Raw genomic sequence first — 48,403 nt, forward strand, 5'->3', positions numbered from 1 at the left:
CGGCGGCGCCGATTTGGCGTCGCCGGCCAGCGCGTCGGTCGCCCATTTGAAGAAATAGGGACCGGCGACCAGCGTCAGCTTGGCGACGACCAGCAACAGCGTCGCCCATGTGACCCGGGCTCTCAGATCGGCGCGATCCGCTGGCCACATGTAAGGCCACAAATTGAGCAGCGTCTTGAAAGTCGAGGAGTCGGAGACGGTTTTTTCGGCCATTTCTTGTGCCTTCTTCTTATTTCAGCGGCCGGAGCAGCAGGAATTGACGAGAGCGGCCACCGATGCGGAGACATCGGCGAGCGCGGCATGGTCGATCGCATAGCGCGAGCGCTGGCGATCGGGCTCGAAGCGAACCAGCCCGGCTTCGACCAGTATTTTCAGATGTTGTGACACGGTGGACTGCGCCAGATCTAAGCGGTCGACGACCTCGCGGCAGCAGCAGGAACTGCTCGTCGATAGGTGTTTCAGGATTTCGATCCGCGCCGGATGGGAAAGCGCTGCAAGTCGGGCGGCGACCGCACGGCTGTCCGGACCGCCGCATGATGCGTTTGTTTCCATCAGGGATTCTGCCATCGTTCATCGGCGATAGACGATGAACGGGCACGGGGCAAGCTAACCCTATGGGCAGAGCGCCGGAACCGCCAATCTCCCCCTCGTGGGAGAGATGTCCGGCAGGACAGAGAGGGGCGCGAAGGATCGCGACTTTCCACGATCAAAGCATTACGAGCAGCCGTAAGGTAGCTCGACCGGATTTGGCCGACAGGCTGGCGAGACAGCGCCCTCCTCTGCCCTGCCGGGCATCTCCCACAAGGGGAGATTGCGCTCAACCGTCGGCGCTCAAACCCTACTCCGTCTTGGCGGGCGCTGTCGTTGCCTGCTCGCCCATGGCCTTGAGGTCGGCGGCTTCGCCTTCCTTCGACTTTTCCGGGACCTTGAACACCTGGCCCGGCCAGATGCGGTCGGGATCACTGATCTGGTCCTGGTTGGCGAGGTAGATGGTCGAGAAGCGTACGCCGTGGCCATAGACGCGCCGCGAGATCCGCCACAGCGTGTCGTTGCGGCGGATGATGACGGCGCCGTCGGCATGTTCAAGCTTGGGCGCCACCGTCTCGGGCACATCGCTTGGCGGCGTCGCCTCCGCCATGACGGCCGGAGCCTCGGTGGCGGGAGCAGGCGTCGTGGCCGCGGCCGGTGCCTCGGCGGTGGTAGGTGCGGCCGGCTTGGGCTGAACGGGCTTCGGCGCCGAGGGTGCCACGGCGGCGATCGCTTCGCCGGGCTCACGCTCGAACGGTACGGCCGCGCGGGCCACAACTGTCACACCGTCGGCATCGAGGCCGTCGACATGGATTGTGTAGCTGCCGACCGGAATGTCGCGCGTCGCCTCGACCAGGAAATGACCGTCCGTCGAAGTTTGCGCGTCACCGAGCAGGATGTCGTTGGCATACGCGCGCACCTTGCGGCCGGCATCGGCGAGGCCGGCGACAAAGATCTTGCTGCCGTCGATCTCGACCGCCTCGACGACGATCTTGGGCTCGGTCACGCCTGCAACGGGCGGCGTCGCCGGCGCTGCAGGAGCCGGTGTCGCGTCGACCACGGCTGGCGCTGGGGCGGCTGGCGCCGGAGCGGTTGCGGGGGCTTCGGCTGTGGGAGCAGCCGGCGCGGCGGCCGGAGCAGCCGGCTTTGTCTCGGGTGCGGGAACGGTCAGCAATTCGGCCGGCTTGCCCGGCTCCTCGACCATGGCCAGCACCTGGCCGGCCGCATCCTTGGGAACCGAAACGACGGCGGTCTGCACCGAGGGCGTTACGACGTCACCGGTGGTCGCGCGCAGCGCGATCGTATAATCGCCGGGCTTCAGCGGATCATCGAGAATGATAACGAAGGCGCCATCGGGACCAGCGACCGTCGAGCCAAGCACCGTCGAGCCATTGAGGATTTCGACCTTGGCGTTGGGTGCCGCATTGCCGGCGACGACAATCGAGCCATTGCTTTCGACGCGCACGACATCGAAGGACGGTGCGACCGGACCGGTCGCAGCAGGCGCCGCCGCGTCCGCGGCCGGTGCGGCGGGTGCCGTTGCCTGGGGCACTGCGGCGGGAGCCGCCGGGACTTCAGCGGCGGGCAGCCGCGCTTCGGTGCCGGGATCGGCCGATTTTGCCGCTGCGGGCGGCGTCTGCGCCGCCACTTGCGCCGGCGGCGTGGGATTGAGATACGGGTCGAGTGCGCCCGCTACATAGGCGGTTCCCGCGGCCGCAACGGTCCCACCCGCCGCGAACAGGAACGCCTTCAGTGGATTAATTGCCATATTTCCCTACCCCTTAGCCACCTAACGCCGGTCTAGCCTGTTTTAGCAATACCGACAAGAAAAAGCCCAGGCTGTTAACCCTTGGGGCTTGACCGCGCTTTCAGACCCAATCACCAATCATCGACATGAACACGATTCGATCCGTCTGCGTCTATTGCGGCTCGTCTCCGGGCCGCGATGAAATCTATATCAAGGCCGGACACCTGCTCGGGCGCTCAATTGCCAAAGCGGGATTGCGGCTGGTCTATGGCGGCGGCACCAAAGGCATCATGGGCGCTGTCGCCGAAGGCGCGCTCAAGGCCGGCGGCAAGGTGACGGGCATCATTCCGCGCTTCCTGATCAACAAGGAGGCGAGCGAAACAGCGCTTGACCGGCTCGATGAACTCTTGATCACCGACAACATGCACGAGCGCAAGCACAAGATGTTCGAGAAATCCGACGCCTTTGTGGCACTGCCGGGCGGCATCGGCACGGTCGAGGAGATCGTCGAGATCATGACCTGGGGACAACTTGGCCATCATCGCAAGCCGATCGTCTTCGCCAATGTCAAAGGATTTTGGGATCCGATGCTGGCGCTGCTCGATCACATGGCCGCCGAAGGCTTCATCCACACCGCGCAGCGGGTCAAGCCGCTGGTCGTCGACGACCCCGAAGCGATCGTCGCCGCCATCATGGTAGCCGGATCGTCCGTCGACGCCCCGACCGAGGGCGTGCAGTCGGTGATCGATAAGATGTAGGGGAATAAGGCAGTAGGGCAGTAGGGCAATATGTGACAACAAGTGAATTGCCTGGAGGTCTCTGCCCTACTGCCCTACTGCCCTACTGCCCTACTGCCCTACTCCCCTACTCCCCTCTTCCGCCGCAGCCTGCCGCAAATCGGCAATCACCGCGCGCCGGTCATGACGCCGCCAAGCGAGATGGAGTGAAACCGTGCGGTCGAACCACGGCAGGTCGCGAAACACGATCCGCGGCGGCGCGGCGGCACGCAGGCTGGCTTGCACCGTCGCCAGGCCGAGACCCGCGCTGACAAGGCCGAGCGAGGTCAGCGGGTCCGCCGTCTCATAGGCGATGTCGGGCAAGAAGCCGGCTTTGGCGCAGGCGGCAAGGAACTGGCCGCGATTGGTGTCGTCCGGCTGGCGCACGACGGTGATCCAGGTGCGACCGTCAAGATGGTGCGGCCCGATCTCTGGCACTTCAACGAGTGGGTCATCTTCGGGGATCGCCAGCACCAGCGGCTCATGCCGCAGCGCCATGGCGGCGACATCCGGATCATCATCGGGTGGCGACGAGTAGACAAAGCCCAGATCCAGCGACCGCTGCCGTAGCCCTTCCAACTGCGCCGCCGAACGCAGGCTTCTCAGCTGCAGGTGGAAATCCGGCCGGTCGCGACGGAACTGGCGCAGCATCCCGGCGACAAGCCCGGCATGAACGGCCCCTTCGACATAACCGATGGCGAGCCGGCCGACGGCACCGCTGGCCAGGTTGCGGCCGAACTCCTCCACACGTCGCGCATTGGACAGCAGCGCGCGGGCCTCGGGGAGGAAGGCGCGGCCCTCGGCGTTGAGATGGACCCGCTGCTTCGACCTCTCAAAGAGGGAAACACCCAACTGCTCCTCGAGCTGGATGATCTGCCGGCTGAGTGGCGATTGGGAAATATGCAGCATTTCGGCTGCGCGCCCGACATTTCCGGTTTCGGCGACCGTGACGAAATAGCGGAGCTGGCGCAGGTCGAACATTTCTCCTCCAAGGCTCAAGTCCTTTTGGGTCTCAACTTTAGCCTAATCAGTCTTGGACTGTCTGACCAGCCAAAAGCGATAATCGCCCATCCCAACCAAAGGAGACCGCCATGCAGTTCTTTGCCCTTCTCGCTCGCAACACCGAAAAATTTACCGATGCCGATTTCGCTCCACTTCTGCCCGGCGAAGCCGAACAGCGGCGCACGCTCTACGCCGAAGGGGCGGTACGTCAGGTGTGGAACCGAGGCGACATCCCGGGCAGCGGCATGATGCTCGAGGCTGCTGATGATGCTGAGGTTCGCGGCCACCTCGCCACCTTGCCGTTGGTCAAGGCCGGCATGATGGACATTGCCGCAATCGTGCCCCTCAAGCCCTACCCCGGCTTCGGCCCGAAGCACTGACAGGGCACATCCGGGGGTGACGAAGGCGTCACCCCCAGATTGACACGGGGGATCGACAGACTGTGATCGGCTGTCAAGAAACCGTCACACGAAACCGGCTTCGCGCGTGCTAGGAATCAGTATCAGGCAGCCGCCGTGCGGCGCCATCTTCGGAACATGCATCTGGCACCGCCCATGGACATCACTCTCGCCCCGGAAGGCACCGATCTGTCGCCCTACCTGCCCGACGAGCACGGACTGTTCTTCATCTATCACTTCACCGCTGAGGGCGTGCGAACCAGGGACGCCGCCGCCGCGCACTGGACATGGCGCAGCTACCAGCTTTCCGACATGCGGGCCCGTCACGAAATCGGCGCCGATCGGGCTTTGCCGGCACCGGTGCGTGAAGCTTTCCTGTCCGCCAGCCATGGCTGCCACATCGACCTCGAGGACGACTGGCTCTATGGCGATCTGCCGGACCTGCGCCATGACTATTCGGCGGAAGCGGGCGGGCTTGGCCATTTCCGCTTCGCGCTCAATGACACGATGCTGGTCGGCGCCCGCAAGCAACCGCTGCAGTCGGTCGACAACATCCGCAAGGCGATCGAGAATGGATCGCGCAAGTTCCGCTCGCCAGCCGAGTTGATCGAGGCTGTCGTCGGCCAGTCGTTCGATGGCATGGTGGCGGAACTCGCGGCACTCGGCGACAGTCTCGACGGCATCGAAGACCGTATCGTCTGCGACGCATGGCACAATGAACGGCAATCCCTGGTCGACGCGCGCCGGCATCTGGTGGTGATCCACAGGCAGATGGCGACGCTGACCAATCTGTTCCGTCACCTTGATCATTCGCACCGCAACGACCTGCCAGACAGCATCAACGACATGGCCGCGCGCCTTTCACACCGGGCGCAGACGCTGCACTATGACGGCGAGCAGTTGCAGGCGCGCGCCCGGCTATTGCAGGACGAGCTTATGGCAAAGCTGACGACGCAGTCGAACCGGCTGCTGTACGTCCTGTCGGTAATGACGGCGGTGCTGTTGCCGATGACCATCATCTCAGGCCTGTTCGGCATGAACGTTGGGGGCCTGCCGCTGGTCGACACGCCAATGGGCTTTTGGGTGGTGACGGCTGTGTCGATGGTGATCGCGGGCGCGACCTATCTCTTTGTCAGGCGGCTCGGACAGATGTAGCACCCGCCGGCAGCTTTCACGCAGTGACGCGAAGATCCTCGATGATGGTGCCGGCGGCGGCCACTTCCGCTTCGTGATCGGGCTCGCGCCAGGTCTCGGCAAGCCCAGCCGCATGCCATTCGCGCATCGCCGGCAGAGCAAGCAACTGCGCCGGATACGCTGCAGCCGCACCCTCGAAGGAGAGCCCATAAGACTGTGCGCGGAACGCCACCGGGGCAAAGAAAGCATCTACTGCGGTGAAATGAGCGCCCGCCAGAAATGGTCCGCCGAAACGAGCAAGACCATCATTCCAGAGGTCGCCGAGGCGAAAGAGGTCCTGCTTCAGCGCATCGGACATCGGAAACGGCTCTACCCGCACGCCGCAACTCATCGGACAGGCGCTGCGCAATGCGGTGAAGCTCGAATGCATCTCGGCGGCGGCCGAGCGCGCCCAGGCGCGCGCCTTGGCTTCGACGGGCCACACGCCATGGTGGCGTTCTGCCAGATATTCGACGATGGCCAGCGAATCCCAGACCGCCCAGCCGTCGTCGACCAGGCACGGCACGCGGCCGCTCGGCGAGAAGGAACGGTACAGATCCCAGCTCGATCCGGTCGGGAATGGCGTCAGCCGCTCCTCGAATGGGATATCCAGCGCGCGCATCAGCACCCAGGGCCGCAGCGACCATGAGGAATAATTTTTGTTGGCGATATGCAGCAGGTACATCGAACCCCCTTACCGTACGGGCTGCGGCGCGGCGCGTCGCGCTGTCGTCAACATCGACCAGGAATAGACCGCCAAAGCCGCCCAGATCAGCGCAAAGGCGATGGCCTGGATGGTGCCGAAAGGCTCGTCGAAGATCAGAACGGCGATCAGGAACACCATGGTCGGCGCGATATATTGCATGATGCCGATGGTTGACAGCCGCAGCAGCTTGGCGCCGAAGGCGAACAGCAACAACGGCACCGATGTGACTGGACCGCAGCCGATCAGCAACGCCGTATCCGTGCCACTGCTGGATACGATGTGGTCCTGTCCGGTTGCGATGAGATAGACGATGTAGCCAAGTGCCGGCACCGACAGCAGAAGGACTTCGAGCAAAAATCCCTGGCTCGGGCCGATCGGCAGCGTCTTGCGGAAGAAGCCGTAGGCGGCGAAGGAAAACGCCAACGCCAGCGACACCCAGGGCAGCTTGCCGCCTTCGATGGTCAGCACGGCGACGGCGACGGCCGCCAGCACCACCGCCGCGATCTGCAGCCGGTCGAGCCGCTCGCCGAGCAGCAGCGCGCCGACAACGACGCTGACCAGGGGATTGATGTAGTAGCCGAGCGCGGTTTCGACGGTGCGGTCGACCGCGATCGCCCAGACATAGATGCCCCAGTTGACCGAGATCAGCGCCGCCGTCAGCGCGGCCATGGCGATGGTGCGTGGCGAACGCAGCGCCGCCTTGAAATCCGCCGTGCGGCCGGCCCAGATCAGAACGGCGGCGGCGATCGGCACCGACCAGACGATGCGATGGGCAATGACTTCCGCGAGCGGCAGATGAGCGACCGCCTTCATGTAGAAGGGCAGCAATCCCCATAGCAGATAGGCGCCGAGCGCCAGCAGAAAGCCGCGCCGGGCCTTGGACTCTGCATCCAGGGTAATTGCTTCAGTGGCCATGGGCCAACGCTATGGCCCAGTCACCTTGGCAAGACCATCGCAAAGTTCTGATGGATCAATGGACTTTCGCTGATGGTTCAACCCTATTCGGCGGCCACCAGTCCGGCCATCTCGCGGTTCTTCATCAGCTTGTAGACGATGGAATCCATCAGCGCCTGGAACGAGGCGTCTATGATGTTCTCGGAAACTCCCACCGTCCACCAGCGTGCGCCGGTGCCGTCATGCGATTCGATCAGAACGCGGGTGATCGCCTCGGTACCGCCATTGAGGATACGCACCTTGAAGTCGGCCAGCTCCATGTCGGCGATCTCGCCCTGGAATTTGCCGAGGTCCTTGCGCAGCGCGATGTCGAGCGCGTTGACCGGGCCATGCCCCTCGGCCACCGACATCTTCTCCTCGCCATCGACCACCACCTTGACGATCGCTTCGGAGACCGTCTTCAACTGGCCGTTGGCGTCGAAGCGGCGCTCGACCATGCAGCGGAACGAGGTGACGTTGAAGAATTCCGGCAGGCCGTGCAGCATCTTGCGGGCGAGGAGTTCGAAGCTGGCATCGGCGCCTTCATAGGCGTAGCCCTCGGCCTCGCGCTCCTTGACCACGGATATCAGCGCGTCGAGCCGGTGATCGTCCTTCGGCACCTCGATGCCGCGTCGCCTCAGCTCGGCGAGGAAATTGGCCTTGCCGCCCTGGTCCGAGACCATGACACGGCGGCGGTTGCCGACGGTTTCGGGGGGGACGTGCTCATAGGTCGCCGGCTCCTTGGCCAGTGCGGATGCGTGGATACCCGCCTTGGTGGCGAAGGCGGAAGCGCCGACATAGGGCGCTTGCGCCTCTGGCGCTCGGTTCAGGAGTTCGTCAAATGCGCGCGACAACCTGGAAATGCCTGTCAACGCCTCAGCCGAAATGCCAGTTTCGAAACGATCGGCGAAGGCCGGCTTTAGCGCCAGCGTCGGCACGATCGAGATCAAATTGGCGTTGCCGCAGCGCTCCCCGATGCCGTTGAGCGTGCCCTGGATCTGGCGCACGCCAGCCTCGACAGCGGCGAGGGAATTCGCCACGGCCTGGCCGGTGTCGTCATGGGCATGGATACCGAGATGATCGCCTGAAATACCCGACGAAATAACCTTCTCGACGATGGCGCGGACTTCCGATGGCTGCGTGCCGCCATTGGTGTCGCACAGCACCACCCAGCGCGCCCCGGCATCATAGGCGGTCCTGGCGCAGGCCAGCGCGTAGTCGGGATTGGCCTTGATGCCATCGAAGAAATGCTCGCAGTCGACCAATGCCTCCTTGCCGGCGGCGATCGCCGCCTCGACGGAGGCCTTGATGGCGTCGAGGTTCTCCTCATTGGTGCAGCCGAGCGCGACACGGACGTGGTAGTCCCAGCTCTTGGCGACGAAGCAGATGGCATCCGACTTCGATTGCACAAGTGACGCAAGGCCGGGATCGTTGGACGCCGACACCCCTGCCCGCTTGGTCATGCCGAAGGCGACGAATTTGGCGCGCTCCGTGCGCTTCTCCTGGAAGAAGGCGGTGTCGGTCGGGTTGGCGCCGGGATAGCCGCCTTCGACATAGTCGAGGCCAAAAGCGTCAAGCAGTTTTGCGATGGCGATCTTGTCCTCGACGGAAAAGTCGATGCCCGGCGTCTGCTGGCCATCGCGCAATGTGGTGTCGAAGAGATAGAGGCGCTCGCGGGTCATGGTCATTTGCCTGCAAACTTGTCCGTCGCGCGGATCAGCCGGTCGAGGATACCCGGCTCCGAATAAGCATGGCCGGCGCCCTCGATCAGATGGAAATCCGCCTTTGGCCAGGCCTTGTGCAGCGCCCAGGCATAGCGCGCCGGGCATGGCATGTCGTAGCGGCCATGGACGATGGTGCCGGGGATGTCGCTCAGCCTGTGCGCGTCGCGCAGCAATTGTCCCTCTTCCAGCCAGCCGGCATGGACGAAATAGTGGTTCTCGATGCGGGCGAACGCGACGGCATAGTCGTCCTGCCCAAACGGACCGCTTGTCTCCGGCTCGGGTAACAGCGTGATCGTTTCGCCTTCCCACAGGCTCCAGGCGCGGGCCGCCTCGATCTGCGCCTTGCGATCCGTGCCGACCAGCCGCTTGCGATAGGCGGCCATCATGTCGCTGCGCTCGGCCTCCGGGATCGGCGCCAGGAAGCGCTCCCATTTGTCCGGGAACATTTCCGAGACGCCGAACTGATAGTACCATTCCAGTTCCGCACGCGTCAGCGTGTAGATGCCGCGCACCACCAGTTCGCTGACGCGTTCTGGATGGGTCTCGGCGTAGGCGAGCGCAAGCGTCGACCCCCAGGAGCCGCCGAACACCAGCCATTTGTCGAAGCCGGCCATTTCGCGCAGCCGTTCGATGTCGGCGACCAGGTGCCATGTCGTATTGGCTTCGAGCGAGGCGTTGGGCGTCGATTTTCCGCAGCCACGCTGGTCGAACAGGATGACATCGTAGAGCTTCGGGTCGAACAGCCGCCGGTGTTTTGGCGAAATGGTGCCGCCCGGCCCGCCATGCAGGAACACCGCCGGCTTGGCGCCTTTGGTGCCGGAACGCTCCCAGTAGACCTGGTGGCCGTCGCCGACATCGAGCATGCCGGAATCGAACGCCTCGATCTCGGGATAAAGCGTACGCAATTGACTGCTCATAGTTGTAAACCTTTGGTCGGCCAGTCCGGCGTTTCATGGTCTGGGTGCTGGAAGGAGATGATGGATTCCTGCCTGTTGTAATAATCAGGATCCTGGTGGACGGGCTGATCGAAGATCGTCTCCACCCAGGGCAACCGCGCGGCATAGTTGACCTGGATCTGCGGTGCCAGGTCCGAACGGTCGTCGAAGGCACCGATCGCGATTTCCAGCCCGCCGGGCTGCCGATATGTCAGCGGCGTGCCGCAGCGGGCGCAGAAACCACGATCGATGTTGACCGACGACTGGAAATAACTCGGCTCTTCATGGGTCCATTCGACGCCATCTCTGGGCACCGTGACCAGCGCGCCGAAGAACGAGCCGAACTGCTTCTGGCACATGCGGCAATGGCAGATGGACGGACGGCCGAGCGCTCCATGAACGCGGAAGCGCACGGCGCCACACTGGCAGCCGCCGGTTCTTACCTGATCGGTCATGATCTTTCCTTTGGCGGCCATTGTTCGGTGTCGTGATCGGGGTGCTGGTAGGAAACGAGATCGGCCAGATAGGAGGCCGACGACATGTCGGCCATGGTGTCCTCGCCCGGCAATTGCGGGATCGAGTCGACATAGGGCAGCTTTGCCTCGATCCCCCATTGAATCAGCGGCACGATCTCCGCTGGATTGTCGAACGCACCGATGGCGAGGCCAACCCCGTCCGGCGCGGTGAAGGTCAGCGGCGTGCCGCAATCGGCGCAAAAACCGCGATCGACATGGTTGGACGAACGGAAGTATTTCGGCTCGCCGCGCGTCCAGTCGAGTCTGGCGCCACGCACCGAAACCAGCGGCGCGTAGAACGCGCCGAACGCCTTCTGGCACATGCGGCAATGGCAGACCGAAGCGTCGCCCAAAGCGCCTTCAACGCGAAAGCGCACCGCGCCGCACTGGCAGCCGCCGGTGTAGATCGGTCGGTTGTCGAGGCTCATCGCTGATCACTCCGGCGCATGGCAGACGGCCTCGACGTTGTTGCCGTCGGGATCGAGGACGAAGGCGCCATAGTAGTCCGGGTGATAGTGCGGGCGCAGGCCCGGCCCGCCATTGTCCTTGCCGCCGGCGGCAAGCGCCGCAGCATAGAAGGCTTCGACCTCGGCGCGGCTGCGCGCGGTGAAGGCGACGTGCTGATGGGCCTTCTGACCATCCTTGCCTTCCTGCAGCCAGAATACCGGCCGATCGCGACCGTAGCCACCGACCTTTTTACCGCCGGTGTACTCCAGCGGCACCATATACAACAGCGCGGCACCAAGCGGCGCCATCGCCTTGTCATAGAAAGCCTTCGAAGCGTCGAAATCGGCAACGTTGATGCCGAGATGATCGATCATCTTTTTACCTCCCAGGTGGTGATGCGTTCGCCTGTGACCGGATCCTTGCCGTCCTTCAACTGTATCCCCTGGGCCAGCAGGTCGTCGCGGATGCGGTCGGCTTCGGCCCAGTTCTTGGCGGCGATGAACGCGAGACGCTTGGCGATGGCCTTGGCGACGTGGCCTTCATCAACCTTCGCCGACGCGACGTCGAAGCCGAGGAACAGCAGCGACGCCTTCAGCGATGCAGCGGCATCGTTGCCGTCCACTGCCTCGCCGGCCAACTGGGTCAGGATCTGGAAGGTGGCATAGGTGGCGAGATCGTCCGACAAGGCGTCGATGATCTCCACGGGCACCTGTCCCGCCGCCGTCGGCGCGAGGTCGGCCCCCCGCTTCCATTTTCGCAGGGTGTTCTCGGCCTCTTCCAGCTTGCGCACGGAAAAGTCGATCGGCTCGCGATAATGCGTCATCAGCATCGCCAGCCGCAGCACCTCGCCCGGCCATTTGCGGCCGCCGAAGGTCTCGGTCTCCAGGAGTTCGTTGATCGAGTAGAAGTTGCCGAGGCTCTTCGACATTTTCTGCCCTTCGACCTGCAGGAAGCCGTTGTGCATCCAGATGTTGGCCATCATTTCGGTGCCATGGGCGCAACGCGACTGGGCGATCTCGTTTTCATGGTGCGGGAAGATCAGGTCGAGGCCGCCGCCATGGATGTCGAAGACCTCGCCGAGATAGGCGGCCGACATCGCCGAGCACTCGATGTGCCAGCCCGGCCGACCCCTGCCCCATGGCGAATTCCAGCCCGGCTCCTCCGGTGACGACAACTTCCAGAGGACAAAATCGCCGGGATTTTTCTTATGCGCGTCGACGGCGACGCGAGCACCGGCCTGCTGCTCGTCGAGATTGCGCTTCGACAGCTGGCCGTAGTCGGGCATCGACGCCGTGTCGAACAGGACTTCGCCCGCAGCAACATAGGCATGGCCGCGTTCGATCAGGCTTTGAATCAAGGTGATCATGTCGACCTTGCCGTCGGCACGGGGCTCGACGAATTCGGTGGCGCGCGGCTCGACCGTCGGCTCCAGGCAGCCGAGAACCGCCACGTCGCTGTGGAACTGGCCGGCGGTCTTTTCGGTGACCCGCCTGATCGCCTCATTCAACGACAGCGTGCCGGAAGCGATCTCGCCGCCGAAATCGCGCAAAGCGCGCGCATTGATCTTGTCGTCTACGTCGGTGATGTTGCGCACATAGGTGACGTGCGTCTGCCTATAGAGATGGCGCAGCAAGCGGAACAGCACGTCGAAGACGATCACCGGCCTGGCATTGCCGATATGAGCAAAGTCGTAGACGGTCGGGCCGCAGACATACATGCGCACGTTCAGCGGATCGATCGGGACGAAATCCTCTTTCGTCCGCGTCAGCGTGTTGTAGAGGCGCAGGCCCTGCGATGCGTCGGACATTCGTGCCTTCCCGGTTCAGAACTCAATTCGACGAAGCCAGCCCTGCGCGAACGCAAATCAGGCTCCAGCCTGCTGGCCGGGGCGTTTGTCCAATCTGGGGAGAGATGAGGCGAAAACGTCCGGACCAGCGCGAGGCTAGCCAATAATGCAAATGCCACAAATGGCGAAAGACGTTTTCATGGGCGGCTTTATCGCCTTGGCTTGTGTTGCCGTCAAGTCGCAAGTTTCGGCAAAACCGCCGCTGGGTCACAGGTAATGATGCACTGAAACATTTTATTAAACATGTCGGCACAGTCATGAAACATTCGCCGGCTAGATCAGCAGGCGTCACGATTTGGTCAGAATCGGCCATCAAACGCAGACACGAAAATGTTACCAGGGAAGAGAGACATGCCCCGAACCAAGCAGGAAGCCAACCGCGCCAAGCAGCCGGCGCTGGCCAACCACTATCGCGCAATCGGCCCGGCCGCGATCGTCGCCGCCCTTCTCCATACCGCCAAGAAGAAAAAGCCGGCGCAGAAGATCGTTTCGCCCCGCGCTGCCTGAAGGGATGTGCGACCGGCGCCAATGGCGCCAGAAATGAAGGCGCCGACGCGCGCGCCCTCTGCTAGAACAACGTCATCTGACTGTCGTCCGCGCCGGACTTCTGGCGCTTGACCTTCTCGGGCTCCGGCCCGATCTCGCCCCGCTCCTGAATCTCCGGTCCGGTGTTGGCGACCTTGTTGACGAGGTCGGAGACCGGAATTGCCTCGAAGAAATCGAGCTGTGCCGGTCGCAACAGATCGGCGACATCGCGCGGTTCGAGCGTGCGGCAATCCAGCCAACGTGCGAAATCCCTGGGATCGATCACCACCGGCATGCGGTCGTGGATATGCGCGATGTCGGCATTGGCGTTGATGGTCAGGATGGCGCCGGTGTCCATTTCCGAACCGCCCGGCTCGGCATAGGTCTCGATCAGCCCGGCGAAGGCAACCAACCCGCCATGCCTGGGGCGTATCCAGTAAGGCTGCCCCTTCTTGCCACCGGTTTGCCGCCATTCATAAAAGCCGGACGCCGGCACCAAAGCGCGGCGATGGCGCATGGCGGCCTTGAACGACGCCTTTTCGGCAGCCCCTTCGGAGCGGGCGTTGAACAGCAGCGGAAACTCGCGTGTATCCTTCACCCAGGTCGGGATCAGCCCCCAGCGCACCAGCATTGGCTGCCGGTCCGGCAGATTGGAGCCCGGCGCCTGCGGAGGGCCGGCGACCGCCATCAGGATCGGCTGCGTCGGGGCGATGTTGTAGCGCGCCGGGAAATCCTCAAGCCCCGCCACGTCCAGAAAGGCAGCGGTCTGATCCGGCGTCGCGGTCAAGGCGAAACGTCCGCACATGGTCGATTGGTGCCCTTCGAAAGGTTCGGTTTCTGAAAGTGGCGATGGAACCGGCGTTGCGCAACCGCTAAAACTTGTCCACGCTGGCCGGTCCACAACTGACCGGCCTTCAGCCTGATTGGGAATCCATGAACGAAGCGCGCAAAATACTTCCGGCAGTCTCGGTCGCCGTCGTGCGGGCAGACACCGTGCTTCTGGTCAAGCGAGCCCGGCAACCGTCGCAAGGGCTCTATGCCTTTCCGGGCGGCAAGGTCGAGCCTGGTGAGACGCTGGAGGCAGCGGCAGAGCGCGAACTTCAGGAAGAAACCGGTTTGCGTGCCACAAATTATCGCCCGCTGCGGGAAATCCACATCGACGGCCGGGATGACAGCCACCCGGTCGATTATCTCCTCACAGTCTTCGGCGCCGCCTATGCCGGCGGCGAGGCCGTGGCCAGCGACGATGCGGAGACGGCGGCCTTCTATACGCTCAGCGAGATGGCGGCGCTGCCGCTGGCAGGCTCGGTATTCGCGGTCGCCGAAGACTTGTTGGCCCCCGGCGGAAACGCCGGACTGCTGTCCTGAAATCAACTTGCGGGCCACAAATTGTTTCGCCACAAAGACTTATGCTGTTTAGCAGAGCCACGCAGCTGGTAGAGAAGGCTTATGAATCGTCCATCCATGCTCCTCGCCGTGTGTCTTGCGGTCGGCGCGACCGTTTCGATACGGCCCGCGCTCAGCGCCGAGTCGCCGTTCGAGCCCGGGTTGATGCGGCTGGCGGAGGTTCTGGGCTCGCTGCATTTCCTGCGCAATCTGTGCGGCGAAAAGGGCGACCAGTGGCGTGTCGAGATGACAAAACTGCTCGATTCGGAAAATCCGGACGCCGAGCGGCGCGCCCGCTTCATTGCCAGCTTCAATCGCGGCTACCGCTCCTTCGGCGGCACCTATACGAGGTGCACGCCCTCGGCGACCGAAGCCATCAGCCGCTACATGAAGGAAGGCGAGACGCTGTCTCGCGACATCGCCTCGCGTTACGGCAACTAATGCATGTCGCCCAAAAGTGGCTGCGGTTTTGGGAGAACGACACGCATAAAAACGAAAACCTAAAGCGCCTCGCCTGAATCCGTTCAAACGCGGCGCGCTTTAGGCACTCGCTCATCGACAACTATCCGAACCATTGCTGGGTACAGCCGATATATCGGCTTGTGCCAGGCGATATCTTGGTGCAATCCTCATGTTGCACTTCTGCAACAGTATTAACGAAACCTTACCGCGCGAAAGCGGAATTAACTCAAACTGAAGGTTTTCGCCCCGCAGGCCGCCCCAATCGGCTAAGTTTGACTCGAACTGAACGCAGCTTCGCACAAGGCAATCGGGCTTTGTAAAAGACGATCAAAAAAATGTCGTATTTACAAATACTTAATTGTCCCTGCGTGTGAAATGAACAGATCAGGCCTGATCCACATCAATGGATCGCAGCTTGAAAGGGTGGACATTCGCTTATGGAACATGGTGTCAACGACATCGACGCGCTGGTCAGGGAAGAAAAACGCTTGACCGCCGTGGAAAGCCACAGCGAGGCCTGGGCGGAAGGTCTCTCCGCCGGGATAGAGCCCGAGATCATTGCCGAAGCAGCGCTCGAAACAGCCTTCGGCGAGATGTTGCGTGCCAATGGCGAGACCTCGGCCCTTGCCCTGCTCGACCGTATGCGTGAAAAGGTGATTGCTGGCGCCTTCGAACCTGAACGGCTGCGGCACTGAACCGACGTCCGGTTCTTTGACGGCAATATGCCGCTCGGGCGTCATGCCCGTAAGCAGGGAGAAACGGGCAGTGAGTTTTTCGATGTCAGGCAAGCCGCGTGGCTTGGTCCTTCGCATCTCTTTCGCCGCTTGCTGTGCCGCGATTCCCCTGGTTGTGTGTCTCGCGAGCAGCCCCGCCTATGCGCTGAGCGAAATCAAGCGCGAAGAGCTCCCCCCGACGGTCACGCCGCCGGCCGACGACATGTCGCCCCCCGGAAGCACCGTGCCAATGCCCAACCCGGTCGGGACGCCGCCGCCGTCTAGGCAGCCGACTGCTCCTGCCGAAGCCGAGCCGGACAGTCCGGCGGATGGCGGCGTGACCAGGCCACGCGTCGATCCGGACACGCCGGTGCCCGAGGTCATCTACGATCTCGGCAAGCTGCCGGAACCAGTGCGGCGCATGCATGATTTGATCGTCGAAGCCTGCAAGGGCGGCGATATCGAAAAGTTGCGGCCGTTGATCGGCACGGGCGACAACACAACGCAATTGTCCCTAACCGACATTGATGGCGATGCCGTCGCTTTCCTCAAGGGCCTCTCGGGCGACCCGGACGGCCAGGAAATCCTGGCCATCCTGGAGGAGGTGCTTGATGCCGGCTACGTCCACCTCGATGCCGGCACGCCACAAGAGCTCTATGTGTGGCCGTATTTCTTCGCCCTACCGCTGGACAAGCTGGACGCCAAGCAGCGGGTCGAACTGTTCAAGATCGTCACCGCTGGTGATTTCGACGACATGAAGCAGTTCGGCGCCTATATTTTCTATCGCGTCGGTATCACCCCTAGCGGACAATGGTCATTTTTCGTCGCCGGGGATTGAGAGCGGCTCTTCCCACCCACGGGGGTGGGGAGCCTAGCGGGGCAAATGCCTCAGAAAACTCCACCGCCCTACCCTGGCTTGGCGTGGCGATCTCGCCTTCCCACATCACGCGGCGGCCGCGAATGACGGTGCCGACCGGCCAGCCGACCACTTCTCTCCCGTCATAAGGCGTCCAGCCGGCTTTCGAGCCGGCCTGCGCATTGGTGATGGTCTGGCGCCGCTTCATATCGACGATGGTGAAGTCGGCGTCGTAGCCGGCAGCGATGCGGCCCTTTCTCGCCATGCCGAAGATCCGCTGCGGGCCGTGGCTAGACAGGTCGACAAAGCGCTGCAAGGTCAGCCGGCCGGCATTGACGTGGTCGAGCATGATCGGCACCAGCGTCTGCACGCCGGTCATCCCCGACGGTGAGGCCGGATAGGACTTTGCCTTCTCGGCCAGCGTGTGCGGCGCGTGGTCGGAGCCGAGCACATCGACGATGCCTTGCGCAATGCCATGCCAGACGCCATCGCGATGGCGCGCGGCGCGCACCGGCGGGGTCATCTGGATCAGCGTGCCAAGCCTGAGATAGTCGTCGGCGCTCAGCGTCAAATGATGTGGCGTCGCCTCGCAGGTCGCGACATCCTTGTGTTGTTCGAGGAACACAATCTCCTCGGCGGTCGAGATGTGTAGAACATGGATGCGGGCACGGGCGTTTCGCGCAATGCGTACCAGCCGTTCGGTACAGCGCAAGGCGGCGATCTCGTCGCGCCAGACAGGGTGCGATGCCGGGTCGCCTTCGATGCGTTCGCCAAGGCGCTCGCGCAGCCGGAATTCGTCTTCCGAATGAAAGGCGGCGCGCCGGCGCGTGTTTCTCAGGATCGACGCCACGCCCTCGTCATCCTCGACCAGCAGGTCGCCAGTGGACGAGCCCATGAAAACCTTGATCCCGGCCGCACCCGGCAGCCGCTCAAGCTCGCCGACATCCCCGGCATTCTCGCGGGTGCCGCCGACCCAGAAGGCGAAATCGCAATGCATGCGCCCCGTGCCGCGCCGGACCTTGTCGGCAAGCGTTGCCTCGCTGGTGGTCAGCGGATTGGTGTTGGGCATCTCGAACACGGCGGTGACGCCGCCAAGCACGGCAGCGCGCGAACCCGTTTCCAAATCTTCCTTGTGCTCCAGTCCCGGCTCGCGAAAATGCACCTGGCTGTCGACGACACCCGGCAGGATATGTAGGCCGCGGCAGTCGATCGTCTCGCCGGCCGAGGCCTGGCGGAGATCGCCGATGGCAGCGATGCGCCCGTCCTTCACGCCGATGTCGCGAGCCCCTTCGCCGTCATGGTTGACCACTGTGCCGCCTGTCAGGATGAGGTCGTAGATCATGGCCATGCTCTCTTGCGGGGGGAGTGCCAGCGGCTTACGTAAAGGCCGACCATTTTGCAAGATCAGGTTGCTTTTCCGCCCATGCCCTGTGCCCAGCTCAAAGACCGCGCCCTCATTTCCGTATCAGGTCCGGATGCCGAGCATTTTTTGCAGAACATCCTGACCACCGATCTCGACATCCTGGCTCCCGGCGAAGCCAAACCCGGTGCGCTGCTGACGCCGCAAGGCAAGATCCTGTTCGATTTCCTGATCTCCCGCACCGGCGAGAATGCATTCCGGCTCGAATGCCGTGCCGACATATCGGACGATTTCGTACGCCGGCTGACGCTCTACAAACTGCGCGCCAAGGTCGAGATTGCCAAATCCGATCAGGCGTTTGTCACCGTCGCGTGGGGACATGAATCAACACCCTCACAATCTGATTCAACGGCGGCCGCCGACACACGCTTTCCGAAGGGTGCCGTCACGCGTTCCTATGGCGAAACGGATGAGCGCGGCGATCTTGCCGCGTGGCAAGCCTTCCGCATTGTCGGCGGTATTGCCGAAAGCGGCAGCGACTACCAACTCGGAGACGCCTTCCCCCACGATGTGCTGCTGGACGAAACCGGCGGCATCGGCTTCAAGAAGGGCTGCTATGTCGGCCAGGAGGTCGTCTCGCGCATGCAGCATCGCGGCACGGCCAGGCGGCGCGTGCTGATTGCATCGGCCGACAGGCCCCTGCCCGCGCCCGGCACCGAACTGACCGTCGCAGGCAGGCCGGTTGGCACGCTCGGCTCGACCGTAGACACGACCGGTCTGGCCATTGCGCGCATCGACCGGGTCAAGGCGGCGCTCGATGCCGGCCAGCCGATCATGGCCGGGGACGTTCCGGTAACGCTAGCCATTCCCGGTTGGGCAAAATTTGCCTTCCCGCAGGAAGCCGTCAGCGCGGAGGAGGCCTGATGGCGGCCGACCGCGTCGGCGCGCCGGCACGCGCCTGGCAGCGCATGCTGTCGGGCCGCCGGCTCGATTTGCTCGACCCCTCGCCGCTCGACATCGAGATTTCGGACATTGCGCACGGGCTCGCCCGCGTTGCCCGCTGGAACGGCCAGACCAGCGGCGAGCATGCGTTTTCGGTCGCCCAGCACTCGCTGCTGGTCGAAGCGCTGTTCTGCGACCTGGTGCCCGAGGCTTCGGCCGACGCCCGGCTGGCGGCCCTGCTGCACGACGCCCCCGAATATGTCATCGGCGACATGATCTCGCCGTTCAAATCGGTGATGGGCGGCAGCTACAAGGATTGTGAGTTACGGCTGCAGCGCGCCATCCATCTGCGCTTCTCGCTGCCTCCGGAACCAAGTGCTGCGCTGCGCAAGGAGATCAAGCGCGCCGACCAGATCGCCGCCTATTTCGAGGCAACGCTGCTCGCCGGCTTTTCGACCGCCGAGGCGACCGAGTTCTTCGGCCGTCCGCGCGGCTTCAATGCCGACCGCTTCGATTTCACGCCACGTTCGGTGACCTGGGCGCAGAACGCGTTTCTGAAACGGTTTTCGGCGATCGAGACGTCGCGGCATCAGGTTTCGGCGACCGCAATCGGCTAAAGCGCGTCGCGCTGAAACGGATTCACGCGACGCGCTTTAGGTCTTTGTCTTTATGCATGTCATTCCCCCAAAACCGAGGTCACTTTTGGGCGACATGCATTAAAACGCTAAATTAACCAGCGGCGACCACAGTAGCTTGTTCGATCACGGTCCGCAGGCGCGCTCATGCCCGTCGCTGATGCCAAGGATGGTTCGGCCGTCCCGAAACGGGAGGCCGAAGGCATGGACCGCTCCCGCCACATGGAAGACGAACTGCGGGAGCAGAACCAACGCTTTTCGGCTGCGGTCGAGAACATGTCGCACGGCCTGTGCATGTTCGACGCCGACGAGCGGATGATCATCTGCAACGGCAACTACCTAAACATCTTTTGCCTCGACGCCAGGGTGATAAGGCCCGGCATCCGGTTCCTCGACATTCTGCGCCACAGCGTCGATATCGGCGTCGCCTCGCAAACCGCCGACGAACTCTACGCCATCCGCAAGCCCTATATCGATCAGGCAAAGCCCTCGACCTACGAAGAAACACTGTCGGACGGCCGCATCGTCAGCATCTCGCACCGCCCTCTGGCTCTGGGCGGCTGGGTTTCGATCTATGAAGACATCACCGAGCAGCGCCGCGCGCAAGAGGATCTCAAGGAACAGCACCGCCGCTTCGACGCAGCGCTCGCCAACATGTCGCAAGGCTTGCTGATGTATGACGCCGACGGCAAGATGATCGTGCGCAACCGGCGTTTTCTGGAGCTCTACAAGGTCACCCCGGCGGACTTTCCGCTTGGAACGACGCACCGCGACGCGCTCGAACGGTTGCTGGAACTCGGCATCTATACGAAGATCGATGTCGACAGCGAAGTCGCCAAGACCGAAGCCTGTCTGGCGGCGGCAAAAATGCATTCGGCCTATCGGCATCTTACCGACGGCAGGACGGTTTTGGTCACACGTCGGCCGATGGATGGCGGCGGCTGGGTGGTGACCTTCGACGACGTCACCGAACGTCGCCGCACCGAAGAGCGCATGACCCATCTTGCGCATCACGACACGCTGACGGGATTGCCCAACCGCTCGATGTTTCGCGAACGGCTCGACCTTGCGCTGGAGGACACGGCGGCCACGCCGCTGGCGATCTTCTCGCTCGATCTCGATCGCTTCAAGGCAGTCAACGACACCTGGGGACATCCGGCCGGCGACTGGCTGCTGAAGAGCGTGGCCGAGCGGCTGCAGCGCTGCCTGCATAATGAAAACGACGTCGTTGCCCGCTTCGGCGGCGACGAATTCGTCATCATCCAGTTCAATTTCAAGGGCATTGCCAATGCTGAAAAACTCGCGAAGCGCATCGTCGAGACAATCGGAAAACCGTTCCGCGACAAGAGCCGCGAGATGCATATCGGCATCAGCCTGGGCATCGCGGTTTTCCCCGACGACGGCGGAGACGCCGACACGCTGCTGAGGAACGCCGATACAGCGCTTTACCGGGCGAAGAGCGAAGGCCGCAATCTGTATCGGTTCTTCGAACCCGGAATGGACGCAATGGTACAGGCACGGCGTGCGTTGGAGGTCGACCTCGGGACCGCACTGTCGCGCCAGGAATTCGACCTCGATTTCCAACCCATCATGAACATCGCCTCCGGCGAGATCGTCGGCGCGGAAGCCTTGATGCGCTGGCATTCCCCAGAACGTGGCATGGTGGCGCCGGACAGCTTCATTCCGGTCGCCGAAGAAACCGGATTGATCGTGCCGCTTGGAGAATGGGCGCTGAGGAAAGCCTGCACGGCGGCGGCACGCTGGCCCGCCGGCCTGCGCGTCGCGGTCAATGTCTCGGCCGTGCAACTTAAAAGCGGCAGCTTCGCCCGCAGCGTCATCTCGGCGCTGGCTTTCTCCGGCGTGCCAGCCGGTCGGTTGGAACTGGAGATCACCGAAACCGTGCTGATGGATGAAAGCGAGGTGGTGCTAAGGACGCTGCGGCAGTTGCGTGAACTCGGCATCCGCATCGCGCTGGACGATTTCGGCACCGGCTATTCGTCGCTCGGCTACCTCAGGCGTTTTCCTGTCGACAAGATCAAGATCGACCGTTCGTTCATCCACGATTTGAGCAATCGCGACACCGCGGCGATCGTTCGCACCGTCATCGGGCTGGGTGCCGAGCTTGGCATCACTGTCACCGCCGAGGGGGTCGAGACCGAGGTGCAACTCGATATCCTGCGCAGCAATGGCTGCACCGAGGCGCAGGGCTTTCTGATCGGCGCGCCGTCAAAGGCGGCCGAGATCCAGCGCCTGTTGAGATCCCGGGCGCCGCACAGCCAGACCGGCTAGGCCGGCCATCGTCAATGCAGCGTCTCGATGTACTTTTCGTGGAAGCTGACATAGCCGGGCTCGACCACCTTGAGATGCCGCTCGATCAGCGCATGAAACCGCGGCAGTTGATGAAACGGCACGCCGGGATAGGCATGATGCTCGGCATGGAACGGCATGTTCCACGCCAGCTTGCGGACCAGCCAGTTGGTCAATGTGGTCCTGGTGTTCTCCAGCATGTTGGCGACGAACGGACAGCGACCATGCTCGGCCAAGAGATAGAGGCGCAGAAACGGCTGCCCCAACAGAGCGGGCAAAATCCAGACATAGACAAGCACCGAGAGCCGGAAATAGACGGCCAGCAGAAGGAGCACGGCATAAAAGGCAATCATGGCGCGTGCCTCGATGCGCACCTTGTCATAGCCCTTTGGCGGAACGTAGCTTTCGCGACCACGATCCGCGGCGTTGGCATAAAGCGTGTTGATGTGGCCCCACCATAACGGGATGCCGGATATGTGGACGAGGTATTGCCGCCATGTCTCCGGCTTGGGGAACGCCAGTTCCGGGTCATTGTCGGGATCTTGCGTGTATCGATGGTGGGCAAAGTGGAAGTAGCGGAACCAGTCCGCCGGCAGCACGATCGCCAGGCTGCACACCCGCGCCACGACATCGTTCAGCCGCTGCGCCTCAAAGGCCGTGCGATGAACCGTCTCGTGCAGCAGCGTGAACAGGAACACGATGAGGAGACCTTGCGGCAGCATCAGCAGCGGCCAGAACGGCACTTTGGCGGCGATCAGCGATCCGAGGATCACGATCGCACCCCAATGAGCGGCAAGCTGAACGAGGCCCGCGGCATCAGACTTGGCGGTCAGCCGGTTGCGCTCCTCCTGCGTCAACGATGAAATTACGTCGCGATGATCCACGGGCTTCGATCCAGGCTGGGATTTGATAGAATCCACTGTAGCGCATGAAAAACCTTTCCAAAAATGACGATTTCTGCGATTTAGATAAGCTGAACTTATCTATTCGGTGATCATGGCCGTACTTCCCTCTCTCAAAGGACTTCAGGCTTTCGAGGCTGCGGCCCGTACAGGCAGCTTTGCGGGGGCGGCGGAAGAGCTTTCTGTATCCGCCGCCGCCGTCAGCCAGCTCATCCGCACCGTCGAGGAGCAGATGGACCGCAAGCTGTTCCATCGCGTCAACCGGCGCGCCGTCCTCACCGAGGCCGGCGTCGAGATGCTGCCCAGGCTGACCATGGCCTTCCAGGAGATCGGCAGCGTCGCGCGCCAGCTGGGCGGCGATGCGTTCCGCCCGCGCCTCGTGGTGTCGGTGCCGCCATCCATGGCCATGGGTTGGCTTTCGCAGCGTCTCACTGGTTTTGTCTCAAGCCATGGCGCCGTCGACATATCGCTCAGAGGCGAGGATGACCCGGTGCCGTTCGACCGTGAGTTGATCGACATCAGGCTCACTTATGGGCCGCATTATCGCGAGCACCCGACCGAGGATATCGTCCAGGACGCGGTCTATCCCGTGTGTGCACCCGGGCTGGCCGACACGATCAAACCCGAAGGCCTCGCCAGCCTGCCGCTTATCCATACCGGCTGGGGACCGACCGGTGCGTCCTTTCCGTCGTGGCACAACTGGTTCGAGGCGGCCGGCATCGAACCCGGCCGGGCAGCGCAGCGCGGGCTCTCGGCCAACTCGTCGCGCGCGGCACTCGACCTTGCCATTTCGGGATTGGGCGTGGCGCTGGCGCAAGGGATCTACTGTGCCGAGGCGCTGGAGGACGGCCTACTTGTCAGGCCCCTCGCCCAGATGGTCGAGCTGCGCCAGCCCTATTGCCTGACGATCCCGGAGCGCAGCGCCAGACGCGATGTCGTGGACGCGTTTCGCCAGTGGCTGATCGACGAGTGCCGGCGCGCAGTCGGCTCGCCGGCACTGCGTTGACGTGACACGCGGCAATGGTCAGAGGTGCCCGCTCAATGCCTCAGCCATGTCCTTGTTTGTCGCCACGGGGATGATCTCGAATTCCACCAGATCCGCCCATTCGATGACCCAACGCTGCAGCAGCGTGACGTCATCGGCCTCCACCAGCAGGAAGCAGCGGCTCATGTCCGCCGCGATCCAGCTGTGGTGGACGAGCAGCTCGTCCGGTTTCAGGCGGCCGCGGTCGCGAAAGCGGCGATAGATCTCCTTGCGATCACAGCCGGTGAAGTCCTCGATCACGATAAATTGCATGTCCTACCCCCCGATCAAATTACCGCCCCGGCCGGTCCAATCGCTCCAGGAACCACTGCGTCAGCCGCACCCAGACCTCGTCCTTCTCACCGGAATCCTCCCAGCCATGGTCGAGGTTGGGATTGTCATTCACCTCGATGACGAAGACGCCGTCCTTGGTCTCCTTGAGGTCGACGCCATAGAGCCCGTCGCCGATGCAGCGCGCCGCCTTCACTGCCGTCTCGACGACATGCGCCGGCGTTTCCTTCAGCGTGAAGGTCTTGATGCCGCCCTGGTCGGGCTTGCCGTTGGCCTTGTGGTTGACGATCTGCCAGTGCTTCTTGGCCATCAGATAGTGCACGGCAAACAGCGGCTGGCCGCCGAGCACGCCGACACGCCAGTCACATTCGGTCGGAATGAATTTCTGCGCGATCAGAAGGTCGGAATCCTCCAGCCATTCGGTGGCGAGCGTCTTCAGTTCCTCGACGTTGGCGCATTTCTTGACGCCGCGCGAGAACGACGAATCCGGGATCTTCAGCACCAGCGGAAAGCCCAGCGTCTGCGCCGCCAGTTCGAGATCCGAGGTGCCGGCGATCATCACCGTCGGCGGCACCGGCACCTTGTTGTAGGCCATCAGCTCGTTGAGATAGACCTTGTTGGTGCAGCGGATCATCGACAGCGGATCGTCGATCACCGGCATGCCTTCCTGCTGGGCGCGGCGGGCGAAACGATAGGTGTGGTTGGAGATCGAGGTGGTCTCGCGGATGAACAGCGCGTCGTAATTGGCGAGCTTGGCCAGGTCGCGCTTGGTGATCGGCTCGATTTCGACGCCCATCTTCTCGGCGATCTTGGCCCAATAGCGCAGCGACGAGATCTCCGAGGGCGGCAATTCCTCATGCGGGTCGACCAGCGTGGCGAAGGTATAGCGCGCCGGCGTGCGGCCCTTGGTGTCGCGCCACTCCCGGTTGGTGTAGGTTTCCAGGCACTGGATGAAGCTTTTTTCCTCGTCCTCGGTCATCCGCGCCAATGGATGAAAGCCGATCTTGCGGATCGAGGCCCATTCGGCGCTGTCCTTGATGTGGACTTCGAGCGCCGGTGCGCGGAACCAATCGAACAACAGCTTGGCGAAACGGTCCCAGATTTTCGACGGCCCGATGCCGAAGAAGATGCAGACCTTTTGCGGAAAGGCGCCACCAAGATCCTTGCGGCATTTGTTGAGCGCCAGTTCCAGTTCCGGCAGCGCGTGCTCATAGAGCTTGCGTTCCGACAGGTCGATCATCGTCTCGACGGTCGGGATCACCTTGTGGCCGCGCGAGCTTGCCAGCAGCGATGCATAGTAGCCGCGGCTCTGGTAGGCGTAATTGTTCGACAGGTTGATGACCTTCGGCCGCTGGCCGCGAAACAATGACGGATGCGCGAGATAGTCGCGGTTGGTGATGATCTTGTGCGGTGTCGCCACCTGGTCGAGATCGCTCTGCCTGCCGGTAAGGATGACCCAGGTCATTGTCTGTCACGCTTTCCCAGAGTGATGGCGGCCCGCAGTCCATCGCGACCGAACTGCGCCATGTTCATGAAGATGCCGTAAGGCACGGGAATGTTGGCTGCATCAAGGATGGTCTCCTGCCTTTCATCCTCGACCCAAGGGTCGTGGATCAGGATATGGTCGCCGTCATCGCCGATCGCCAGCACCCAGTGCGGCACCTTCTTGCCGAACATCAGGAAGCCGCTGATCAGCACCAGCACCAGCTTTCCCCCAGCGATCGCAGCGCGGATATCGTCGATTGTGAATGCACGGTAATTCACCGGGATGCCGTAAAGTTCCGCGCGTCGGCGAAAGTCGACCTGCGCCAGTTCCATTACCCTGCGCTTGTCCTCGCTGCGCACCGATTGCAGGAACAGCGCGCCATAGAAGGAGACGTAGATCTCCACCGCGAGCCCGCTCTCGTAGCCCGAGACAGCGAGGCCGAACGGCTCGCAACCGCCGGGACCCGACATCATGAAGACGGTCGTCGCTTCACGCCACAGGCGGATTTCCATGACCGGATCCGGCACGAAGCCGCGATCGAAATTGGCCATCGCCATCATCAGGCAGCACGGACCGCAGGTGAATTCGCAGGTCTGCGGGTAGAACGGCACCTTGGTGGCGATCGGAATGTCGCCACGCAAGGTTTTTTCGTAGCGAAGTGCCGTTTCGCCATCCTCATAGTAGCCGGGCTCACGCCCGATCTTGCGATAACCGGCCCGTTCGTAGATGCGGATCGCGCGGCTGTTGTCTTCGCGAACTTCGAGACGCAGCATCATGCGGTCGTGCTCGAAGGCGGCATCTTCGGCGGATCCGAGCAGGATGCGGCCGACACCCAGCCCGCCGAAAAACGGACTGGTCGCAATCGAGTAGAGGCGCGCCACGCCGCTGCCTTTGCGAAACAGCACGATCGCATAACCGGCCACGCGGCCGTCGACTTCGGCGACCAGCGTCTCGGCGGTTTCACGCTCGATGAACAGTCGGAAGGAGCGGCGGGAAATACGGTCGCTTGAGAAAACAGCTTTCTCGATGGCGGCGAGATCATCGACGTCAGACGCGCGGGCCGTGCGGATCTCGGCAGGCATGCGGCTTCAGAAAACCTCGATTGGTGGTGGAAATGGCCCTACTCGAACACGTCCTTGACGCCAACCAGGGCGTTGGGAAAACCGGCGTCCACCTGGGCGCACGAAGTCCGCTCCACCACCTTGAATCTTCGCCTCGTTTTTCCAAAAACCGTTTCCGATTTTCGGGGCGATGCGACGGCATTCATCAAGCGCTATCGCACCTCGATTAGGGCCGAATTGTGACAAATCCGACGCCGATCCGACGGGCGCAAAGGTCCTTCGGCCGGATCGGCATTCGCGGATCGACGGCACCGGCAAAAGCGGTGCCGTTCAGCTTGCCAGCCCGTTTACAAGTTGCGTGTAGGCGTTCCTGGCGACCTCGTTCAGCCGCTCGCGCGGCAAGGAGCCGACGACGGCGCAGCCATAGCCCTTGTCCAGCCAGTAGACGGCCTCGGGTCCGTCTTGCGTGGCGGCGTAGGTGCCCTTGGCATTCTCCGTCGATTCCGTGGTGACGAACAGCGATATACGCTGCCCATTGCCGTCCTCGTAAAGCAGCATGGCGGCCTTGCTCTCGCCTGCCGGAAGCAACCGGCCGCCGACCAACTGGAAACCGTTCGCGGTCAAGTCGGGTGCCACCAGCTTCAACCCTACCCGGTTGGACAGCCAGGTCTGCAGATGGTCCTTGTCGCTGGCCGGAACCTCGACGGCATGCCGCTTTTCGGCGGCATAGATGACATGGGCCGCGATTGCCTGCTCGGCCAGCCGATCTTCCGCCGGGTCCTCCTGGCCGATGCCGTCGACGCCGGCAAGGTAGCCACCAAGCCCGCCGGCGGCGACCAGCAACACGGCAGCGGCAAGCCACCAGCGCGAGCGTGGCACAGCTGCCTTGACCGGCGCCTCGCCAAGCACGACCTTGCGCAACCGCGCAGGCACGGCTTCGTCCAGCACCCCGGCGAAGGCGGCACGCAGCGCCGTCCGGTCGGCGGTGAAACGGGCGCTCCTGGCCTTCATCTCGGGATTGGCGTCGAGCCAGGCGTCGTAAGCGGCGCGCTCGTCTGCAGGCAGCTCGCCATCGAGCGCCATGTGGATGTCCCGTTCGGAAAAGTCGCGGCGGATCATTTCTCGACGATCCTTATCGCGCGGCGACGCGCCGTATCGTCCAGCAACCCACGCAATTCCTCACGCCCGCGCGCAATGCGCGACATCAGCGTGCCAGCGGGGACGCCCAGAATGTTGGCGGCTTCGGCATAGGAAAAACCTTCGATGGCAACCATGACAAGAGCTGCGCGTCGATCGGGGCTGATCGCCTGCAACGCGTCGATGATCTCGCGCGAGGCGATACTCTCCACCTGCTCTGCCGGCTGGGCAACGGCCTCGCCCGCCTCCAGCGGCAACATCGCCGCCTCGCCGCGGCGGTTCACCTTGCGCATCTGGTCGATGAACAAATGATGCATGATCGTAAACAGCCACCTCCGGGGGCTTTCTCCTGTCTGCCAGTTGTCGAGCCGCACAAGCGCCCGCTCCAGGCAATCCTGGACAAGGTCGTCGGCAGCGTCGCGGTCGCGCAAAAGCGAGCGTGCGTAACGGCGCAGGCGCGGTATTTCGCCAAGGATTGCTGCCTTCTTCTCGTCCATGACCGCTGGTTTCGGGGTCGCCCTTGTTGATCTGGATTGAACGCGCCTTCCGGGCGCGGCGCAAGCGGCCAGCGCGAAGCGGTCCGCCGCTCCGGTCACCCAAGCAATGAGATAACGAGCCCATTGGCCGATTTATTCCCGGTCGGGGTGAAATCTTATTGTTCTTGCTTGCCTTTATCCGTTTTCCTTCGCCGCCCGTGTCAAAAGCCGCTGATAGAACAGGCCGATACCGATCAGAACCGCGCCGAGGCCGATGAAGGATAGCGCCCGGAGTACGCCTTCCAACTCCGACATGTCGAATATGAAGACCTTCAGCACGGCGATCGCGATCAGCGCGGCGGAGGCAATGCGCAGCACCTGCGATTTAAGCCAGACGCCGGCGGTGAGCAGCGCCACGCCGATAACCAGCCAGAGCGCCGAATAGGTGTAGGTTTCCAACTGGCCGAGGCCGCTCCACAGGCCGATGAATTCGCCCTTGAACAGGCGCCTCACCGACAGCGTGGCATAGGCGAAGGCAAGCGCGGCAGCCACCACGGCCAGCATCTGCGCATACCATTTTGGCCGCTTGTCCCTGGCGTAGAGCGCCAGTCCCCCGGCGGCGACCGCCGGCAGGAGATAGGCGAGGAACAACAGGTTGAACACCGGGATACGGCCGGTCGATTCGTCTGTGAAAAGCGGGTTCAGCACCACGAAGTGCCGGATGACGATGAAGCCGACGGAGATTACGCCGACGGCCATCGAACCATAGCGCAGCACCGAGCTTGGCGAGCGCATGTCGATAGCGACCAGGATTGCGCCGGCACCGATGGCGATCAGGGTGTAGATCGACTGTTCGGCGAGCGTCATGGCACCCGTGTCGATGACGCCACCGTGCATGGCGTGGCGCACCAGTATGGCGAGCGTGAGCAGCGCAAACAGTGCCGCTGCCGCCTCCATGGCAAGGCGCGGCCGGCCATTCGTTGTGCGCGCAAGCTGCCAGGCGGCAAAGCCGAAGGCCAGCGCCGGCACGCCGTAGCCGGGCAACAGCCAGTTGAACACCGGCGTCGTCGACAGGAACCCGGCGCCGACAATGGTCGGGTCGAAGGCGACACGGCCAAGCACCGCGATCACCGCGCCGACCGAAATCCAGCCGAGCACCGGATAGACGCGCCAGCGCGTGGCCAGCGCCGGCACGATGGCCGCCGCACCGAGCAGGATGGTGGTCCAGCCGGAATCGAAAGCCATATGCATCAGCAGCAGCCCGGCGATGGCCGCGCCGCCCAGGGCAAACGACACGGCGATGCCGCCCTTGAGCGGCGGCTCCTCGGCCCGCGCGATCCACTCGCCGCCGGCGGCGAAAATGACGACCAGCAGTGCCGCTGCGGCGGCGTAGACAGGGTCACGGTCGAGATTGCCGAAAGTGAACCAGAGCGCCAGCAGGACGACCAGCGGGACGATGACGCCCCACGCCGCCCATGAGGCTGCACGTATCTGTGTCCCGGCGGCGAACCGGCGCGCGGCCCAGAAGCCGGCGCCGATGAAGACCAGGCCGAGTGCGATGCCGATGCGCAAGGTCAGCGCGTTGGACGTGGCCACCGGCAGTCCGTCGACGCCCAAGGCGCCGCCCGAAAAATCGGAAGCGATCGAGGTTGGCGGGATAATGCCGAGATAGATCAGCACCGTGACCAGTCCCGCGGCATAGAGGAGCGGCAGCGCCAGCGGACGATAAAGCGTGACCGCCACCATCGCGGCGATCACCACCGCGCCCGGCAAGGCATAGCCGGCGGCAGCAAAGGCCGGGTCTACCGACAGGCCCAGTGCCGAGAATGCGACGAACAGGCCAGGCACGATGGACGGCCAGTCGAAAGCCCTGTCTGGCGTGGTTTCGTCGCCACGGCGAGCGAGCCAGACAAGGGCGAGCACGGCCAGCGTGACGGCGTCGATGAACAGGATGGCAGAGAGGTTCGCCCCCGGCGCATCGGTCATATAGAGAATGGTCCAGACACCGGTGCCGAAAAAGGCAGCCGCCATCAGCAACTTCCAGTCGCGCATGCGGGCGATGACGCCGGTGGCGGCAAGCACGATGGCGAGATAGCCGAACAGCGCCCAGGGACTGGGTGCCTGCGAGGCGACCAGCACCGGCGTCACCATGGCGCCGACAAGGCCGATGCCGGCCAGCGCCTGGCCATGGACAAGGGCTGCCGCGATCGTCGCCACGCCGATGACGCCGAGCAGCGTGAAGGCGAGTGCCGGGCCGATGAAGCCGTAGATGCCATGCGCGGCATAGACGGTGCCGAACAGGATGAAGGCACCGGCCGCTGTCAGGATCGCCGGAATATAGGCGCCCGCGGCGCCTTGTACGGGCATCTTGAAGCCGGTGCGGCGGATGAACTCGCCGCCGGCGACCAGCACAAGGCCGAGCGCGCCGGCCATGGTCAGCCGTACGCCGGGGCCGAAAATGCCGGCTTCGATGGTGTAGCGGATCAGGAACAGACCGCCCAGCGCCAGGGCGATGCCGCCGACCCAGACCGCCCAGCGGGTGCCGAGCGCGGTTTCGACATCGGATTGGCGGGCGGCTTTCGTCGCTCCGGGAAGCTCCGCGGGTTCCACCGCCTTCGGCGCCGGTTCTGGAGCGGTCCACGGCCCGGACACGATCTCGCCGGTCGAGTCTTCCGTTTCCGTGGCTGGCGCCGGTGCGGCGACCGGCTCGCTTGTCGCTGGAGAGGGAATGTCGGCCGCTGCCGCAACGGCTGGAATCACATCGGCGGGCACGTTGTCGGCCACCGCCTGTTCGGACGGCTTGGCCGCAGGCGGCACGGCTCCCGAGAGCACAAGGCTGCGCAGCGCGCCAAGCTCGCGCTCGACAAGGCCGATGCGGCTCTGCTGGCGCGAAATGATGACGAACAAGGCGATGATGGCGACTAGGCCAATCAGGCTTTCAAACATGGCGGTTCCCCCAAACCAGGCCAGTTTTCACTGACATTCGTCGTACTGACATTCAAATGCGGCGGCCAAGCGGCCAGAAAACTCAGCGCGCCGCCAGATTGGCGGCCGGAAAGATCGAGCATGTTTCGGTGCCGAAAGCCAGCAGCTTGCCGCCGCCATCCTTCAGCGTCGCTTCCGACACCGCCAACGTGCGGCCCTTGTGAACAACCCTGCCCTCGCAGACCACTTCGCCGGTCTTCGGCGTGATGGGACGCGTCAAATTCACCTTGAACTCCGCCGTCGTATAGGCCTCGCCCTTTTCGAGCAACGTCTGCACGGCACAGGCCAGTGCCGAATCGAGCAGCGTCGCCGCCCAGCCGCCATGCACGCTGCCCAGCGGGTTGAGATGGCGCTCGCTCGGCATGCCACGAAAGACAGCGCGCCCTTCCGAGACTTCGGTGAGAGTGAAATTCAGCTGGAAGGAAATCGGCGGCGCCGGATACTTGCCGTCGACGATGCGCTGCAGCAATTCCAAACCGGTGTATTTCAGGATGTCGGCGTGCGGAATGGTGCCGAGGCCGAGCGGTGAGACCCGGCCAGGATAAAGTTCGACTTCGCTCATGTGAGGATTTCTCTGGCTGCGTCCTCGCCAGCTATGGCCTTGCCGCGTGCGTGATGTTTGCGCAAGGCGGCGAGGAAGCCGGTACGAGCGTCCGGCGGCTCGATGCCGCGCGGCTCATAGACGTGGCGGTTGAAGAAGAAGCCGGTGAGCCGGAGGGCGTCGTCGACATCAGCCGCATCCGCGCGCAGGCCGGAGCCGCGCTGCAGGAAGGCCGGCAGAGCCAGCATCCTGTCGCGCCATGGCAAACCGGCTTCGCGCGATACCGCGCGTCCCGACTTCGGCGAAACATAGGCCAGGTCCTGTCGCGTGCCGGTGGCGGCGCATTGGCTGAGATCGAGGCCGAAGCCGAGTTCGTCCAGCACCAGAAGCTCGAAACGCGCCACCAGTTCGCCGGCAATGTCGGCATCGTCGAGATGGACGATCATTACGGCAAGCGTTTCGTAGAGACCTTCATGCGCGTCGCGCTCGGGCAGCAGGCGCAGATGCGCGGCCATGGTCTGCAAGCCGTAGACGGCGACGGCGCTGTCCATCAACCGGGCAGCATTCATCTCGATCGCTTCGGCCTGGAACGTGCCGAGATGTTCATCAAGGCGCGCACGCCACAACAGGTCGACGCGATTGCCGGGCTGGAGGACGGGCTGCTGTTTGCGCGAACGGCCGCCGCGAACAAGGCCGAGATGACGGCCATGCGCTCGCGTCAGCACCTCGAGAATGGCGCTGGTTTCGCCATGCTTGCGGGTGCCGAGAATGATTCCCTCGTCGCGCCATTCCATTTCAGGAGCTTTTCACCGATCGGGTGGCGAAATCAAGGTATGGGCTTGGCTCCTGGGTAACTCTCACACCAATGCATAAAAAACCGCCCGCAGCGATGTGCTGCGGGCGGGCTGGTGAGGTCAGTCGATCTGCTAGAAATTGCGCTGGAAGCGGACGATGCCGCCGACGCTGCTCTTCTTGTCGGCCTTGGTCCAGTTGTTGAAGTCGAAGTCGTCGAATTTTCCTGCATTGAGGTAATCGACTTCAGTCGTGACCGTAAAGCCGGGCACAATGGTATAGGCAACGTTGGCAGCGACGCCGAGGTTCTTCCAGTCGTCATAGGAAATCTGGGCGTTGAACGAGGTCTTCTCGTTGAACTTGTAGGTGCCGCCACCCCAGACTGCCCAGTTACCGCCCCACGGCTTGTATTGGGTACGGCCTGTGCCGAAGTCGTTGATGTTGTCGTTGGTGCCGTAGCCGCCCATGACGAACAGCGTCAGTTCCTTGCTGACGTTGACGTCCAAACGGACCTTGCCGGCCACTTCCTCATAGTTGCTGTCATAGGCCACGACGCCAGTGATCGCACCCCAGTCGCCCTTGTACTTCAAGCCGCCGACGACATGCGGAACATAGCTGTCGATGGTGTTGACGGCGGTGCCTTCCTCAAGCGAGACCACGCCCGTGAAGCCGCTGCCAGCGTCGAAGTAATAGCTGATGAGATTGGTATCCTTGACACCATACGGGATGAGCGTGTCCTGGATGACATTGCCGGCATAACCGATGAACTGGTCGTATACCGTTTCATCCTTACCGACGCGCAGACCACCGAGCTGGATCCAGGCGAAATTGAGGGTGGTGGTCTTGTTGCCGGCCTGCCAGCCGGTGCCGTCGCCTGTATAGTCGCCGGAGGAGTTGCCGAACTGGAAGCGAGTTTCGGTAAAGGTCTTCAACGTGCCGAGTTCGGTTTCCTGGCCGGTATAAGTCCTCAGCGTGAAGCGCATGTTCTTGTAATAGGTGTCGTGCCTATCGCCGTCCATGTGATCGGCAACGTTGTTGGCGCCATCGAGCGAGCCGGAATCGCCGACGCCCATGTCGTAGCGGAGATAACCGCCGATGCGCAGGCAGGTCTCGGTGCCCGGAATATAGAAGTAGCCGGCGCCGTAGACGTCGCAAATCTTGACGTATTCGGCCGGTTCCGGTTCGGCGACGACGACAGCGTCGGCGGCGCGCGCGCCGCTGACCGCGATCAGGGCCGCGGCTGAGCCGAGAAGGAGGCTCTTGATGTTCATTTTCTGACCTCTCCAGTCATAGTTATAAATGGCTTCGGATTTGTGGCTGGCGGCAATGTTTTCCCGCCTCACCCCCACAACGAAAAAGGCTCACACCGCTCGCCCTTTTCAGCGGCGAACATACCCATCGATCATCTGCCTTCAATGACGATTTCCGAAATAATGCCAATTCCGTGAACAGATTAATGCTGTGTTGCACAAATAACACTTTGCGTGACGGCGAATGGCACAAGTGGCACAACGTCACATATTGAATATATATACGGGATACTTTCGCGGCTAAATATAATTCAACGTTTTATATTTCTAAAAATACCGCACAATGTGGAATATCTACCTGGTTTTCGCCGACATCGACCTGAATCTTGCCGACCCCTCTATCGCCAGATGACGCCCATTCGCCAATCTCACTCTGATGCCGAGGCGAAAAGCGGGATGACGCTTCCAAGCCTGTCTGCTTCTTCCAAGACGATCGAAACCCTGGAGCGCTGTGGCGTCCCCGATTGTGACAGCAGCCAACCGTTCAAAAACGATTCCTCCGTGACGCCTCTCAGTCGACCTTGGCGACACGGGCGACGTGGTCGTCCGCCTCGATCAGGCGGATTGGCACTCCCGGGAAGCATGCGTCGGTCGGAATGTCCCTGGTCGCGCCATGCGACGGCGGATGTTTGGCGACGGGACTGGGTTTTGGTTGGCTAGAGCGGCTTATCGTTCGGCGCTTCACGCTCGCGCGCGCGGTCGGCAAGGACTTCATCGATTACGTGACAGGATTTCTCAACCTCAACAGGGTTGGCGTCGATCTGTCCAGCGACCGTGATCAGCGCCTTCCAAAGCGTCCAGCCACGACCGCGCGCCCACATCGCCTCGTCGGCCGGAAGCCCGGCACGAAACGCCTCCCGGCTTTTGCCTTCAAACAGCGTCCACGCAATCGCCAGATCGCAGGCGGGATCGCCGACGCCGGAGGTTCCGAAGTCGATCACCGCGCTCAATCGGCCTTGCCTGACCAACAGGTTTCCCCAGCTGACGTCACCGTGGAACCAGACCGGCGCACCGTGCCATTGTGCGGCAAGTGCTGCCTCCCACACCGCACTGGCTGCGGCCGTATCGATCTTGCCGTCGAGGGCGGCAATCGCTTGCCGGGCCTCGCCATCGTAGACGCTGAGTGCTCCGCCGCGAAAGAAATTGTGCTGTCCCGGCGCCGGTCCACCGGTGGCATCGATACGCTGAAGGGCGACCAGGAACGCGGCCAGGTCGGTCGCAAATTGCGGCAGGCTGGCAATCCGCTCGCGCTCTGCCGTCTCGCCTTCGATCCAGCGGTAGACGGACCAGTGCCAGGGATAGCTTTCGGCCGGAACTCCCATCGCCAGCGGCACCGGGATCGGCAGCGGCAGCAGAGGTGCGAGCCTCGGCAGCCAGCGATGCTCCTTTTCCACCTGCAGGGAATAGGCCGCGACGCTTGGCAGTCGCACGGTCATCTCGCCGCCCAGATGAAAGGTCCTGTTGTCCCATCCGCCTGATGCAACCGGCCTGACCGGAAGATCCTTCCACTTGGGAAATTGCGTGGCGATCAATCGGCTGACAAGCGTTATGTCGATGTTCGGCTTGCTGACCATCGAGCCTAGCGCGGAAACTCGAGCCCCATTTCGCGGTAGCGCTCGGGGTCGTCGCCCCAGTTCTCGCGCACCTTGACGAACAGGAACAGGTGCACCTTCTGTTCGAGGATGCCTGCTATCTCCATGCGCGCCGCCTGGCCGATGGCGCGGATGGTCTCGCCCTTGTGGCCGAGAACGATCTTCTTCTGGCTGTCGCGCTCGACATAGATGGTCTGGTCGATGCGCACCGAGCCGTCCGGCTTCTCTTCCCATTTCTCGGTCTCGATATGCGAGGAATAGGGCAATTCCTGATGCAGCCTGAGATAAAGCTTCTCGCGCGTGATCTCGGCCGCGAGCTGGCGCATCGGCAGGTCCGAGATCTGGTCTTCCGGATAGTACCAGGGACCGACCGGCAGAGACTCGGCCAGATAATCGAGCACGTCCTTGCAGCCGGAACCGGTCAGCGCCGACACCATGAAGGTGCGCTTGAACGGCACCCTTTCGTTCGCTGCCGCCGACAGAGCCAGCAGCGCTTCGTGCTTGACGCGGTCGACCTTGTTGAGGATCAGCACCATCGGCTGGCGCACATCCTTCAGCCGTTCGAGGATGGCGTCGGCGTCGCCCCTGATGCCGCGCTCGGCGTCGATCAGAAGCAGTACGATATCGGCGTCCTTGGCCCCACCCCAGGCGGTGGTCACCATCGCCGTGTCGAGCCTCCGCTTCGGCTTGAAGATGCCGGGCGTGTCGACGAAAACGATTTGCGCATTGTCATGCGTGGCGATGCCGCGCACGATGGCGCGGGTCGTCTGCACCTTGTGGGTGACGATCGACACCTTGGCGCCGACCAATTGGTTGACCAAGGTCGACTTGCCCGCATTGGGCGCGCCGATCAGCGCGACAAAGCCGGAATGCGTGGCGGCGGCTGTGGTCGCCGGCTCTTCGGTAGCGGTCATGCCGCGCTCCCTTCACTGGAGGGCCGCGAGCCCCCCGATTTTTGGGCCGATGCGGCGGCCCAAACGCCTTCGCGCACAAGAAATGCCGAAGCCGCCGCTTCTTCGGCCGCCCTGCGCGAGCCGCCGGTGCCGCTTATCGGCACAAAGCCGCGGACCTGCAAGGATACAGTGAAGACCGGCTGATGGTCGGGTCCCTCGCGCTTGTCGATCACATATTCGGGTCTGATATCGCTGGTCTTGGCAATCCATTCCTGCAGATCGGATTTCGGATTGAGCGGCTTTGCGATCACCGTATGCGAGCGCGGTTCCCAGTAGCGCAGGACGAACCGCCGCGCGGCCTCGATGCCACCGTCGACGTAAACCGCCGCAATCAGCGCTTCGACCGCATCCGCCAGATAGTTTCCGCCCGAGCCACGCGACCGCATCTTCAAGGCAGAATCGGCGCGGACCAGATCCTCCAGCTGCATTTCGATGCCGATTTCGGAGCAGGTCCGCGCATCGACCAGCGCATTGAAGCGCGGCGCGATTTCACCTTCCGGCGCATCGGGAAATTTTTCGAAAAGCATATCGGCGACGACAAGCCCGAGCACGCGGTCGCCAAGAAATTCAAGACGCTGGTTGTTGGTGGCCGCCTTGACCGCACTGGAATGCGTCAAGGCGGTCTCGAGCAAACGGATATCCTTGAAGACGTAACCGGTCTTGGCCTTCACCAAACCGGCCAGTGTTTCGCCTGTCGGGCGCTTCAAAGCCATCAATTGACGAAGTGAAACAGGCGCGAAGCGCGCATCAGCGACGGCCATTTCCAGATTTCGAGAGGGCTCGCCTTGCCGGCGATCGAGAAGAAGACAAGATTGGCGCGGCCAACCAGATTTTCCGCGGGAACGTAGCCGACGGTGAAACGGCTGTCGGCGGAATTGTCCCGGTTGTCGCCCATCATGAAATAGTGGCCGGGCGGCACGTCGAATTCGCGGGTGTTGTCGCCGATCGAGTTCGAATTCAGGTCAAGCGTGTCGTAGCTGACGCCGTTGGGCAGGGTTTCGCGATAGACATCGATCGGGCGCGATTCCTCGGTGATGTCGGGATTGTCGATCTGGCCTGTTTTCACGCGCGGCACGCCGACGCCGTTGATGAACAGCTGGCCGTCCTTGACCTGGATCTTGTCACCCGGCAGGCCGACCACGCGCTTGATATAGTCGACGGACGGATCAGGCGGGAACTTGAAAACCGCCACGTCGCCGCGCTTCGGCTCGGAGCCCCAGATGCGGCCCGAAAAAATATCGGGTCCGAAAGGCAGCGAATAGCGCGAATAGCCATAGGACCATTTGGTGACGAACAGATAGTCGCCTTCCAAAAGCGTCGGCCGCATTGATCCCGACGGGATCGAAAAAGGCTGGAACAGCAGCGTGCGGATGACCAGGGCGAGCAAAAGCGCCTGGACGATGACGCTGACGGTCTCGCCAAGCCCGCCGGATTTCTTCTCGGATTTTTCAGCCACGCTCATGTCGTCCTCGATTGTGCGTTGGATGGTATAGAGTCTCGGCGCGCGCTGGGCAACGTCAATGCCGGTCGTCAGAGGCAATCAATGTGGCGCTTCTTCGACGGGCAGCGCCTCGATGATCACAAAGGCTTGAGCGAGCGGGAAATCATCCGTGATGGTGAGGTGGATTGCCGCCCGATGGCCCTTTGGCAGGATTTTGTCCAGCCTGGCCTGCGCTCCTCCCGTCAGCGCCATGGTCGGCGCGCCACTGGGCAGGTTGACGACACCCATGTCGCGCCAGAACACGCCCTGCGCCAGTCCGGTGCCCAGCGCCTTGGCGCAGGCCTCCTTGGCGGCGAAACGCTTGGCATAGGAGGCCGCGCGGGCGCGTCGATTGTCCGAACGCGCCTGTTCGATGTCGGTGTAGATTCTCTGGACGAAGCGCTGGCCGTGACGCTCCAGCGATTTCTCGATGCGTCTGATGTCGATCAGGTCGCTGCCGATGCCGATGATCATCGCGCAGTGGAACCGATGCTTGCGCCGGGATGGGACGATTGCGCATGCCGGCTTGCGCGCTCGGCCAGGCGTTTGCGCCGCTGTTCGCGGAAAGCGTTCATACCCCAGCGCGTGATGGCGTAGAACAGCAGCCCGAAGATCAAGCCGAGCGGAACCGCACCGATCAGCATCGGTTCAAGGACCGGTTTCCACAATTGCGCGAAGGAGAGGTTGTGCAACATCTCGCCCAGATGCGCCGGCGGCCCATGTGTCGGCAAACGGTCATGCAGGATGAGCTTGCCCGTTTCCCACGACGCGCCCCATAGCAACGGGAAGGTGAGCGGGTTGCCGAAAAAAACCGCGCCAAGCGCCGCCGCCACCAGATTGCCGGCGATCACCCAGCACAGGATGGCAGCGATGATGAAATGGAAACCGACGGGGAAGAATGAAGCGAAGACACCGGCCGCAACGCCGGCCGCCACCGCATGCGGTGTGGCCTTCAGCCGCAGGATGCGCTTGGAAAAATACTGAAGCGAGCGCGAAAACGAGCGGCGCGGCCAAAGATAGGTACGCACCCGCTCATAAAGGCCATCAGGCTTGCGGCGTCGAAATAGCACTCTGTTCCCGTTCCACAGCGCCCGCAACGGCACCTTCAGCCGGGCGTGGCAGCCACATCTTGCGCTTGACGATCACCCTATGGCAATCGGCAGCTTATATAACAACGCGCTGGCGCAAGAACAACCAAACACCTTTTGTGCCGCGCTTGTCGCCGCCCTTCGGGGCGGCAGGTCTTGCTTCGAACATTGGACAATCGCGGCAAATTTAAGGAACGGCAGTCGCATCGCCGAAAGGCACAGCGCCGCCAGCGGCTACGGCAGGTATTCGCTGACCTCGACCAGATTGCCGTCCGGGTCGCGGAAATAGACCGACATCATTGGACCTCGGGCCCCGACACGTTCAACCGGGCCGAGTTCCACCACCACACCATTGGCCGCGAGCCGCGCACGGACCTCATCCAGTGGCCGCTCGGTGATCAGGCAGAAATCACCTGATCCTGATGTCGGCGACTTCGCCTTTGGCTCGAAAGTCCGGCCGACCTCATGCACATTGATCTTATGGCTACCGAAAGCCAGTGCCGTCGGTCGATCGGCCGCGTCGATGCGCTCAAAACCCAGCACGCGCTGGTAAAACTCACAGGTCACTTCCAGCGAAGCGACCGTCAGCACGAAATGATCGATGCCGGCGATCATTTCCAATTTGTCTTCACGCATGTCGGCATGCCCCGTCAGATGTTGCGGCTGCCGGGCTTGATCGCCGGGATGGCGGCAAGCTCCGGCGGCAGCCGGTCGGCCGGATAGGCCGGGACCTCATACTCGGCAAGCGCGATGAGCGGCACGCCGACATCAGTCTTGCCGGCCGAACGGTCGATGATGCAGGCCGCGGCAACCACCTCGGCGCCAAGATCGCGCAGGCACTCGATGGTCTCTCGGATCGACAGGCCGGTGGTGACGATGTCCTCGACGATGACGACACGCGACCCCCTGGCGATCTCGAAGCGGCGCAAGCGGAACTCGCCCCCTTCCCGCTCGACCCAGATCGCCGGCACGCCGAGATGACGTGAGGTCTCATAGGCCGGGATCAGCCCGCCGATCGCCGGGCCGACGACATAGTCGATCTTGCCGGGCACGCCTGCGCGGATCTTCTCCGCCAGCGCCTTGCACAGAAGCTCGGTCTTGTCGGCATGCATGAACACGCGCGCCTTCTGCAGGAAGACCGGACTCCGCAGGCCCGAGGTCAAAATGAAATGCCCTTCCAGAACAGCACCCGCCTCGCGGAAAATGCCCAGCACTTCATCGGTGTTCATGTCTGCCTCTTTTTGATTGACCATGACTTTGTCCGAAACCGGAGCATGGTCTAGCCATTGACGCGTCTTGCGTCGCTGACGCTCGAATTGTCCTTGAGCTGCGATAGCAGCCGGTTGAGGTGCTTGAGATCCCAGACTTCGAGATCGATCAGCATTTCGGTGAAGTCAGGCGCAGTGCGCACCATCGACAGCGTATGGATGTTGGCGTCGTTCGAGGCAACCACCTGCGCTATATCGGCGAGTGACCCCGGCGCGTTGATGGCGGTGACCGATACGCGCGCCGGAAAGCGTTCCTTGGTGCGCTCATCGATGTCCCAGCGCACGTCGATCCAGCGCTCGGGCTGGTCATCGAACGCCTGCAGCGCTGGCGACTGGATCGGATAGATAGTGATGCCGGTGCCCGGCTGGACGATGCCGACGATGCGATCGCCAGGCACTGCCCCCTCCGGCGCGAAGCGCACCGGCAGATCGCCGCGCACGCCGCGGATCGGCACGGCTCCATCGCGCGGCTGGTCCTTGTCCTTGCGCGCGGCACGACCCGGAATCTGGAACAGCATGCCGGCGGCGTTGCGGATCTTCGACCAGCCCTCCTCTCGCGGCTTGGGGACGGCCGTGGTGACGCGCTCATCCTTGTAGTCAGGGAATACCGCCTTCATGACATCAGTGGAGGCGAGCTCGCCACGCCCGACAGAGGCCAGCACATCCTCGATGTCCTTGCGCGCCAACCTGTGCAGCACCTGCTTCAGGCTCTCCTTGGTGAAGGTCTTGCCGGCACGCTCGAAGGCGCGTTCCAGGATGCGGATGCCAAGACCCGAATATTGCTTGCGGATGGCGTTCTTGGTGGCACGGCGGATGGCCGAGCGCGCCTTGCCGGTGACGACGACCGATTCCCACGCCGCCGGCGGCACCTGCGCCTTGGAGCGGATGATCTCGACCTCGTCGCCGTTCTTCAGTTCCGTCATCAGCGGCATGATGCGGCCGTTGACCTTGGCACCGACGCAGGTGTCGCCGACATCGGTGTGCACCGCATAGGCGAAGTCGATCGGTGTCGCGCCGCGCGGCAGCGCAATCAACATGCCTTTCGGGGTGAAGCAGAACACCTGGTCCTGGAACAGTTCCAGCTTGGTATTTTCGAGGAAATCCTCAGGGTTGTCGCCTTCGGCAAGCTGCTCGATGGTGCGGCGCAGCCAGGCGTAGGCGTTGGTTTCCTTTGAAATCGCGTGGGCGGCGCCATTCGTCTTGCCGCCGGTATCCTTGTAGATCGAATGGGCGGCGACGCCGTATTCGGCGATCTTGTTCATCTCTCGGGTGCGGATCTGCAGCTCGACACGCTGGCGCGACGGGCCGACAATGGTGGTGTGGATCGAGCGGTAGTCGTTCTGTTTCGGCGTCGAGATGTAGTCCTTGAAGCGACCCGGCACCATCGACCACGCGGTGTGGATGGCGCCAAGCGCCCGGTAGCAGTCCTCGACCGTGTCGACGACGACGCGAAAGCCGAAGATGTCAGAGAGCTGCTCGAAGGACAGCGCCTTGGCCTCCATCTTGCGGAACACCGACCACGGCTTCTTCTGCCGGCTCTTTACGCTGGCGTTGATCGCATGCTTCTCGAACAGCGTGGACAGTGCCTTTTCGATGTCCGTCAGCACGCCCTTGTTGCGTTCGAAGATTTCGGCAAGCCGTGCGGTGACGGCGCGATAGGCTTCAGGATTAATGAAGCGGAAGGCGATCTCCTCCAGCTCTTCACGCATGCCTTGCATGCCCATGCGCCCGGCCAGCGGCGCGTAGATATCCATTGTCTCCTCGGCGATGCGCAGGCGCTTGGCCTCCGGCATGTGGTCGAGGGTGCGCATATTGTGCAAACGATCGGCGAGCTTGACCAGCAGCACGCGGACATCTTCCGAAATCGCCAGCAGAAGCTTTCTCAGGTTTTCCGCCTGCTCGGCCTTCTTCGAGACCAGATCGAGCTTCTTCAACTTGGTCAGGCCCTCGACCAGCTTGCCCATTTCGGGGCCGAACAGATCGTCGATCTCGGCCCGCGTGGCGGTCGTGTCCTCGATGGTGTCGTGCAGCAGGGCGACCGCGATCGTCGCCTCGTCCATATGCATTTCGGTGAGGATGGCGGCGACTTCGAGCGGATGCGAGAAATACGGATCGCCGGAAGCGCGCTTCTGGTGGCCATGCTTCTGCATGGCATAGACATAGGCCTTGTTGAGCAACGCCTCGTTGACGTCAGGCTTGTAGCGCTGGACGCGCTCGACAAGCTCATACTGACGCATCATGGGCGGAATCTCGCGGTGCTGAAATGATTGATGCGCCGCACTAGCGTACGGCGCATCCCATAGATAGCCACGAAACTGACTGGACGGAAGTGCCGGAAACGTATTCCAGGCAGGTCCAGAACGCTGGCTTAGTAGTCGTCGCTCTTTTCCGGCGGCACCAGGCCCTCGATGCCGGCCAGGAGGTCTTCCTCGGTCATCCGGTCGAAGGTGATGTTCTCCTCGGCGTCGTCGGCGTCGGTGGCGGCAACGGCGGTGCCGGTCTGATCGGCAATCGCCTCGCCATCGGCCTCGGGCTCGTCGACTTCGACGTGCTTCTGCAGCGAATGGATCAGATCTTCCTTGAGGTCGTCGGGCGACAGCGTCTCATCGGCGATCTCGCGCAGCGCCACAACCGGATTCTTGTCGTTGTCACGCGGCACTGTGATCGGCGCGCCCTGGCTGATCTGCCGGGCACGATGGCCGGCAAGGAGCACCAGCTCGAAGCGGTTGTCGACCTTGTCGATGCAATCTTCAACGGTTACGCGGGCCATGGATTGCCCCTTTCATGCGATGGATTTGATGGAAAACAGGCGCGGTCCATAACCCGAACGCCGTCAAAATACAAGCATCATGGCAATGGCTGGGTTGCATGGCGCCCAAACCTTGGTTCAAACACCCGATTTGGCAAAACCAGTCTGTGCTATGTGTTCGGTGTCCCGATCACAATTGCTTGCAGTGCCGCACGCGCCCTTGGATTGCCGCGAAACTGGCGCTATCTCGGATGGCATAGAGGTCAGCCGGTTTATTATGAGCCTGACCGAACGCTATCGCATTTGGTTTAGACGGGTGTTTATTTCGAGAAGGAATATTTTCCATGTTCGACCCTCGTGAAAAAATCGCCCTATTCATCGACGGCGCCAATCTCTACGCGACGTCGCGCGCGCTCGGCTTCGACATCGACTACCGCAAGCTTCTGTCGAGCTTCCAGAAGCGCGGCTATCTGCTGCGCGCCTATTATTACACGGCGCTGGTCGAGGATCAGGAATACTCCTCGATCCGTCCGCTGATCGACTGGCTCGACTATAATGGCTTCAAGGTGGTCACCAAGCCGGCCAAGGAATTCACCGACTCGACCGGCCGCCGCAAGATCAAGGGCAATATGGACATCGAGCTCACCGTCGATGCGCTGGAACTCGCCGATGTCGTCGACCACTACGTCATCTTTTCCGGCGACGGCGATTTCCGCACATTGGTCGAGGCATTGCAGCGGCGTGGCCGCAAGGTATCGATCGTCTCGACCATGGCCTCGCAGCCGCCGATGATCTCCGACGATCTGCGCCGCCAGGCCGACCATTTCATCGACCTGACGACGCTGAAGAACGAGGTTGGCCGTGACCCGTCCGAGCGGCCGGTGCGCAGGCCCGAGCCGGCCGAAGTCGACGAGGACGATTATTGAGGCCGGTCGCCTTGACCGTGCTTTCCGCCTCCGAACCCGGCCGCGATTGCCCGCTCTGCCCAAGGCTGCATGACTTCATCGCCGAGTGGCGGCAGCGCGAGCCGTCCTGGTTCAATGCGCCGGTGCCGACTTTTTTACCACCCGAGGGTGACGCGGCGGTTCAGTTGCTGATCGTCGGGCTGGCGCCTGGCCTGCGCGGTGCCAATCGAACGGGCCGCCCGTTCACCGGCGACTATGCCGGCGACCTGCTCTACTCGACGATGATTTCGCACGGTTTTGCGCGCGGAGAGTTCAAGGCGCGGCCAGATGACGGATTGGAGCTGGTCGGCACCGCGATCACCAACGCGGTGCGCTGCGTGCCGCCGGAGAACAAGCCGGTGGGCGCTGAGATTGCCACCTGCCGGACATTCCTGGTGCCGACGATCGCCAGGTTCCCGAACCTGCGCGCCGTGCTGGCACTGGGATCGATCGCGCATCAGTCGACGGTGCGGGCGCTGGGCGGGCGCGTCGCCGCCTATCCGTTCAAGCATGGCGGGCAGCTGCCGGCCGGCAGCATCACGCTGTTTTCGAGCTATCATTGCTCGCGCTACAACACCAACACCGGTGTGCTGACCGAAGCGATGTTCGTTAGCGTTTTCAGCCAGATAGCGGCGTTCCTGCGGAAATAGAGTCGGGCGCCAGCGGATCAGCTTGATGGCGCAAACAGTGCAGCCAGCACCGCCGGCCCACCCTTCAGCACGTTCATATCGACATCGCCATTGATGCCGTCGACGCGACCCCTGTTGTGGTACTGCCAGTAGACCCAGTCGTCGCGGTCCGGCTCCAGGAGCAACGAGCGGAGCCAGAGCGGACGGGCAGCAATGCGCCCTGCATAGGTCTGCGCTGCCTCATCGGTCAGATAGACGATCGCAGGCTTGCCGAACGTCGCCTCGACTGGAGCGAGGAACGCGGCCAGTTCGGCGTTCAATTGTTCGGGCGTCGGCCGCTGCGGGCAGTTGCCGCCGAATTCGATGTCGACGACCGGCGGCAGCAGCGGCTGGTCGTGCGGCACAACCGAGATGAAATTCTTCGCCTGGTCGGCGCCAGGTCGGCAAAAGGTGAAAAAGTGATAGGCGCCGACGGCGAGACCGGCGGCGCGGGCCTCTTCCAGATTCCTCGCGAAGGCATCGTCGACATGATCGCCGCCTTCGGTCGCCTTGATGACTGCGAAGGCGACATCGTCGGCGGCGACACGCGGCCAGTCAATCCGGCCCTGATGATGGGAAACGTCGATGCCCCTGAGCGGATATTTGTCGCGGTCCGGCGAGAATGCCCTGAAATAGATGTAGCCGCCTGCTGCGACGAAACATACCAAGACCAGACTGGCCAGACCAAAGAGGACAATCCGGTTCTTCAAGCGAATGGCCCCAGCCTACCCACGCTCTTTTAACAGCCGGCCCTTCTCGCGCGACCAATCGCGCTGCTTCTCGCTCTCGCGCTTGTCGTGCAGTTTCTTGCCGCGGCCGACAGCGAGCAGCAGCTTGGCGCGGCCCTGGTCGTTGAAATAGATCTTTAGCGGCACAAGCGTCATGCCTTCGCGGTCGACGCTTTGCGACAGTTTCGCCATCTCGCGCTTGTTGAGCAGCAGCTTGCGGCGCCGCCTGGGCTCGTGGTTGAAGCGGTTGGCCTGCAGATATTCCGGCAGATAGGAATTGATCAGCCAGATCTCGCCGCCTTCGACCGAGGCATAGCTGTCCTGGATATTGGCCTGGCCCTGGCGCAGCGACTTGACCTCGGTGCCGGTCAGCACCAGACCGGCCTCGACCGTGTCGAGCACCTCATAGGAAAACCGCGCCTTGCGGTTTTCCGAAACGGTCTTGTTGTTGGGATCGGCTTTTCTGACTTGATTCATGATGCGGAGAGGTGGCGCCTCATCCCTAATTAATCAAGCCGGCGTGCTTCATAGCCGCATCGATCTTGTCGGCAGTCGACTGTTCGATCGTCACCAACGGCGAGCGCAGCACGTTTTCGACCTTGCCTAGCTTCGACAGCGCGTATTTGGCGCCGGAAACGCCAGGCTCGATGAAGATCGCCTTGTGCAGCGGCAGCAGGCGATCCTGCAGATCCAGCGCCTTGGCGCTGTCGCCGGCAAGCGTTGCCTCCTGGAATTCGGCGCACAGCCGCGGCGCGACGTTCGACGTCACCGAAATACAGCCGACGCCGCCATGCGCGTTGAATCCAAGCGCCGAAGCATCTTCGCCCGAAAGCTGGATGAAATCCTTGCCGCACGTGGCACGCTGCTCGGAAACCCGTTCGACCTTGCCGGTGGCATCCTTGACACCGACGATGTTCTTGAAGTCGTGCACGAGCCGGCCCATCGTCTCCGGCATCATGTCGATGACCGAGCGCGGCGGGATGTTGTAGATGATGATCGGCAGCTTGGTCGCCCTGGCGACGGCGGCAAAGTGCTCGTAGAGCCCGCGCTGCGTCGGCTTGTTGTAATAGGGCGTGACGACCAAAGCGGCATCGGCGCCGGCCTTCTCGGCATATTGCACGAGCCCAACGGCCTCATCGGTGTTGTTGGAACCGGCGCCGGCGACGACAGGAGCGCGGCCCTTGGCCACCTCGATGCAGACCTTGACGACGTGGCGATGCTCGTCATGCGACAGCGTCGGCGACTCGCCCGTGGTGCCGACCGGGACCAGGCCCGCCGTGCCCTCGCCGAGCTGCCATTCGACAAACGCGCGAAAGGCTTTCTCGTCGAAACGCCCGCTCTTTTCGAACGGTGTCACGAGCGCAGTAAGCGAGCCTCTCAGCATATCGTCCAACTCCTTGGCACTTCTGGTGTTTTGTGTCGGTGTTTGTGGTCGCGCCTTCTAACCGAAAGCGAAGCGGCGCACCATAGTCTCGACATGGTTGCGCGGCAAGCATTGCCATGGTGCCAGCAAGCGCAATTCGAACGGCCTCGCTAACTCTTTGTTTACGGGCTCTTCACGACCTCAGTTTAGGCTTCGAGGCATCTTCGCCAGCTTGTGGAATGCCAGGACAAGGAAAGATTTAGGGATCATGCCGGGCGGTCGGCCTCACCTTCTCGCGCTGCTTGGCGCCGCGCTCGCGCTGATGCCGGGCATGGCGATCAGCGGCAGCGTGGACGCACGGGTCACCTCAGCCATTCCGATTCCAGGCGCGGCAATTGCGCTGCCAGACCTGCAGGACAGAACGCGACAGGCGCCCTTGCCCGACGTCGCCCCTCTGAAAAGCGGACTGGATGCGTTGGCGCAGGGTGATAGTCCCCGCGCTCGTGGCGTGCGCGATGCCCTTCCGGCGCAGTCGCTCGACCAGCATATCCTTGCCTGGGCGATCGCGCTTTATGGCGGCGACAAGGTTCCGAGCGATGATATCACTGCTGCGGCCAAGATGCTGCCCAACTGGCCGGGGACCGTAGCCCTGCGCAAGAACAGCGAGCGCGCGCTCTATCGAGAGAACCCTGCCCCCGACATCGTCATCAGGGCGTTCGATGGCAGCCAGCCGCAGACATTCGAAGGTGTGATGGTTCTCGCCCGCGCCTATGTGGCGTCCAGCAATACCAAGGCGGCGCGTTCCGTGCTGTCGCCCTTCTGGCGCACCGCGATCCTGGAGGCCAAGGACGAGGCGGCGCTGATCAAGGAATTCGGCAGCCTGATCCCGGCCGCAGACCACCGCTTTCGCATGGAGCGCATGTTCTATGCCGACCGCGCGAATTCCGCGCTGCGCGTCGCCGGCCTCGCCGGCGCCCAGCAGCTCGCCGATGCATGGGCGGCGGCCGACAAAGGCGACAAGAACGCGCCCAAGCTGCTGAAGGCCGTGCCGGCAATGCAACGTTCGGCCGGCTACTTCTTCGCGCAGGCCGAATATTTGCGCAAGCAGGAGGATTTTGCCGGCGCTGCAGCCGTTGTGATGCAGGCACCGACCGATCGCGAAGCTCTGGTCGATCCGGATGCCTGGTGGGTCGAGCGCCGGGTGCTGTCGCGTGAACTGGTCGACCAGGGCGACATGAAGGCCGCGTACAAGATCGTCGCTACACACGCCGCCGAAAGTGCCACCAATGCGGCCGACGCCGAATTCCATGCCGGCTGGTACGCGTTGCGCGGCCTGAACGACCCCAAGCTTGCCGCAACGCATTTCGCTCGCATCGCCGACCTTGCCCAAGGGCCGATGACGCTGTCGCGCGCGTATTACTGGCTCGGCCGTGCCGCCGAAGTCGGCGGCCCGGGCAACGCCAAGGATTATTTTGCGCGCGCCGCTGCCTACGGCACGACATTCTACGGCCAGCTTGCCGCCGAACGTGTCGGCCGGCAGGCGCTCAACATCGTCTATCCCTCGCCAAGCGCCGCCGACCGGCAGAACTTTGCCGGCCGCGAGGCCGTCAGCGCCATCAAGCGGCTGCAGGAGGCGGGCTACGATCGCT

At 62.8% G+C, this 48,403-nt stretch carries 51 protein-coding genes and 1 pseudogene; 15 read left to right on the forward strand and 37 right to left on the reverse strand.

Features of this window, described 5'->3' with window-relative positions; translation table 11 throughout:
• The 3 genes and pseudogenes from EN955_RS15075 to EN955_RS15085 form a co-directional block, all read right to left on the reverse strand.
• Positions 1-213, reverse strand: a pseudogene (locus EN955_RS15075) (metal ABC transporter permease); the annotation flags it as partial.
• A 21-nt stretch (positions 214-234) separates the two neighbouring features.
• On the reverse strand, positions 235-567 hold the full coding sequence (locus tag EN955_RS15080; RefSeq protein WP_013532548.1) for a metalloregulator ArsR/SmtB family transcription factor: 333 nt from the start codon (positions 565-567) through the stop codon (positions 235-237).
• Positions 568-838: 271 nt separating this feature from the next.
• Positions 839-2,296, reverse strand: a complete 1,458-nt coding sequence (locus EN955_RS15085; protein WP_024504337.1) for a LysM peptidoglycan-binding domain-containing protein — start codon at positions 2,294-2,296, stop codon at positions 839-841.
• A gap of 125 nt (positions 2,297-2,421) precedes the next feature.
• On the opposite strand from EN955_RS15085, the gene EN955_RS15090 reads away from it, so the two are divergent.
• A complete protein-coding gene (locus tag EN955_RS15090) occupies positions 2,422-3,033 on the forward strand; it encodes a TIGR00730 family Rossman fold protein (RefSeq protein WP_013532550.1) in 612 nt (203 codons plus the stop codon).
• A gap of 90 nt (positions 3,034-3,123) precedes the next feature.
• Here EN955_RS15090 and EN955_RS15095 read toward each other — a convergent pair whose 3' ends face one another.
• Positions 3,124-4,032: a LysR substrate-binding domain-containing protein gene (locus EN955_RS15095; protein WP_024503047.1), complete on the reverse strand. Its 909-nt coding sequence runs from the start codon at positions 4,030-4,032 to the stop codon at positions 3,124-3,126.
• A gap of 110 nt (positions 4,033-4,142) precedes the next feature.
• On the opposite strand from EN955_RS15095, the gene EN955_RS15100 reads away from it, so the two are divergent.
• Together EN955_RS15100 and EN955_RS15105 are read left to right on the forward strand one after the other, a co-directional pair.
• Entirely contained in the window at positions 4,143-4,433 is a 291-nt protein-coding gene (locus tag EN955_RS15100; protein ID WP_013532552.1) for a muconolactone Delta-isomerase family protein, read from the forward strand.
• A 174-nt stretch (positions 4,434-4,607) separates the two neighbouring features.
• Positions 4,608-5,606: a transporter gene (locus tag EN955_RS15105; RefSeq protein WP_024503048.1), complete on the forward strand. Its 999-nt coding sequence runs from the start codon at positions 4,608-4,610 to the stop codon at positions 5,604-5,606.
• Between the two features lie 16 nt (positions 5,607-5,622).
• On the opposite strand, the gene EN955_RS15110 is transcribed toward EN955_RS15105, so the two are convergent.
• The 8 genes from EN955_RS15110 to cysS form a co-directional block, all read right to left on the reverse strand.
• Complete coding sequence (locus tag EN955_RS15110; RefSeq protein ID WP_024503049.1) at positions 5,623-6,309, reverse strand: glutathione S-transferase family protein; 687 nt, start codon at positions 6,307-6,309, stop codon at positions 5,623-5,625.
• Between the two features lie 9 nt (positions 6,310-6,318).
• Positions 6,319-7,245 carry an EamA family transporter RarD gene (rarD, locus tag EN955_RS15115; RefSeq protein WP_024503050.1) on the reverse strand — a complete coding sequence of 309 codons (927 nt, stop codon included), beginning with the start codon at positions 7,243-7,245 and terminating at the stop codon, positions 6,319-6,321.
• An 83-nt stretch (positions 7,246-7,328) separates the two neighbouring features.
• A complete protein-coding gene (cimA, locus tag EN955_RS15120; RefSeq protein ID WP_196815395.1) occupies positions 7,329-8,951 on the reverse strand; it encodes a citramalate synthase in 1,623 nt (540 codons plus the stop codon).
• Positions 8,948-9,904 carry a prolyl aminopeptidase gene (pip, locus tag EN955_RS15125; RefSeq protein ID WP_024503052.1) on the reverse strand — a complete coding sequence of 319 codons (957 nt, stop codon included), beginning with the start codon at positions 9,902-9,904 and terminating at the stop codon, positions 8,948-8,950. The genes cimA and pip overlap by 4 nt, the downstream gene beginning before the upstream one ends.
• Entirely contained in the window at positions 9,901-10,377 is a 477-nt protein-coding gene (locus EN955_RS15130) for a GFA family protein (protein WP_013532558.1), read from the reverse strand. Before EN955_RS15130 ends, pip begins: the two co-directional genes overlap by 4 nt.
• Entirely contained in the window at positions 10,374-10,865 is a 492-nt protein-coding gene (locus EN955_RS15135; protein WP_013532559.1) for a GFA family protein, read from the reverse strand. Before EN955_RS15135 ends, EN955_RS15130 begins: the two co-directional genes overlap by 4 nt.
• Before the next feature lie 6 nt (positions 10,866-10,871).
• Positions 10,872-11,258, reverse strand: a complete 387-nt coding sequence (locus EN955_RS15140; protein ID WP_013532560.1) for a VOC family protein — start codon at positions 11,256-11,258, stop codon at positions 10,872-10,874.
• Positions 11,255-12,691, reverse strand: coding sequence for a cysteine--tRNA ligase (cysS, locus tag EN955_RS15145; RefSeq protein ID WP_024503053.1), 1,437 nt, complete (start codon positions 12,689-12,691; stop codon positions 11,255-11,257). The genes EN955_RS15140 and cysS overlap by 4 nt, the downstream gene beginning before the upstream one ends.
• A gap of 390 nt (positions 12,692-13,081) precedes the next feature.
• Between cysS and EN955_RS15150 the strand changes: the two genes are divergently transcribed.
• Positions 13,082-13,237: a hypothetical protein gene (locus tag EN955_RS15150; protein WP_013532562.1), complete on the forward strand. Its 156-nt coding sequence runs from the start codon at positions 13,082-13,084 to the stop codon at positions 13,235-13,237.
• 61 nt (positions 13,238-13,298) lie between these two features.
• On the opposite strand, the gene EN955_RS15155 is transcribed toward EN955_RS15150, so the two are convergent.
• Entirely contained in the window at positions 13,299-14,060 is a 762-nt protein-coding gene (locus EN955_RS15155) for an SOS response-associated peptidase (RefSeq protein WP_013532563.1), read from the reverse strand.
• A 128-nt stretch (positions 14,061-14,188) separates the two neighbouring features.
• Between EN955_RS15155 and EN955_RS15160 the strand changes: the two genes are divergently transcribed.
• The 4 genes from EN955_RS15160 to EN955_RS15175 all read left to right on the forward strand — a co-directional run bounded on the left by EN955_RS15160 (position 14,189) and on the right by EN955_RS15175 (position 16,654).
• Complete coding sequence (locus tag EN955_RS15160; RefSeq protein ID WP_024503054.1) at positions 14,189-14,623, forward strand: NUDIX hydrolase; 435 nt, start codon at positions 14,189-14,191, stop codon at positions 14,621-14,623.
• A gap of 81 nt (positions 14,624-14,704) precedes the next feature.
• Positions 14,705-15,082 carry a TIGR02301 family protein gene (locus tag EN955_RS15165; protein ID WP_013532565.1) on the forward strand — a complete coding sequence of 126 codons (378 nt, stop codon included), beginning with the start codon at positions 14,705-14,707 and terminating at the stop codon, positions 15,080-15,082.
• 458 nt (positions 15,083-15,540) lie between these two features.
• Positions 15,541-15,798, forward strand: a complete 258-nt coding sequence (locus tag EN955_RS15170) for a hypothetical protein (RefSeq protein ID WP_008874920.1) — start codon at positions 15,541-15,543, stop codon at positions 15,796-15,798.
• 70 nt (positions 15,799-15,868) lie between these two features.
• A complete protein-coding gene (locus EN955_RS15175) occupies positions 15,869-16,654 on the forward strand; it encodes a hypothetical protein (protein ID WP_024503055.1) in 786 nt (261 codons plus the stop codon).
• Here EN955_RS15175 and EN955_RS15180 read toward each other — a convergent pair.
• Positions 16,617-18,020, reverse strand: a complete 1,404-nt coding sequence (locus tag EN955_RS15180; RefSeq protein ID WP_245492839.1) for a dihydroorotase — start codon at positions 18,018-18,020, stop codon at positions 16,617-16,619. The genes EN955_RS15175 and EN955_RS15180 overlap by 38 nt on opposite strands.
• A gap of 75 nt (positions 18,021-18,095) precedes the next feature.
• Here EN955_RS15180 and EN955_RS15185 point away from each other — a divergent pair, with 75 nt between their 5' ends.
• The 3 genes from EN955_RS15185 (at position 18,096) to EN955_RS15195 (ending at position 21,898) form a co-directional block, all read left to right on the forward strand.
• Complete coding sequence (locus tag EN955_RS15185; RefSeq protein WP_024503057.1) at positions 18,096-18,956, forward strand: folate-binding protein YgfZ; 861 nt, start codon at positions 18,096-18,098, stop codon at positions 18,954-18,956.
• Complete coding sequence (locus EN955_RS15190) at positions 18,956-19,591, forward strand: HD family hydrolase (protein WP_013532569.1); 636 nt, start codon at positions 18,956-18,958, stop codon at positions 19,589-19,591. The genes EN955_RS15185 and EN955_RS15190 overlap by 1 nt, the downstream gene beginning before the upstream one ends.
• A 165-nt stretch (positions 19,592-19,756) precedes the next feature.
• Positions 19,757-21,898, forward strand: a complete 2,142-nt coding sequence (locus EN955_RS15195) for an EAL domain-containing protein (RefSeq protein ID WP_024503058.1) — start codon at positions 19,757-19,759, stop codon at positions 21,896-21,898.
• A gap of 11 nt (positions 21,899-21,909) precedes the next feature.
• On the opposite strand, the gene EN955_RS15200 is transcribed toward EN955_RS15195, so the two are convergent.
• Complete coding sequence (locus EN955_RS15200; RefSeq protein WP_024503059.1) at positions 21,910-22,800, reverse strand: fatty acid desaturase family protein; 891 nt, start codon at positions 22,798-22,800, stop codon at positions 21,910-21,912.
• 112 nt (positions 22,801-22,912) lie between these two features.
• Between EN955_RS15200 and EN955_RS15205 the strand changes: the two genes are divergently transcribed.
• Positions 22,913-23,824 (forward strand): LysR substrate-binding domain-containing protein, encoded by a 912-nt coding sequence (locus EN955_RS15205; RefSeq protein ID WP_024503060.1) that lies wholly within the window; start codon positions 22,913-22,915, stop codon positions 23,822-23,824.
• A gap of 18 nt (positions 23,825-23,842) precedes the next feature.
• On the opposite strand, the gene EN955_RS15210 is transcribed toward EN955_RS15205, so the two are convergent.
• The 19 genes from EN955_RS15210 to rpoZ all read right to left on the reverse strand — a co-directional run bounded on the left by EN955_RS15210 (position 23,843) and on the right by rpoZ (position 43,072).
• The gene (locus EN955_RS15210) at positions 23,843-24,103 is read right to left on the reverse strand and encodes a DUF3303 family protein (protein WP_244514281.1); all 261 of its coding nucleotides are present in this window, start codon (positions 24,101-24,103) and stop codon (positions 23,843-23,845) included.
• Between the two features lie 31 nt (positions 24,104-24,134).
• A complete protein-coding gene (locus EN955_RS15215; RefSeq protein WP_024503061.1) occupies positions 24,135-25,598 on the reverse strand; it encodes a RimK family protein in 1,464 nt (487 codons plus the stop codon).
• A complete protein-coding gene (locus EN955_RS15220) occupies positions 25,595-26,701 on the reverse strand; it encodes a peptidase C39 family protein (RefSeq protein ID WP_013532575.1) in 1,107 nt (368 codons plus the stop codon). Before EN955_RS15220 ends, EN955_RS15215 begins: the two co-directional genes overlap by 4 nt.
• Positions 26,702-27,010: 309 nt before the next feature.
• Entirely contained in the window at positions 27,011-27,799 is a 789-nt protein-coding gene (locus tag EN955_RS15225; protein WP_024503062.1) for an anti-sigma factor, read from the reverse strand.
• On the reverse strand, positions 27,796-28,314 hold the full coding sequence (locus tag EN955_RS15230) for an RNA polymerase sigma factor (protein WP_013532577.1): 519 nt from the start codon (positions 28,312-28,314) through the stop codon (positions 27,796-27,798). The genes EN955_RS15225 and EN955_RS15230 overlap by 4 nt, the downstream gene beginning before the upstream one ends.
• A gap of 174 nt (positions 28,315-28,488) precedes the next feature.
• The gene (locus EN955_RS15235) at positions 28,489-31,239 is read right to left on the reverse strand and encodes a DUF2339 domain-containing protein (RefSeq protein ID WP_024503063.1); all 2,751 of its coding nucleotides are present in this window, start codon (positions 31,237-31,239) and stop codon (positions 28,489-28,491) included.
• 82 nt (positions 31,240-31,321) lie between these two features.
• Positions 31,322-31,840 (reverse strand): PaaI family thioesterase, encoded by a 519-nt coding sequence (locus tag EN955_RS15240; protein ID WP_013532579.1) that lies wholly within the window; start codon positions 31,838-31,840, stop codon positions 31,322-31,324.
• On the reverse strand, positions 31,837-32,613 hold the full coding sequence (gene recO / locus EN955_RS15245) for a DNA repair protein RecO (protein WP_024503064.1): 777 nt from the start codon (positions 32,611-32,613) through the stop codon (positions 31,837-31,839). Before recO ends, EN955_RS15240 begins: the two co-directional genes overlap by 4 nt.
• A 132-nt stretch (positions 32,614-32,745) precedes the next feature.
• Entirely contained in the window at positions 32,746-33,882 is a 1,137-nt protein-coding gene (locus EN955_RS15250; protein ID WP_024503065.1) for a porin, read from the reverse strand.
• Between the two features lie 695 nt (positions 33,883-34,577).
• Complete coding sequence (locus tag EN955_RS15255; RefSeq protein ID WP_024503066.1) at positions 34,578-35,495, reverse strand: aminoglycoside phosphotransferase family protein; 918 nt, start codon at positions 35,493-35,495, stop codon at positions 34,578-34,580.
• 5 nt (positions 35,496-35,500) lie between these two features.
• Complete coding sequence (era, locus tag EN955_RS15260; RefSeq protein WP_024503067.1) at positions 35,501-36,427, reverse strand: GTPase Era; 927 nt, start codon at positions 36,425-36,427, stop codon at positions 35,501-35,503.
• Positions 36,424-37,179 carry a ribonuclease III gene (gene rnc, locus EN955_RS15265; protein WP_024503068.1) on the reverse strand — a complete coding sequence of 252 codons (756 nt, stop codon included), beginning with the start codon at positions 37,177-37,179 and terminating at the stop codon, positions 36,424-36,426. Before rnc ends, era begins: the two co-directional genes overlap by 4 nt.
• Positions 37,179-37,928 carry a signal peptidase I gene (gene lepB, locus EN955_RS15270; RefSeq protein WP_013532585.1) on the reverse strand — a complete coding sequence of 250 codons (750 nt, stop codon included), beginning with the start codon at positions 37,926-37,928 and terminating at the stop codon, positions 37,179-37,181. Before lepB ends, rnc begins: the two co-directional genes overlap by 1 nt.
• Before the next feature lie 78 nt (positions 37,929-38,006).
• Positions 38,007-38,420, reverse strand: coding sequence for a holo-ACP synthase (gene acpS / locus EN955_RS15275; protein ID WP_024503069.1), 414 nt, complete (start codon positions 38,418-38,420; stop codon positions 38,007-38,009).
• Entirely contained in the window at positions 38,417-39,016 is a 600-nt protein-coding gene (locus tag EN955_RS15280; RefSeq protein WP_013532587.1) for a DUF2062 domain-containing protein, read from the reverse strand. Before EN955_RS15280 ends, acpS begins: the two co-directional genes overlap by 4 nt.
• A 252-nt stretch (positions 39,017-39,268) precedes the next feature.
• Complete coding sequence (locus EN955_RS15285) at positions 39,269-39,649, reverse strand: VOC family protein (RefSeq protein WP_024503070.1); 381 nt, start codon at positions 39,647-39,649, stop codon at positions 39,269-39,271.
• A gap of 35 nt (positions 39,650-39,684) precedes the next feature.
• Complete coding sequence (pyrE, locus tag EN955_RS15290; RefSeq protein ID WP_024503071.1) at positions 39,685-40,263, reverse strand: orotate phosphoribosyltransferase; 579 nt, start codon at positions 40,261-40,263, stop codon at positions 39,685-39,687.
• A 50-nt stretch (positions 40,264-40,313) separates the two neighbouring features.
• Positions 40,314-42,542 carry a bifunctional (p)ppGpp synthetase/guanosine-3',5'-bis(diphosphate) 3'-pyrophosphohydrolase gene (locus EN955_RS15295; RefSeq protein WP_013532590.1) on the reverse strand — a complete coding sequence of 743 codons (2,229 nt, stop codon included), beginning with the start codon at positions 42,540-42,542 and terminating at the stop codon, positions 40,314-40,316.
• A gap of 128 nt (positions 42,543-42,670) precedes the next feature.
• Positions 42,671-43,072, reverse strand: coding sequence for a DNA-directed RNA polymerase subunit omega (gene rpoZ, locus EN955_RS15300; RefSeq protein WP_013532591.1), 402 nt, complete (start codon positions 43,070-43,072; stop codon positions 42,671-42,673).
• Between the two features lie 323 nt (positions 43,073-43,395).
• Between rpoZ and EN955_RS15305 the strand changes: the two genes are divergently transcribed.
• Positions 43,396-43,977: an NYN domain-containing protein gene (locus EN955_RS15305; protein ID WP_010915096.1), complete on the forward strand. Its 582-nt coding sequence runs from the start codon at positions 43,396-43,398 to the stop codon at positions 43,975-43,977.
• Positions 43,978-43,988: 11 nt separating this feature from the next.
• Complete coding sequence (locus EN955_RS15310; protein WP_024503072.1) at positions 43,989-44,645, forward strand: uracil-DNA glycosylase; 657 nt, start codon at positions 43,989-43,991, stop codon at positions 44,643-44,645.
• A 17-nt stretch (positions 44,646-44,662) separates the two neighbouring features.
• On the opposite strand, the gene EN955_RS15315 is transcribed toward EN955_RS15310, so the two are convergent.
• From EN955_RS15315 to dapA, 3 genes are read right to left on the reverse strand one after another with little or no spacing between them, the layout of a single operon-like run.
• Positions 44,663-45,373, reverse strand: a complete 711-nt coding sequence (locus tag EN955_RS15315) for a GH25 family lysozyme (RefSeq protein ID WP_024503073.1) — start codon at positions 45,371-45,373, stop codon at positions 44,663-44,665.
• Positions 45,374-45,388: 15 nt separating this feature from the next.
• Entirely contained in the window at positions 45,389-45,868 is a 480-nt protein-coding gene (gene smpB, locus EN955_RS15320; RefSeq protein ID WP_013532594.1) for an SsrA-binding protein SmpB, read from the reverse strand.
• 25 nt (positions 45,869-45,893) lie between these two features.
• Complete coding sequence (gene dapA, locus EN955_RS15325) at positions 45,894-46,775, reverse strand: 4-hydroxy-tetrahydrodipicolinate synthase (protein WP_024503074.1); 882 nt, start codon at positions 46,773-46,775, stop codon at positions 45,894-45,896.
• 247 nt (positions 46,776-47,022) lie between these two features.
• Here dapA and EN955_RS15330 point away from each other — a divergent pair.
• Positions 47,023-48,403: lytic transglycosylase domain-containing protein (locus tag EN955_RS15330; protein WP_127223432.1), on the forward strand; the 1,381-nt coding region annotated here is incomplete at its 3' end.

It is taken from the genome of Mesorhizobium sp. M7A.F.Ca.CA.001.04.2.1 (assembly GCF_003998485.1).
Classification (GTDB): domain Bacteria; phylum Pseudomonadota; class Alphaproteobacteria; order Rhizobiales; family Rhizobiaceae; genus Mesorhizobium; species Mesorhizobium ciceri.

Excerpts from the sequence above, each read along its gene's own strand:
- pyrE (WP_024503071.1), bottom strand. The coding sequence starts at position 40,263 with ATGAACACCGATGAAGTGCTGGGCATTTTCCGCGAGGCGGGTGCTGTT.
- rpoZ (WP_013532591.1), bottom strand. The coding sequence starts at position 43,072 with ATGGCCCGCGTAACCGTTGAAGATTGCATCGACAAGGTCGACAACCGC.
- EN955_RS15090 (WP_013532550.1), top strand. The coding sequence starts at position 2,422 with ATGAACACGATTCGATCCGTCTGCGTCTATTGCGGCTCGTCTCCGGGC.
- dapA (WP_024503074.1), bottom strand. The coding sequence starts at position 46,775 with ATGCTGAGAGGCTCGCTTACTGCGCTCGTGACACCGTTCGAAAAGAGC.
- EN955_RS15295 (WP_013532590.1), bottom strand. The coding sequence starts at position 42,542 with ATGATGCGTCAGTATGAGCTTGTCGAGCGCGTCCAGCGCTACAAGCCT.
- EN955_RS15215 (WP_024503061.1), bottom strand. The coding sequence starts at position 25,598 with ATGACCTGGGTCATCCTTACCGGCAGGCAGAGCGATCTCGACCAGGTG.
- smpB (WP_013532594.1), bottom strand. The coding sequence starts at position 45,868 with ATGAATCAAGTCAGAAAAGCCGATCCCAACAACAAGACCGTTTCGGAA.
- EN955_RS15110 (WP_024503049.1), bottom strand. The coding sequence starts at position 6,309 with ATGTACCTGCTGCATATCGCCAACAAAAATTATTCCTCATGGTCGCTG.
- EN955_RS15185 (WP_024503057.1), top strand. The coding sequence starts at position 18,096 with ATGCCCTGTGCCCAGCTCAAAGACCGCGCCCTCATTTCCGTATCAGGT.
- EN955_RS15195 (WP_024503058.1), top strand. The coding sequence starts at position 19,757 with ATGCCCGTCGCTGATGCCAAGGATGGTTCGGCCGTCCCGAAACGGGAG.
- EN955_RS15160 (WP_024503054.1), top strand. The coding sequence starts at position 14,189 with ATGAACGAAGCGCGCAAAATACTTCCGGCAGTCTCGGTCGCCGTCGTG.
- EN955_RS15100 (WP_013532552.1), top strand. The coding sequence starts at position 4,143 with ATGCAGTTCTTTGCCCTTCTCGCTCGCAACACCGAAAAATTTACCGAT.
- EN955_RS15140 (WP_013532560.1), bottom strand. The coding sequence starts at position 11,258 with ATGATCGATCATCTCGGCATCAACGTTGCCGATTTCGACGCTTCGAAG.
- rarD (WP_024503050.1), bottom strand. The coding sequence starts at position 7,245 with ATGGCCACTGAAGCAATTACCCTGGATGCAGAGTCCAAGGCCCGGCGC.
- EN955_RS15240 (WP_013532579.1), bottom strand. The coding sequence starts at position 31,840 with ATGAGCGAAGTCGAACTTTATCCTGGCCGGGTCTCACCGCTCGGCCTC.
- recO (WP_024503064.1), bottom strand. The coding sequence starts at position 32,613 with ATGGAATGGCGCGACGAGGGAATCATTCTCGGCACCCGCAAGCATGGC.
- EN955_RS15205 (WP_024503060.1), top strand. The coding sequence starts at position 22,913 with ATGGCCGTACTTCCCTCTCTCAAAGGACTTCAGGCTTTCGAGGCTGCG.
- EN955_RS15250 (WP_024503065.1), bottom strand. The coding sequence starts at position 33,882 with ATGAACATCAAGAGCCTCCTTCTCGGCTCAGCCGCGGCCCTGATCGCG.
- pip (WP_024503052.1), bottom strand. The coding sequence starts at position 9,904 with ATGAGCAGTCAATTGCGTACGCTTTATCCCGAGATCGAGGCGTTCGAT.
- rnc (WP_024503068.1), bottom strand. The coding sequence starts at position 37,179 with ATGGCTTTGAAGCGCCCGACAGGCGAAACACTGGCCGGTTTGGTGAAG.
- EN955_RS15135 (WP_013532559.1), bottom strand. The coding sequence starts at position 10,865 with ATGAGCCTCGACAACCGACCGATCTACACCGGCGGCTGCCAGTGCGGC.
- EN955_RS15190 (WP_013532569.1), top strand. The coding sequence starts at position 18,956 with ATGGCGGCCGACCGCGTCGGCGCGCCGGCACGCGCCTGGCAGCGCATG.
- EN955_RS15165 (WP_013532565.1), top strand. The coding sequence starts at position 14,705 with ATGAATCGTCCATCCATGCTCCTCGCCGTGTGTCTTGCGGTCGGCGCG.
- EN955_RS15170 (WP_008874920.1), top strand. The coding sequence starts at position 15,541 with ATGGAACATGGTGTCAACGACATCGACGCGCTGGTCAGGGAAGAAAAA.
- EN955_RS15285 (WP_024503070.1), bottom strand. The coding sequence starts at position 39,649 with ATGATCGCCGGCATCGATCATTTCGTGCTGACGGTCGCTTCGCTGGAA.
- era (WP_024503067.1), bottom strand. The coding sequence starts at position 36,427 with ATGACCGCTACCGAAGAGCCGGCGACCACAGCCGCCGCCACGCATTCC.
- EN955_RS15180 (WP_245492839.1), bottom strand. The coding sequence starts at position 18,020 with ATGGCCATGATCTACGACCTCATCCTGACAGGCGGCACAGTGGTCAAC.
- cysS (WP_024503053.1), bottom strand. The coding sequence starts at position 12,691 with ATGTCCGACGCATCGCAGGGCCTGCGCCTCTACAACACGCTGACGCGG.
- EN955_RS15220 (WP_013532575.1), bottom strand. The coding sequence starts at position 26,701 with ATGCCTGCCGAGATCCGCACGGCCCGCGCGTCTGACGTCGATGATCTC.
- EN955_RS15080 (WP_013532548.1), bottom strand. The coding sequence starts at position 567 with ATGGCAGAATCCCTGATGGAAACAAACGCATCATGCGGCGGTCCGGAC.
- EN955_RS15130 (WP_013532558.1), bottom strand. The coding sequence starts at position 10,377 with ATGACCGATCAGGTAAGAACCGGCGGCTGCCAGTGTGGCGCCGTGCGC.
- EN955_RS15235 (WP_024503063.1), bottom strand. The coding sequence starts at position 31,239 with ATGTTTGAAAGCCTGATTGGCCTAGTCGCCATCATCGCCTTGTTCGTC.
- EN955_RS15105 (WP_024503048.1), top strand. The coding sequence starts at position 4,608 with ATGGACATCACTCTCGCCCCGGAAGGCACCGATCTGTCGCCCTACCTG.
- EN955_RS15225 (WP_024503062.1), bottom strand. The coding sequence starts at position 27,799 with ATGATCCGCCGCGACTTTTCCGAACGGGACATCCACATGGCGCTCGAT.
- EN955_RS15305 (WP_010915096.1), top strand. The coding sequence starts at position 43,396 with ATGTTCGACCCTCGTGAAAAAATCGCCCTATTCATCGACGGCGCCAAT.
- EN955_RS15095 (WP_024503047.1), bottom strand. The coding sequence starts at position 4,032 with ATGTTCGACCTGCGCCAGCTCCGCTATTTCGTCACGGTCGCCGAAACC.
- EN955_RS15150 (WP_013532562.1), top strand. The coding sequence starts at position 13,082 with ATGCCCCGAACCAAGCAGGAAGCCAACCGCGCCAAGCAGCCGGCGCTG.
- cimA (WP_196815395.1), bottom strand. The coding sequence starts at position 8,951 with ATGACCATGACCCGCGAGCGCCTCTATCTCTTCGACACCACATTGCGC.
- EN955_RS15255 (WP_024503066.1), bottom strand. The coding sequence starts at position 35,495 with ATGGTCAGCAAGCCGAACATCGACATAACGCTTGTCAGCCGATTGATC.
- EN955_RS15230 (WP_013532577.1), bottom strand. The coding sequence starts at position 28,314 with ATGGACGAGAAGAAGGCAGCAATCCTTGGCGAAATACCGCGCCTGCGC.
- EN955_RS15085 (WP_024504337.1), bottom strand. The coding sequence starts at position 2,296 with ATGGCAATTAATCCACTGAAGGCGTTCCTGTTCGCGGCGGGTGGGACC.
- EN955_RS15155 (WP_013532563.1), bottom strand. The coding sequence starts at position 14,060 with ATGTGCGGACGTTTCGCCTTGACCGCGACGCCGGATCAGACCGCTGCC.
- lepB (WP_013532585.1), bottom strand. The coding sequence starts at position 37,928 with ATGAGCGTGGCTGAAAAATCCGAGAAGAAATCCGGCGGGCTTGGCGAG.
- acpS (WP_024503069.1), bottom strand. The coding sequence starts at position 38,420 with ATGATCATCGGCATCGGCAGCGACCTGATCGACATCAGACGCATCGAG.